Source organism: Pseudomonas sp. ChxA (genome assembly GCF_030263855.1).
In the GTDB taxonomy this organism is placed as follows: domain Bacteria; phylum Pseudomonadota; class Gammaproteobacteria; order Pseudomonadales; family Pseudomonadaceae; genus Aquipseudomonas; species Aquipseudomonas fluorescens_CB.
In genome coordinates, this window is record NZ_JARPMK010000001.1 from 2,410,884 (window position 1) to 2,467,607 (window position 56,724).

Consider the following 56,724-nt stretch of genomic DNA (forward strand, 5'->3'; position numbering starts at 1 on the left):
TTTTGCACCCTGGGCACCGTGTGGCCTCGTATAGGCCTGCGCCTCCGCAGCCCCGCTCCGTTGCAATGCACCAGCCGTGTCCAGTCGCACGGATGTTGGCATGTGGGGCCGTCTGGGCAAGTAGAGCGGCCCTATCCTTGATTGGAATTGCCCGCAATTCCACAATCTTTTCGCCAGCTCCACCTGCCAATGGCTGGTCATCAAGCCATGATTCGATCAGGTCGATTTTAAACTCTGTCATCTGCTGCAAGATCTCATCAAAAAGGGTCAGGTCTTGCAACGGATTGGACGCATAGAGTTGGGTCATGCTCATGCTGCTGTGTTTGAACTGCCATTTGAGATAGATTAGCGAAGTACGCCCCATACGGGATTCCACAAAGCATCTTGCATATGTTCGTCTGCATTGATGCGTCCTCAATGGCCAATCGCTTCCAGCGGCTTTAGCTATACGGTCAAACGCAGCATTGGATGCTTGCCCGCTAAGCGCCTCAACATGTTTATCCTGAAGTTTACCGCCCTGAGCGTGCCGCCCCAAAAATAGTTTCTTAGAGTCCTTGCGAGCCTTTTCCAGCCTCAGAAGGTGTTCGGCGGGATTAATGGGATCGATAGTTCTTGCAAGATTTCTAATCTCTAGTTCCAGTTCCTTTCTAATAGTGACTGAATATTTGGCCAAAAGATCCAGCGCATCCAGAGTCAACTCAGGGACAAGATATTCTACGCGACCCTTACCCGTCTTATGCTCTATTGTGGATACCCAGCAAAATTTTACTCCATTTTTTACTCCATTTTTTACCTCTTTGCGCCAAGCGCCAACCTCAATCCCAATGGCCTCGTCATTGCGCATACCGCTAGTGATTGAAACTATATAAAGCACAGCATCTCTGCATCGAATTGACATTCGTTCATCACTAGGATGATATCCTATACCACTGACCGCTAACTCAGCTTTCATCTCCCGAACGATACTTTCGCAATAATTGAAAATTTTTGATTGTTCATTAGGAGGAATAATATCCGTCCGCCCGACGTTTTTATTGGCGGCATCCAACCCTTTTACTTTGCCAATTCCGCAAATCCGCCACAATTTCGAGTCACCCCAAGGATAACTCTGAAAGGGAAAAATCGCATCAGCAGCAAACACCCAAAGAAAATCAATAACCCGCAACCGTCCATAGAGAGGAACAGGCTTTAGCTTCAACTCATCCTTGCAATGATAAACATAATTACTGATATGGATCGGACGGACATCCGCAAACCTTGAAACTCCCAGATTGTTCAACCAACGGATAAACGGCATCACGCTTGCAACAGCGAAAGTAGTGATACCCCGTGCGATAGGAGGCTTAGATCTAGGTAGACCTCGCTTAAACCATGCATAAGCAACCGCTTTGCAGTCATCAATGAGCGCCCGAGGCATGCTCATATCCCAATTGATAAATTTATAAGAAGGGGCAACGTTGGCCTGATCAAAAAACGGACGAAGATCCCACTGCGCATCGCCAAACCTACTGAGAACCAGTGTCTCGCCACGTTCATTAACGATCGCACTGATCACAATAGCATTTCGTTGTGCGGGACTCAGACCGTTGGCTGTTACCGGTTGTGCAATGAGGACATCATATGCTTTCAATACCGCGTTCGTGCTTCGTATGTTCAACTACCGCCTCCCATTTTTTTCTTCATGAACTCGATTTTTTTAGCCCAGAACAAGTGCGGAGTTGATTCAGCCTTGGACTTTGCTCGCTCAACTAAAGCGGCATCAAATTTTCGTGAAGTGAACTCATTGATAAGGTTAATATAGTCAAGCTGACGCTTACGCCATGCCTCCCACTCATCAGTGAGAAAATATTCGACTTCGGCATGAAGGAACTGCTGGTAACTGAACAGCCGGTATAAGTCCTCCAATGTGCCTACAATCGCATAGCTAGGGCAACCGAGGCAGTGAATAAACTCAGAACAGTGATTTACGCCGTCCTTAGGCGCCCAACCACCGTAAAGGCTATCTTTGCAGCCGCCTGGCGGGGTAGGTGTGACGTGGATGCCCCGTAGCTTGTCTGGAAAAGCCTCCCCAACAAAAGTTGCCCCTTCGGTCTTAATCTCATCATTGATTTTTAAGTAGTGATTATCCGCAACGCCCGGCGTATGGCCCATAACGGAGGACACTTCTAGAATGTCTCCACCGCTCAGCTTCCACAAACGGCTTTCCATAGTCTTCCGCAGTCGACTAAGCGTGACATGTAGTCGATCACCTAGATCGTCCTGGAGTGCGTGACGCTCACAAATACTTTTGATAGACACGTATAAAGCGCCGGCCGTCAGGGTAACAATGTTGTTCGCGCCACCCCGTTGCCCTGAACGATACAACCATACATATGAATAAATCTCCTCGGATGCTAGTGCTACAAGCGGCTTGCTGATTTCAAGGGCCTTATTCAAGACTGCAACTCCATCGAGCGGAATAGCGCTGTACTTATCTAGCAGATTAGTTTGACGTATTGTTTTACTTTGCGCACCTTTACCCCGACGCTTGTTAGTAGTTATCAATCTGAGATTTGGCACAAACGGGTGAGGCTTTAGGGCGTCTCTCGTCATTTCTAAAAGTGGCGTGGTATTAATACCTGACCTCGCCGCCGTGATTAGTAGCATCACTGCCATTGCCTCTGCTCCATTGCCAAGGAACGTGCCCTTATGGATAGCAACAAGGTCGGACTTTAATGCCCCGAGTAGCCTTTGCATTTCCCCCATGGTAAGCGGATCTGCGTCTTTCGTACTCTGCGCATTGTTGGGGAATGGATTGGGCGGAAAGAGATCGTCAGTATCGATTTCTACAAATCCATAATCAGCCAGAACAAAGACCAATGACTTAAAGCTGGTGTAATAGTTCTTGGCTGTCGAGCCGTTGGGGTACTTTAGCTTTAGCCAAGAGACATAACGTTCCAAATGGCGTTTGGTCAGGCCGTTCGGCGTAGCGGGCGGCGACTCGACCGAACTTCCACCTACGAAACGCAGAAAGAACCTCAACCCGTTCACAGAGTAACCAATCAAAGTGGCTACAGAGAAGTTCCCTCCTTGCAGCAACGCTTTGATAACGTAAATGCTTTGAATTGCCCAAGCGTCGAAGCCCAAACCTATGTATTGAGAATGGTCGAGCTGCCTATGATTTCTCGGGTTTCTAGGTAAATCAATTTTGATGCTGTCTTCGACAGCCTCGAATCCTTTCGTGACGGACTGCAGGACCGCCTTATAGTTCTTTTGCCGGGCCAACGTAACTACCCCAGGTGCGTTTAGTGGATTCAGCCATGAACATCATGTCAATTTCGTCCTCATGCGCAAGAACGGATTGAGCCTCCAGCTGGTTGATGAGATGCAAGTAAATCATCGTTGTTTGAACATCGGAATGCCCCAGCCTGTCTCTGACATACAATAGCGGCTCACCTTCAAATTCTTTGCTTTTTCGAAGAGCAAGCAAGGTATACGTCCCATAAGTGTGGCGTAGCATATGAGCCCGAACATAGAAGCCGCACTTTCGCTCATAGGACTTCATAACGTCCACTACGGAATCCTTTGAGTAATGCCTGCCTTCATTAGTGAGCAGCAGTGCAGTAACACTCTCATCACCATTGGACTTACGGACCTCTCGCTGGTGAAGGGAATAAGACCACATGCTCTCCATCAGCGACCATGGCACATCGATAGTCCTGGGTCTGTCGTACTTGATATGCATGTCTGAAGGATCAAGGGCAACGCTGATCATTTGACCTGGGCGCAGTCCACTCTTCAACCTAGGGTTGAACACATACTTGAGAGGAAAAGACCTAGCCTCACAGGAGCGGAGGCCTGTACGTACCATGAGGTGAAACAATATCTGGTGGCTTGGATCAGCATCTAGCGCAAGGCATACCTTGACTTGATCTTTGGTCAAGAATTTGGTCAGGCGCTTGCGGTCACGCACCATCACCGAAGCCTTCGTGCTCTCGGCTCCGGGTTTAGCGACATGACTGAGAAGACCGGAATGTGGAGCCACCCTGACCCTTTTCTCACCGAAGGGCAGCACGGTTATCAGGTTGCGCTGCTTGGCCCATCGGTAGAACCTCACGATCAGGGCCAGTCGGCTGTTTACCGTTTTGGGATCAAGTGCTAATTCTCCGCTAGACCAATCCCTGTACCTCGACAGAATGCTCAGACCATGGGCCGGGCTTTCTTCATCCCACGCTAAACCATTGGCTTCCAGAAAGGCGAAGTAATCGTACAGACGCCGCCCATAGGCTTCCCAGGTCAAATCGCTTAGGGCCTCACCTAATTCGATCAGCGTGTGCCAAAGGAAGGATTGTGCCGGCTCGACTGGCCATCCCTCTGACCCAATCAGCAAAGGAAAGCCTTCAAAGGATCGACCTACCAATGTTAGGTCTTTTGTTGCGAATACCAGCCTCATGCCGCTGCCCTAAACCATCACCTATGGGTTGCCTTATGAAGCCTAGAAGCGGCTGTTCCAGATGGGTTCAGAAGGTGGCGCGGACTCTACAGGAGTTACTAACGATATCCACCCCTCAGATCGTTGTTGGACAGCACCACGATAGGTGTCTTTGCTAGGTCGGGTCTGAACACTCGCTCGCAGCTCGCATAGAACGAGTTGCAGTCAATCAGGGCAAATACAGGTTCACGTGTTGTCATGATCGCGCACGCTGTATTTCACCACACCCCAGATCACCAGCTCATCGCCCTCCATGACATGCCTTGCCGGGTATTTTGAATTCTCTGACAAAAGCATCACGGCGTTCTCGCGCAGTAGCAGACGCTTGCAGAAGGGCTCGGAATTGAGTGCGGCAATGACGATATCGCCGCTGACCGCATCGATGCTCCGATCAACCACCACCAGATCACCCGAATAGATTCCGGCGCCCTGCATGCTGTCTCCATCAATCCTCACCAGGTACACGTGCGGCGCGCGGATATCGAACAGCTCATCAAGGGAAATGTGCTTTTCGATGTGATCAGCCGCAGGGGAGGGGAAGCCCGCCGGCACCCTGGATGAATAGAAGGGCAGCTTTATGCCGCCAGACGCGAGAGGGCCGAGGATGGTGATGCTCATGATTCAAGCCTTACGGGGTTAACTGTACGTATATACAGTTAACGATTTGGTTCGCTTGCGGTCAATCTCTTAGGTACGACAATTCGACGGGTGACACCATGTGCGGACGCTACTCGATCTACGAATCGATGGATCACTACCTAAAGGAGCTTGCGCCGAAGCAGTTGGTGATCAATGGCTATGACCTGTGGCCCGTCGAGCGGTACAACGTCGCGCCTTCTACGCGGGTGGAAATCATCCGGCCAGTGGGAGAGAGCTTGAGTGTCGATAAGGTTAAATGGGGATGGGCGCCATTCTGGGCGAAGGGAAAGCGTCCTGATCCAATAAACGCGAGAGTCGAGACCGTCATGACCGGGAAATTCTTCAATCAGCTTTGGCCAAATGGTCGCGTACTCGCGCCGGCGAACGGCTGGTTCGAATGGGTCAAGGACGAAGAAGATCCAAAGAAAAAACAGCCGTATTTCATAACCCTGAAAGAGCAGATACCGATGTTCTTTGCGGGTTTGGCTGAGGTGCACGAAGGTCTGGAACCAGATGATCGAGACGGCTTTGTGATCATCACCGCTGCGAGTGACCAAGGTATGGTCGATATCCATGATCGCAAGCCCTTGGTCTTGGCACCTGAGCACGCCCGCGAATGGATAGATCCCGACACCTCACCGGAACGAGCTCGGGAACTGGCAATGGAGCACTGCAGGCCTGCTGAAGATTTTCATTGGTACAAGGTTGGCAAGGATGTGGGTAACTTTCGTAATCAGGGCCCACATCTTATTCAACCGCTTTCCTTGGCTTCGGATGTAGACGATTGATGAGAGCAGAGGGGATAAGAAGGTGGCTAGCTAAGGCCTATTAGTACGGCGCAATGAGGCGGAAATTTCGATTAGTAGGTCAACTGATGAGTCTGATGCGATAGTTTGATGAAGGAGATTCATCAAAATACGGGTATGTGATCCGTAGAATCATCTGACGTGGTCGCTCTTCCGGATCCCATCCCGAATTTAAGTTGTGAGGCCTCATGAACGTAAGCCGCGCCAACCTCGCAGACTTTGTCTACTTTCTCGCCATTGCTCGCCATCAGAGTTTCAACCGCGCAGGCAAAGAGGTTGGGATTAGTGCCTCCGCCTTGAGCCATGCCATCAAGGGGCTGGAAACCAGAATCGGCGTTCGTTTACTCAATCGCACCACTCGCAGCGTCACGCTCACTGTGGCGGGCGAAGAGCTGCACAAGCTAATAAGTGAGCCCATGCTTGAGATGGGGCAGGCCATGGAGGTTCTCAATCGTTTCCGCGATGAGCCTACTGGTCGTATTCGCTTAAACTTGCTCAGCGATGCCGCAGATTTTTTACTCGGCCCCGTATTGCCCGTCTTCAACGACCGCTACCCGGAAATCCAGATCGATCTGACTGTGACCAACCTGATCGTCGATGTTATCGGCGGTGGCCATGACGCAGGTATACGCTACGGCGGCACTGTTCCGGAGGACATGATCGCGCAACGTTTGTCTCCGGACATCCGCTGGGTCGTGGCTGGCGCTCCGCAATACCTGAAGCGCTTTGGTGTTCCAGAACATCCGCAGGATTTGCTCAAGCACCGCTGTTTGCGCATTCGTTTGGGCAACGGCTGTATGTACGACTGGGAGTTCGAGAAGGGCGAGGAAGCAATTTCGATTGCGGTTCCTGGATTGATTACCATCGACGAAACCCGTGTCGGCCTGTCTTTAGCTCGGCAAGGGGCCGGCTTGATGTATGCGCCAGAACCGGCCATGGCGCCTCTTATCGCGAGCGGGTACGTCACAACGGTTCTTGATGATTGGGCCAGCATCGCACCTGGTTTTCACATGTACTACTCGAGTCACCGGCAGTTACCGATGGGCCTGCGTCTGCTGATCGACCTCATCCGCGAGCTGCAGCCCCTTGATGAGCCATCGCCTGTGGCCACCCTCGATAGTTTGTGAAGCAGCATATGCGAATAATCAATGCCAGCGATCATCAGCTAGCGGTGGCCTATGGTGTTCTGTTCACCTCTTCAAGTTCATCACGCATCAGAGGTTTCTTCCTTCAGGACTTCTGCCGGCTCGCAAACACTTCGCTGACCACAGGCACAGCGGTAAACACGTTGGGCCAACCGGTGTAGAAGGCTAATTGCGTGAGCATTTCTGATGCCTGCCCTTGGGTGAGGCCATTATCCATTGCTCGATTCAAATGAGCGCCAAGTTGAGCGACTTGCCCGGTACCAATCAGCGCACTCACGGTGATTAAACTTCGTTCACGTGGTGCGAGCCCTGGGCGCAACCACAGGTCATGGAATAACGATGCACTGGTGTAATAGACGAGACCTGGAGATACCGGGCCGACCGTTTTATCGACGAATGCTGTACGAACCTTCTCCGAAGCTTGGTCAATGGGTAGTAACGGTGGTGCCACGGGCGGCAGTTGGTCTGCAGTGATGCCGCGCTTCGCAAATACATCCTTCGTGATGAGTATGGTTGCCGTGGCGTTGCCCCAGCCCGTATAAAAGGCGAGATGATTGATGACTTCGGAGATTTCTGACGCCTTGACGCCGTTATCCAAGGCCAGATTCAGGTGATAGGCGAGCTCTACGGTCTGCTGCTCGGAAATTAGCACCGCGAGGGTGATTAGGCTGCGATCTCGGGTAGACAGTCCTGGACGTTTCCAGACTTCGCCCAAAAGGGTCGACTCAGTGCTGTGAGCCAACGCTGGCGATACTGCTCTTACGTCATCCAGCGTCGGCACTACGGGAAGTTGTGATGTTTTGGCGTTGCGATCCGTTGAGGCACAAGCGGCCAGGAGCAGGCAGAGGCAGACGACGCCTGCTTGAAAAGGCCTCATCTCGATGCCTCGTATTGCGCTTCGTTGACCGGCTCCATCCATACGACATTCTTTCCATCCATGGCCTCCTGGATCGCGATATGGGTCATACCCGTGGTCGCGGTCGCCCCGTGCCAGTGTTTAACGCCGGGCGGTGTCCAGACGACATCGCCTGGCTTGATTACAGTTTTCTCACCGCCCACCTGCTGAATCCAGCCAACGCCTGCGGTGACTACAAGCGTTTGGCCTTTAGGATGTGTATGCCAGGCAGATCGAGCCCCTGGCTGGAATGTCACCGCACCTGCGGAAGCAGTGGAGGGGGCACGTGCAGCGAACAGAGGGTCGATCCTTGCGTTGCCGACGAAATTGCCGGGAGCCCCCATAAGTGAGGCCTGGTCGCCATTCCTGACAATACTCATGGCTTGATCCTCCGGCAGATCCGCTGCGTACGCAGACGCGTCGGACAGGATCGCCGCAGTCAGCATTGAGGCAGAGACGAGTGTTCTCATGAGGCAAGCTCCTGCTGGAAATGCATTAGAGCTGACAAGCTATTGCAAGACCTTCCTGACGACTACACGGCAAAACCGACATGAAGCGATGAATATCTTTCATTAGTCCCGCTGCGCGCTTGCTCCTACTGACTCGAGCCCTCTAGCGCAAACGCTGCCTAGATTGCTGAGCATCACTCATCAGAACATCCCGGATTTGCCCCATATTCATCTTCTTCCTCCTTTATTAGCGTGGGTGGCCTCAGCAGTCCCGTTCACGGCTGCAATCCCTACGATGCCCGACGGAGGTTTATTGATGATCCATAAACGCATGTCCAGCTCGGCTATAGCCGCTTTGAAATCGCTCGGCGGCCCTGCGTTGGATAAGACATGGCCGGATTACCGCTCACGGACAGGGAGTGTCCGGTGAGTCAGACCAGCGTGGCAACGACCAAGCATCCGGGGCTTGGCGTCGGCAGCGACCAAGGAGAGCGAGAGCACGGCTTGAGCATCCTGCTGATCCTCAGCGCGCTGCTCGCGTTTGCATCTATCTCCACGGATCTCTATTTGCCTGGGATGCCAGTGATGGCCGCCGATCTACATGCGGACGGCGCCACGATGGAATTAACCATCAGCGGTTACCTAGCGGGCTTCAGTGTCGGCCAACTTTTCTGGGGGCCGTTCAGCGACCGGTTTGGTCGAAGATTACCCGTGGCACTTGGCTGCCTGTTGTTCATAGCCGGCTCTGCCGGCTGTGCACTCTCGACCAGCGGGAAAGCCCTGATTGCTTGGCGCTTAGTTCAAGCATTTGGCGCTTGTGCGAATGTGGTACTTGCACGCGCCATGGTGCGGGATTTGTATGAGGGGCGGCGGGCCGCACAGAAGATGTCGACGCTGATGACGGTCATGGCAATCGCACCGCTCGCGGGGCCGACAGTTGGTGGGCAGATTCTCCATCTGTTGTCGTGGCACGCGATCTTCTGGACATTGGTGCTATTGGGTGTAGCGACGCTGACGAGCTTGCTTTGGTTGCCTGAGACATTACCGTCAGCGCGGCGTAGCCCCACGTCACTGCCAGCCATTGCAAAGCGCTACGGTGCGCTATTGCGTACGCCGAAGTTCCTGGCCTACATCGGCACTGGCGGTTTTTTCTACGCCGGTACGTTCGCCTATATCGCGGGTTCTCCCTTCGCTTACATCGAGTATCACCACGTCAGTCCGCAATGGTACGGCGCATTGTTTGGCGCTGGGATTGTCGGGCTAATGGTGACTAATCAGCTCAACGCGCGCCTGCTGAAACGACGAGGTAGTGACGCCATGATGGTGATGGGCGGACTGATCTCTGGCATTGCCGGCGTCATTATTGCTGGCACCACCTGGGCAGATTGGGGTGGTCTGCCGCTGTTGATTTGCGGCTGTTTTCTATTCGTATCGGCCACCGGCTTCGTGCTGGCCAACGCAATCACTGGTGCGCTTAATTGCCTCCCTGAATTTGCCGGTTCGGCCTCGGCACTTGCCGGCGCATTGCAGTACGGATCGGGGATTTTGGGCTCGGCATTGGTGGCCGTTTTTGCTGATGGTACGCCTTGGCCCATGGGGTGGGTTGTAGGCATCTGCGGCTTGGGGTGCGCACTTAGTGCGGCCTTCGCCCTGCGCACTCCACAACCGACGCAGCAGTCTTAGCATTAGAGGAAATATCGATGAGCTTCTCATTTGAAAATAGAGTCGCCCTGGTCACTGGCGCCGCCTCCGGTATCGGTCTGGCAACGGCCAAGGCATTCGCCGAGGCTGGAGCCTCAGTTGCCTTAGCCGATGTTGATGGTGACGCGGCCAATGCTGCCGCTGAGGCTCTGGTGAAGGCCGGTCATCAAGCCATCGGGATCCGGTGCGATGTCGCGCAAATCGATCAGGTCGAAGCCATGGTGAAAGAAGCAATCGCAACGTTCGGTCGCCTGGATGCTGCTTTCAATAATGCCGGTATCCAGAACCTCCTTGCAGAAACGGCTGATGCCACCGTGGAAGATTACGACAAAGTGATGTCGGTCAATCTTCGCGGTGTTTGGAGCTGCATGAAGTTTGAGCTGGAGCACATGCGTTGCCAAGGCAGCGGCACCATCGTCAACTGTTCGTCTTTGGGCGGGCTGATCGGAGGAGCCGAGCGCGCCAACTACCACGCAGCCAAGCATGGAGTGATAGGGCTGACCAAAAGCGCGGCATTGGAATATGCAGCTCGGAATATTCGTGTCAATGCAGTTTGTCCAGGACTGATCTGGACGCCGATGGTCGATCAGATGGTTGCTGCCGGGCAGGGCGAAGCGCTTGAGGGCATGACCAAGGCGGTGCCAATGGGCCGACATGGCAGGCCAGAGGAGATCGCCGACGCGGTTCTCTGGTTAAGCAGTAGCGCCTCGAGTTATGTCACAGGCCAGTCCATTTCAGTGGATGGCGGATTCGTTATGCGGTGATCACGCCGCGAAATGATCCTTCAACAGTGCGCTGATTTTCCAATGCTTGAATCCTAGGCAGCGCGGCCCTTGCAAGTAATGCCTGACCTCCAACCGTCCATCAAAGGAAGAGCTACATGTCGGAATCGAATCCATCCAAAGCAAAAACGATGACGGTGATTGCGTTGGGTATCATCATCCTGCTGGCTGGACTATTTATGCTCGCGGGCGGCAGCTATCTCATTACCTTGGGCGGTTCCTGGTACTTCGCGCTTTCGGGCCTTGGCATGACGTTCGGTGGTCTGCAATTGGTTCGCCGTCGAGCTTCGGGGGCAGTCGTCTTTCTTCTGGTTTTCCTTGCTTCGGTAGTCTGGTCTGTATGGGACGTTGGCTTCGCGTTCTGGCCGCTATTTTCCCGTTTGACAGCGCTGGCGGTGTTGGCGCTGTTGGTATTTTTGGCTATGCCATGGCTGCGTAATGGCGGCAAATCGTCCATCAGCAAGATCGGATACCCAGGCGCCGCTGTGGTGACCGTGGCCTTAGGTGCTACGTTTTATGCAGCCCTGCAACCGCAACCGATCCAGACTGCAGAAGGAACGTCATCACCTGTTGCTGGCAAGGCCGTGGGAACCGTCGAACCTGCTACGGATTGGCGATATTTCGGGCACACCCCATCAGGTACGCGTCACGCTGTGCTAGACAAGATCAACCCGCAAAACGTATCCGATTTGAAAGTTGCCTGGACGTACCGCACTGGAGAGGTTCCGAGGGGCAGGGAAGGGCACGTTGTTACACCGCTTCACGTTAGCGGTGTGCTTTATGGATGTACGCAGTCGAGCCAGTTATTCGCCCTGGATGCTGATACGGGAAAAGAGATCTGGCACCACAACCCGAACGTACAGGCTAACAACGTTTATCCGCGCTGCCGTGGAGTGGGTTATCACGATGCAGCGACCGAGGTTTCAGCCGCTGACGCTCCGATACCCGTACCAGCCTGCTCGCGCCGGATCATTTCAACGACCGTCGACGCTCGAATTGTTGCTGTTGACGCTCAAACGGGAGCGTCCTGCGATGATTTCGGTGATCACGGCAGCGTTAGCTTGCGTAGCGGAATGGGCAGTTCCGATCAGGAGCTCTACTTCCCGACAGCAGCTCCAACCGTCGTGCGAAACCTGGTAGTGGTTGGAGGCTTGGTGTGGGACAACCAGAAAACGGGTGAACCCTCGGGTGTCGTTCGTGCCTTTGACGTCCACACAGGAAAACTCGCTTGGGCGTGGGATTTGGGCAATCCAGCCATCCTTCGTGAACCACCAGAAGGCGAGAACTATACAGCGGGAACGCCCAATGTCTGGTCGACCCCGGCTTTCGACGATGAACTTGGTTTGATCTACCTTCCAACTGGCAACGCCACTCCCGACTTTTGGGGCGGCCACAGGACTGAGGCAGATGATCGTTACTCTTCATCAATCGTAGCGCTGGATATCGCCACTGGTCGTGAGCGTTGGCACTTCCAGACCGTGCATCATGACCTTTGGGATTACGACGTGCCGTCGCAACCAGCGCTCTATGACTTGCCAGACGGTCAGGGTGGAACGCTACCAGCGCTGATTCAAACCACCAAGCGCGGCCAGATCTTCATGTTGGATCGACGCTCCGGTATGCCGATAGCTCAAGTAGTAGAGCGCCAGGTTCCGCAAGGAGGCGTCGCAGATGATCGGCTGTCGCCCACACAACCGTATTCGGTTGGAATGCCGGCCCTGGGTATAGAACCATTAAGCGAAAAACGGATGTGGGGGCTGACACCGCTAGATCAACTGATCTGCAGGATCGACTTTCGCAAGGCACGATACGAGGGTGAGTTCACGCCACCCAGTGAACGCCTGACTCTCCAGTATCCGAGCTGGTTGGGCGGTATGAACTGGGGTTCTGTTTCCGTTGCCGAGAACCTGGGTTACATGATCGTCAATGACACCAGGGTTGCCACCTGGAGCCGGATGATTCCCCGTAAAGCTTATGATGACGCAGGCACAACAGGTGGCGGGCATGAGGGCAACGCTCCCCAAGCGGGTACACCATGGGGTATCGAGATGGGGCGTTTTCTGTCTCCCTTGGGAATCCCCTGCCAAGAACCTCCATACGGCACGATCAGCGCGATTGATTTGGCGACGCGTAAGGTCGCCTGGTCTATGCCTTTGGGGACGACTGAGCAAACTGGCCCACTCGGATTCGCCACTCACCTGCCTATGCCAATCGGCATGCCAACCCGTGGCGGGCCAATTACCACGTCCAGTGGATTGGTATTCATCGCGGCAGCGCAGGACTTTTACATCCGTGCTTTTGATGTTCGTAGCGGCAAGGAACTGTGGAAAGGGCGGTTGCCTGTCGGGGCAGAGGCAACGCCGATGACGTTCGTCTCGCCAAAGAGTGGCCGACAATATTTAGTCGTCAGCGCTGGCGGTAATTCAGCCACGACGCAGAAGGGTGATTACGTGGTGGCGTATGCACTGCCGCAGTGAAGGAGGGGGAACCTGATGGGTAAACGTTTATTAGGAGTGCTCGCATTGGCTGGATTACTTGCAGGGCAAGCACTGGCCGCCGAAGAAAATGGCTTAGTGGTGCGCATCGCGCAACTCGAAATCGATCCTGCACAGGTTGTGGCCTATCAAGCCGCAGTCAAAGAAGAGATCTCAGAGTCGACTCGCGCCGAGCCGGGCGTCATATCAATCTACGCCGTCGCCGAAATCGACCGCCCAAACTGGTTCCACTTCTTCGAAATCTACGCGAGCGACTCGGCATACCGAAGCCATATCGAATCGCCGCACTTCAAAAAGTACGCTGCCACAACTAAGTCGATGATTCTGTCGAAGCGCCTGATTGAAACCACACCAATCGAGCTTAGTCCCCGGCCTGGCCGATAACCGGCTCCGCGCTGGGCAAGCTGTTTTTCAATGGAGCAAAATGAGTGAAAAATTTAAAGGTGATGGCAATTGCAATTGCAATGGCGGGGCTGGCGTATTTTGTGGCGGGCGGTTATCAGGTGATGGCATCGGACGCCCAGTCTGCCGCACCACCGGCGTACTATGTCGCCGAGTTTGAAGTTACCGATCCCGAGGGGATGAAGCCTTACAGTGCGCAGGTAGAAACAACCTTCAAACCCTATGGAGGGCACTTCATCGTGCGGGGCGGGAAGACCATCTCGCTTGAAGGTGACGCGCCAAAGCGTCGCCGTGTTGTCATCGAGTTCGCGAGCGTCGAAAAAGCCCAGGCTTGGTACAACTCTGCGGAGTACACCGAACTGAGGAAAATCCGCCAGCGCTCAGCCAAGACGGATGTCTACTTGATTGAGGGAGCTTCGACACCATAAGCGCCGCCTGTACAAATCGCAGCGTTGAAGACACTTATAAGAGCCTTTGAGAGCGAGCCTGGGCGCGGCTACATCGACTTTACCGAGACGACGTCCACATACTTGTACTTCTTCCTAGCGGCCTTCACGGCCTCTTGTTCAGCAAGCAATGAGCTCAACGTATCAGCCTCGTGAATCAGCTCGACCATTTTCCCTTCAAACTCGTTTCCAACCCGTAACGTAACCCTCAGCCTGGGCGTAAAAGCTTTCGCTTTCTTCTTGGCTGCTGGAGCAACCACCGGTTTCGCGGGCACAACTTCTTCCACAGGCTCTTTTACTAGAGGTGCGGGCACCTGCTCTTCGGGCTGAGGCGTACCGAATAGGGCACGACGCATTTCTTCTTCAGTTAAATCAGAGCTCATAGAACATCTCAAAGTGGGCGGTAATCAGCTCGACGAATTCTACTGGGATGGCGGCTCCAGCGTGTCCTCTGGGAGCATGTATGGTCACTGTGAATTCGGGCTACGTGGTCAACATTTCAACGTGGTAGTGGGCTAGATAGCGATAAATATGATGCAACGTAAGCTAGGCTATTGAGGGCTTAAGGGTTCATCGCAATGGTTGTCTGGCTTCGTCTTCGACAACTGAGTGAACTGCTCCAATGCGTTTTGGAAATCCTCCAATGCAAAGCTTACCGGCTTGCTCTCGGCGATCCATTTTGTCGAGATTCCAACTTCCAGTTTGGCCGAAATACTACGACCAAAGCGCCGCCAGTGTACTGTGTCACCTTCGATTATCTGCTCAGCGACCAAGACGATACAGTCGAAATTCATGTCATCGCTACAGACCAGCAACGGCACGATTGTGGAGCTTCCATCCTCCGCCGGGATGATGCGACGGTTCGCAAGAGCGTCTTCGTCTTCGTCGATAAGCCAGATCAGAGAAAGACCAAGGCTTGCGACGTCTGACCATTCGAGATGAGTGGACAGCCATTGCTCAATGCCAATGCCGTCAATCATTAACCATGCACAAGCGCTCCTTGCGAATCTAGGTCGGTAGTAAGCAGCGCTGATAACTTGGTGCATGGCGAAGTCCTTTAGTGCAGTGCGGCTGTGTCATAGAGAATGATGATACATCACGCCTATCGTCGTAGCGCCTGCTTCAAGCCGAACGCCTAAACCAGATCAACAGCCCTGACCACCGTAGCTCGTTGAAGGACAAAGCTGGCACCTTGTACTGTGCAGGATCTGAATCAAACTACAAGGAGGCATGAGGTGCGCGACAAGCAGATTTGGGAACTGACAGCGAGCGATCTGTCAGACGTCTTTGCGTGAAGGTGGTCAACCCTGGCGATCACGCTGCTGTGGCCAACGTTGAGTTGATGGTGCGCGAACGGCTGGAAAAGATGGGGAAGGAAGGCGAGTTTTATCCGGCTGAGGAGACGGACACTCATCGATAGCACCCAGCAGCTCTGGTAAAAAAATAGGGTCTCGGCTAGTCGTGAGTGCCTCAGTACGCCATTTGAGCATGTGTTGCGATTTCCGCTTTGTGGGCAAATTGCACTAGCTCTGTGCTTTGGCGCTCCTGTACTGTTCGTTCCACCAGATGACAAGTTCAGCATGTTGCTCGTGAGTGATCCATGCGAAATTTGTTTTGTCCGCCGGGTCGCCCCCAAAGACTAAGGGCTTCGTATACCACTTGATCTTGCCAGCGAAACGCTCGTCCGGCTCAAGGGAAATCTGCTGGGGAAGGGCAAACGGCGCGGCATAGGACGCATCGAGTGGCAGCGTCGGAATGGTAAACATTACTCCGGAAGAGTTGATGACGATAAAGTCGTCCCATCCTCTTAGACCTAATAGCGCGTACCCCGGAAGATGATGATCAAATCCGTAGGCCTTCATGGCAGCTAAGCTCTCATCCTCCGTGAAGATGATGAAATAGTCGTCGTTTTGCCAACCTTCGTTCATGAGGGGGTGACTCACTTTTGGCAGATAGGGAGGTACTCGGTGTGCTACCAGCGTCTCGTGGCCGACAGAGAGCAACGGTTGCTTACAGTCGGATGATTGTCTGATCACAGAAGGGCTGCATTGTTTTGGTACAGGCGCAAATCACTGGGAGCGTAGACGTTGCCATTGATTCCAGCAGTCCTCCGCGACGATGTCTGGATAACCACGATCTTCTTCCACTGCCAAGGCTGCGCTAAAAGGCAAAGCGATGCAGGTGGATCTGTCTCGGATTTCACACACCTCAATCTCGGTAAGCGGCTGGCCCTTTTTATCCTCGGCGGCTTGCAGCACTGCCGCCAGAGCCGGCACAAAGACTAGACATAACGGATCTGTAGTCATCAGTTTCTTCCCTGAGTCGATTAGAAATTGCATGGTAGGCCAGTTTCGGACATCAACATTACCTCGAAGTGCGAACGTCAAAGTTAGCGTAGCGCGCTGCTATGTGGTGGCAGGAAGACTTATTGTCGCTTGGCGGCAGACCTTCGATGATGATCCTGAAACGCTTAGGATTACTCACTCAATTCAGTACCAAAATGGAGCAGGCCACGGTTTATGGATATCGAATTTCGCGGTAACGGCAAGCGTGATAATCCGTCTGTAGGTACATGCGATGAGTACGGCGTGAGCGGGATTACCAGCTTTGACGATCTGACCGAAGCTCGTCGTAAGATTGCTGAGGCGCATCCAGGCTTTAAACCTCTGTTCTCGCTCGATGATCTGCACCAAGCCCGCTACACCTCGGGACATGTGCGCAATAATTTAGGGATGGACGATGCATCGGAGCAGGACATAGCGGGCTTGCCTCCAGAGTGCTTTGAGAATGGTGAATACATAGGCTATCCGACTACGAAAGAGGAGTTCGCAATCTGTCTTCGCAATTTCATGACCCTGGTTGCAGCCACGTCTTTCGAGGATGCTTGTACTCATGGTTTGACGCTAGATCAGCAGGCCCTCCAGGAGTGGATCGGTTACCAGAACAACCCTATCTCTCTTCTAGAGCAGCCTCTTTCAGCGCTCCTGGTACCCGTTCAGCAGTCCTGCCAGGCACTCGCGGCTTTTCCGAATGGCTATTTCACTTCGGATCTGGATCCCGCGAAAAACTTTGCCGTTGCGCGTCATTTTTCAGAAGCGCATGGCTATGAGTTGATGGGCGTAGGTGCTTCTTACATCGGCTTCATTCGTGCTGAACCGCCTGATACATCACTTGCTAACGTCGTAGCCAAAGACTTCTGTGCGCTCTATAACACTAGCGATGAAGACCTACAGACACGCATTTCTGCAGTCGCACAGGTGATCTCTGGTCGGACTTATCTGTGGCTTCGTTACGTGGAATGAGCTCCGTGAATAGCCAAGTCTCGCCAGTCGATTTATACATCAAAGTCAACCTATAGCCGGGGTAGGGGGGGCACTAATTTTAATTGGCTAGATTAATGATGAAGAAATTCTAATGCGTTATTATCTCTTGGGGTGTGTATGAGTTTTGAGTCTGAGTCCGAAGGTGGAAAACTGGCATATAAGTGGTATACGCGGTTGGCGTCGATTGGAATGGGTCATTATCGTGCCGCTATGCGATATTCATTTATCCATAAAATGATCTCAATCCCGGCAATTGTTTTTTCAGCAGCTGTTGGAACTACGGTGTTCGCCAGTATGCAGCAACAAATAGATATTTTTTGGCAGGTGGTGGTTGGGTTTATGAGTGTATTGGCTGCAGTAATGACTGCCCTCCAGAGTACACTGGGCTATCAAGAACTTGCTGAAAAACATCGCGCTGCCGGTGCCAATTACAATGCGTTGGGAAGAGAGATGGAGTTTTTGTTTGAAGCGGGTAGGGAAAATAATTTTGAAGGCTTGGATAATATGCGTCAGCGTATAGATTCGCTCGCTAAAGAGTCGCCTCATATTCCGAAGTCGGTACATAGTTATATGCATAAGCACGGCGTGTCAGATGAGTGGGTTCTACAGGACAAATCTGAAGTGTGATGATAAGTAGAGTAATGGCTTGTTGATTTAGCGCCCGCCATTAATGGCTAAAGCCTTAAGGAGGTAATTAACCCTCTAGATTCCCATGCATGGTCACCATGCTTCGTTGCGTACGCCAAAAGCCGGCTCACGGAAAGCTCGTCAGCTTAAGGTTTACATCAAACCCCACAGCGGCGAGGTTATTGTGACAAAAGGTTGCAGTCACGCGGGCTTGAAGAGAAAGGCAGAGCAGGCAGTGACACTGTTGAGTCTTGTTGGCCAAGTGATTTTGATTTGACTACCCAAGGGGCCCTTTTTGAGGGCCTTCTTTATTTTTTAGACCGATCAGGAGCCCTGTTTGCACCGCTTGTTTTTTCGTCAATCAAAATCGCCTCATGACGGTGCAATTCGCCCTCAAACGCCTGGATTCGCGAAGCAAAGTAGGGAAGAAAATGCTTCTTGGCTGGTGAGCGAGCCATTGCCCTGAATCGTCATAATGCATGGGCTATGATCATCCAGTCGACACCCATCAAATGACTAAAGCTCCCGCCCATGGAAGACACATCTGAGGTTCTCACTCCAGCCGATGACTTGTCGGAAGATGTCGTGACAAGAGAGTCGCTTTATGAACAGGTTTGGTCGGCTCCTATGACCAAAATCGGCGAACGATATGGGGTGTCTTCAAGCTATTTGGCTCGAGTTTTCACCAGCTTAAATATTCCTCGTCCACCGGTGGGGTATTGGGCTCAAGTCGCAGTGGGCAAAGCTAAAGCGCGTCCATTGTTGCCCGAATCTCGGCCTGGCGATTTGACTGCGTGGAGTCGAAATGGATCGCCTCTCCAGGTTTCGAAATCTTTGCCAAAAGAACGTCAAAAAACGAGCCGAAAAATATCTCCAGTCCCTGCTGCACTGCCTCGCAGGCACCCAATTTTACTAGATATTGAAGAGCACTTTAAGAAGGTTCGGGAAAGCGATAACGGTTATTTACGGCCCACAAAACGTTCCATGGCGGATTTAATTGTGAGTCGTACCGGGATAGCCCATGCGGTAGGTTTTGCCAACCAGTTTTACTTGGCTCTGATGAAAGAAGGTCTTGCAGTAGCGCTCAGCGATCCTGCTAAGCATATGAATCGTGAGTCAGTTGATCATAGGGAAAAGGCCTCAACGAGGTACATACATCCTTCGCTGTGGCAGCCGCAACGTCCTACCGTGGTTTACATCGGAGCCATAGTTTTTGGTTTGACCATCTACGAAATCAGTGAGTACGTCGAGGTCAAGTACGTAGACAAGGAGTATGTTCGATTGAGTTCACTCCCAGCCAATCAACGTCGCTCTCCTTATCGCAATGATTGGGTAATGAGTACCGACATGCCTACCGGTCGCCTCTGCCTCCAGGTTTATTCCCCTTACTACCGAGTAGATTGGATTCATCGCTGGATCGAGGACAGACCTGGTGATTTGGTCAGCAAAATCCCAAGCATCGTCAAATTCTTGATTGCTGAAGCCCCAGGGCTTGCCAAAAAAGTAGAGGTTGAGCGAGAAAGGGCTGAGCTCGAACGGCAGAAGCACCAATTGCAGATGGCTGAGTGGCAAAGAAAAGAAGAGGAAAAACGCCGACTCGAGGCGATCCAGGATAGCCGTGAGCAGCTAGAAGCTGTGATTCAGACTTGGGCAAAGGTAAACAGCATTCAGGCATTCTTTGACGATATTGAGAGATCTGCGCATAGGCTCGAAGATGATGAGCGGAAAGTGGTTATCGAGCGGCTGGCTAAAGCGAAAGAACTGATCGGGGATTTGGACGCGTTGAAACACTTCAATGGATGGGAGCCTCCAGCGTTTTGAGTCTATTCGGGCGTCTTGTCGTTCTGTAAGCCCTGCGGAGATGTTGTGCCTGCTAAGACTCGCAAGTCTAGGCTTTCAAAAAGGCCTACTGCTTTCACTGTCTGTAGCATAACAATGGTGTTTGCAGTATTAGCGCTGGTCTTCGTCCAGCTCGTTATCTTTCAGCATTGGTTGTTGGCCTGCAACTCAGGCTTACATGGACAGATGGTAGATTTCGCAGAGAAGCGCTCATTGTCGTGCCAGACGAAGATCCCGGCGGTAGGGGAGGTATAAGGGCTTAGGTTAGGTTTTGCGGTTGAGCAGGTTGTCGAAGAACGTGGTGCTCAGCGCCTCAGTCCAATCAATCGGCAGCAGTTCAACCCAGCTCAACGCCTGAAGAAGGATCACCAGACCCAAGCCGTAGGCGTTGCCAGGGGCAGCTTCCACGTACAGCGGCGCCCCGAACTTGGTGTCGTAAAAGAGCGACGATTTGACACCGTCCGGCCCCATGTACACCGTATGTGTCGCGATGTGGTCATTTCCAAGAATCATGAGGTCGGGGGCGTGGTCTCCCTGGATATTGCGAACAGAAACGTCCGGTGAGTATTTGCGTGCAAAGACTGCACAGAAGGGCTGGTTCTTGAGTGGAGGGTAAGTACGGGGCCAGTCCCTGGCCCTGCCGTTGTAGATAGGCCCATCTACTTGATACTCAGGGTTGGTGCGACCTCGGCGTGTGAGCAGCAATTTCTTTACCGCTTCGGCTTGGCTGACCGCCTTTGCCAATACCGCTGAGTCCGAGATCGAGTGCTTGCATTCGATGTAGGCGTACACCGCGTCAACCGGGATTTGTTCTTTTACCGGAAACTGGCGGCTCAAGCCGGAGCGCAGGGTAGGGCTGGACATCTTGTCGTAGATAATGAGGTCATCCCCGGCCTTTTCGCCATTTTCAGCGATGATAAAACCCCGGCACACTCCGTACTTGGCTGGCAGAATATCCTCCAGCAAAGCGCATATGGCGACCTCGAATTCATCCCCAAGGTCAAAGTTGTAGATCGCCTCGATGTCCTGCAGCCTCGCTTCGACTTTCCTGGCCAACCTTTCGATGTATCCACCGTATAAGCTCATTGATCCTCCTCCAGTTGCTCGATGTCTGTCTGCATCCATGACGCCAATCCTGCTGACTAACACAGGGTCGGCAAGTCAGGACATGCTGCGGGATTAGGCGGCTCGGGCTGCCGTGACCTCTGCTTTAGAAGCTTAACGTTGCAATTGTGGTGGTAATCTACGCCCTTATATCGAAGAGGCGGCGCCCGGATTCCTGGCACGCTCTAAGCCTGCAGGGAGCTCTTAGCTAGTGGATTCGCGACCAACCAACCCTCATTCTCAACCACCACAGATTGATTCATCAGATGAAAACGATACCTTGGCGTGTGGCCATAGCCCACAGTCCGCTAAGCGTGGCTTTTTCAACTGGCTCACCAATGCAATCCTCGACGTCGTCGGATTTCAACAAACATCTGCTTGGAATGCGGGTCGGCTTGTCGGTACTAAAGAGGGGAAAAGCAAAGGCTTGGAGGAGGGTTTCTCTCAGGGGCATACCCAAGGACTGGACGACGGAAAGCTAATTGTTGAGTTACGTCCTGGTACACCTACGACTCCAGCTTCACCGGGCATCAAGGAAACTGCACTGTTCAAGGACTGGAGATTTGCGATCACTCCAGAAATGGCTGCTGAGATCCGGCAGGATGTGAAGCACTATCTTCCTGATCAACCTCCTTCTGAAGATCAGTGGAAGATGATCTTATCCACCACTCCGACCACCTCTGTAGTTGCGGGCGCTGGTAGCGGTAAATCGACCACCATGGTGTTGCGGCTGATTGTTCTATACCACTACCTCAAAATTGATTTGTCGGGTCTGACGGTTGTCACTTTCACAAAAGAATCCAAGCTGGATTTCGCGAAGAAAGTCCGCGAGGTGTTTGACCTTTGGGGTTATGAAGTCAGCGAGAAGAAGTCCCTTGAGATTGTCCGCACGTTCCATTCCCGCATTCTGTCCTTCGCAAGAAGCATCGATGGTCTAAGTGATGTAAAGGCTTTTGAGTTTCTAGACAACAAGCCAGGTGAGGACGAAAAGGACGGTTCGATGCTGAACGTCAAGCTGGGTGAAACCCAGCTTGACCTGATGAACGCGACATACCAAGAGCTCTATGAAACCAACACGGAGTTTCGCTCACTGATCGGAGAACTCTATCAACGCTCACTATTGCTAGCTGAGATGAATAAAGACCATCCAGACGTTCTGGAGCGCCAGGATAAGGCCTGGCAAATGGCGAATATCGATGATGCGTTGTGCGCTCAACTTGAAGGTCTTTGGGAAGCTGCCGGTTATTGGCCAATTGATGGGATAGAGCCTGCACATAAGACTGTCCGACTGCTTGGGAAAAACTTCCGGGTGAACGGATATATTCCCGAGTTCGATACCTACGTGATTCTAGGGGTCGACGATACCGAACCAAATGAAATTAAGCTTGATCACCAGTATGGTTGGTTCATGCGCAAGCACGTGCGCGACAAGCGGACGCTGTTTCAGGCGTTTTGCAGCCCACGGGTTGTCTATCTGAACAGTTATGTCGATGCATCGCGGTCGGTTGACGCGCTCAAAGGTCGAATAAATGGATGCCCGAAATTCCAGTACAAGGTCAGGGGAGAGATAAGCTCCAGTTATATTTTGGAGGCATTTTTTTCCAATGCTTCCTTCATCGAAAACCTGGGCCTAGACGCCATTGAGGCGGTCAAAAATATGACCTTGTACAAGGATGAGCCCGACACGCCATTTTTCCATGCGATGAGCATTTACTGGGCCGCGTTTAACGATGGACTGCTGCAGATGAGCCCGCCGGTAATGACGTTTAACAGTATGTTTGCGATGTTCAGCGAACGTGGTCAGCAAAATTTTAGGGCAGTAGCGGACAGCGTACTTCGCCCCATGACGACGCTGCTAATCGACGAATTCCAAGATGTGGGGGCGAACACAATCTCGTGGGTCAGGGCGACCTTTAAGGAAATCGAACTGCGCGGGTTGGCCGCTAAAACTTTGGGCGCGCCAGCTTATGCTTCGGTGATGGCAGTTGGGGACGATTGGCAAAGCATCTATGGATGGCGTGGCAGCTCTCCACGTTTTCTGATGGAGTTCGGCAAGGAGTTTAGGTCGCCGAAACAGACACAGGTTTTCATGCAGGAAAACCATCGATCACACCAAATGGTGGTTGATGCGGCGGAAGCAATTGTCAACCAGACACCAGGTTTTGAAAACAAGCACGGTGTTGCCGTTAACAAGTGTGTGATCGGCAACCAGATACCGGTAGAAGTTCGAGAGCTCGACTGGGAACACCTAGTGCAGATGACCGAACACCATTACGACGCTGGCCACTCGATCCTTATTCTTTACCGTAAACGCGACACCAAAAAAGATGCCAAAGCAAAACTTAGCGACGTCATTGAGAGAGCTCGTGAAGATAAGCGAGACAAGGCCATCAAGTTTCTGACCTACCACTCCTCGAAGGGCTTGCAGGCCGACGCCGTCTTTTTGCTGGGGGATTGCGAGGTCACCACATCATCGCCTTCGAGAAACGATTTCTATGCCCAGGCTGGTATGGCGAATGCGGGCGAGCCCTGCGGTTACGACAGAGCACAGCAGCAGGAGGCGCTGCGAACAGCCTACGTCGCCATCACTCGGGCCGTCACCTACTGCTACTGGTATATTTCCTGGGACGAAAAGGTACCCGCGTCGGAGAAGGCAAGCCGTTATATCAAGGGGGATCAGGCCTATTGGGACGTTGTGACTCCACGTCCTGCGCCCCCTTCTGATGGGATCAAACGTAAAGTAGTTAAAGGACGCTAGCTAGGGCCTTAGCTCGTCACAATCTAATATCTGCAGGCGACGTGCGGGAATATAAAAAGCGCAGCGGCTGGGCGGACAAGGTGGTTGAGCGATACCCTATTATTCCTTCCGCCCTTCATTTCAAATTAATGCTCCACCTCCGTATCACTCAGGTTTGGCGGTGAGAGCGTTCATTTCCACTGGATAGGTGCGGTAAACAACATGACGTTGAAAATAGAAATAAAAAACAAGCTCGCAATCGGTAAACGAAATGAATTCGCCATCTGGGGATACTTGCTCGGCGAAGGGTTTGACGTGTTCCCCTCGCTGGTCGACGACAAGGGAATTGACGGAATCGTTGGACACCAAGGTCGCTACTTCGAAGTTCAGATCAAGAGTGGCGAAAACTGGAACAATCCGCGAGGTCTTAGCCGATCTGCTGTGAGTAAAAATCTTGACCGTATTTTTTTGATCTACAACACCACCGAGGACGAGGTTCGATATTTCACAGGGCGGCAGATTCTTGATGAGCCTGAATGGCGAGAGTGCATTGACTGGACGATTTCTCAAATTAAGCTTCCTAAACAAATGCTGGAGAAATATGAGGCTCATAACTGGGCCGGATTCGTCGCGTACCTGAGGTCTTCGATACAGGGACGCCCTTAAGCCAATCGGGTGGCCAGTCTGCTATCTGGCTTTCACTACCCAGATATTATCGAACTTCTCGTGTAGGTCTAATTCATCGATTCTCGCCGCATTGCCTAACTAGGCGATGCGGGCACGCTAACTACTCGGAGGACTCCCTTTCCCCAGGAGCCATTGATCTCATCCAGCACGCCTATCGACTCGTCCTCCATTACGGGCTGCGGATGCGCAAACAGGTCATCAGTGAATTCCCCGGGCTGTCGGAGAGCCGATGATTCATCCCGGAGTGCAGTCTGAGCTAAAGATTTCGCTGAACCAGCTGGTTTGTCGATTCCGCACTGCTATCGAGAACGTAATGAAGACTTCGTGGGTTCCGGAGAACCTCCGGGGCTTCCCGCACGGCTGCTGCGGGACAATTTCTGAGCTGTTGGGCGAACACCTAAACAGTTTGGATATCGGAGAGTTCTACTACGTTTGCGGTGATAAGGGCGGTGGCTCCCATGCCTGGCTGGAGGTTTATGGCCTCGTTGTCGACATCACTGCTGATCAGTTCGAAGGCAGGCCGCCTGTCTACGTCGGTGTAAAGGATGCCTGGTATGCCGAGTGGGAAGAGGGCACCAAGCATTTGGCTATTCATGAACCATCTGCGTTCTTCTATCGCGATGAAAGCCAGTTCGACCATGTGCTGGAGCATATTCAGGTGCTGGGCACATCTGCTGGCTGAGCAGTCAGTGCTGGCAGTATGATGTCATTTTGAGTGCAAACAATCAGGGCCTGCGGGCCCATTTGATACGCAAGGATCACAGCCCGTCGGCTGGAACGTGAGGGATATATGGCGAGTAATGATGTTTATTGGTTCAGAATTGGCGGAGATCTAACAATCAGCTTCAATGAACCAGACTTCATCGATTTTGACTGGAGTGATTACACCGCTTACGATCTCGGGGAGCAGATGAGCCTGAGAGCACGTAATGTTTCCTTCGAAAAAGATGGCAAGAAGGACTTCAGATCTGAAGCGGAAATTCCGGCTCAATTTATACATTCGAAGGGTGATGCTGTAGCACTAAGTCCTCGAGGATGGAGGCCGCTTGCTTTTATCCCTAATGGTGCATCTGTATTACTTGATAAAAATGCGTTCAGCACCGTTAAAAATCATATCGACTCGGATGGGAACCCTCAGGATCGTTCTATCAAGGTGGTGGTCGACTTCTGGCAAAACCGGGATTTCACTATTGACCTGAAGCCAATTCTAATGGAAGGGAATAATCGGCATAATAAAAAGCTTCCCACCTACGAGGAAATGTCCGCAGAGCTTGAAATATTTGAAGCTAAGCTGCGCCAAAGGCTTCCGAAAATAAAGGTAACAAATACTCCTGAATCAATCCGCAGACTGCATGAGGCAAGCGCAAGATTTTTCTATGGATTTGACGCTATCCTAGAGTTTATTGAAAAAGTCTATGCCAAGCTGGAGGAAGGCGTAATATTTACAAGGAACCTTGCTGGATTCAAGGATGTCCTCGCACTAGCTAAAGACGCAAACGTCTTAGATCATCACCTGATTTTCGCTGCAATTGTATACAAGGCTGTCAGCGGCGAAAGGAACAATCCTATTTATAAGCTTCTAAAATTCAACCAGCCGAACTTTATCCAGCGAGGCCACTCATTCAACGGCACGCTAGACATCTTTTCGCTGATACTGTTCTTGAGCGAAATCAGGAATCAGCGAGGTAATGCTTACTTCATAACTGCCGATAAGGATCTTATTTATCTCTGGAATGATATGGTCGGCTTTATGATCGTAGACGACCAACCAGGGGTGCTTAATATTGATATGAATTATTTTCTGCCTGGGTTAAGTGATGGTGACATAGCTGAGCTTGTAATTCTAATGGGCTGAGTTGTATTTAGTAATCGAAGGTAAAATTACAGGAGTTCTAATGATTCGATTAATAACGTTCATACAGGATTGTAAGATTCATCTAGGAGCCGCAGCTTCGTTTCTGATGCTTCTTGTTGTCAAGATAAAGATTCAGCCTCCGCCAGAGATGGCTAGCTCGCTGGTCGTGGATTTTCTAGCATCAAAAAATTTTGAAGATATCACAAGTAATATTCTTTCAAGTATAGTGGCGGCGTATATTTTCTATGTCTTCATAGAGTTTATTCCCGCTAGAAAGAGAGCGCGAGAAATCAAGCTCATACTTGAAAATCTGCTTGCCTCAATAGTGCTTAGCTATGAAAATAAACTCGGAAGTTACTCTTCTGCTGCATTATACGATCATAGCCTAGAGTGTCTAGAAAAGGCTTATCTCGACAGAGTGATTTCTATAGCTCAGGATGAAGCTGACTACAGTAGCCTTTACTCTACCGCGCTACATGCAGATAATATTTTGAATGCATTGGAGCAAGGGACGGTAATGGCAGCCTCCATATCTCCGAGATGCTCTATGTCTTGGATCAAGATTACCGCTAAAGCTCGTGATCTAGCCGGTATGGTTAAGGAAAGACCTAGACATGACTTTTTAACACCTGAAGATATGTTGTATGATGACCATGCTCGGTACAAGAGTGCAATTGGCTATGCCAAGCTCTATGAAGAATCCGTCAATCATATAGAACGCATGCGAGGACGTTATTGGCCTTTGGTAGATGAGATTCGGTACTGGAAAGGAAATTACTCTCCGAGTAAGTGACGCTCAACTACTGGTTAACCAATGAGGGTTGGGGGGCAGACATTCAGCTTTGTTGTAAAACCCCTCAATACCGATCCCGGCGCACCAGGTCTTTGAAGCGCTCTCAGCTCTCAATGATCTGGTCGCGAGTTCTTCCGGCTCGATGTTCATACATCCTCCAGCGGACACTTGGAGGGTTTTTTAGCTAGTGTTCATTTGTTAGATGTGTCGCGCTGGAATCCTTGGGAACAAAGGTGCGCATATAAATGGCATGCTATTAAATAGTTTTCGCAGTTTCTTCGCTAACAAACCTTTGGCAAAAAAGAATGCTCTGGAGGGGCTCTATGATTTCGGAAGTTTTGTCTGCTTTATGATTTCCATACTGTCCCCATATACGGTTTCATCACACCTGATAAGCATCTGCCTGTTGAGCGCTACGACAGTCTCGTTAGTTGCCTCTACTTTTCCATTACCCCAGTAGTCTGAGTCATTTACCATGTAGGCAAGAGTTGGGGAGATTGGGAAATACAGATCCGTATGTAAAGGAGGTATGCCGTTAGGTTTTCGATTGAGCACAGAAGGATGGACATTGATAACTGGGTTGTCACTCGTAATGAACCGGGTATCCGTGCTGTTGATGAGCCAAACCACGTTTTTCGTCTCGTAGCACATGGCCGTGCTGTAGCCCATGTTGACTCCTACAAGGATCGCCATGAACCAGTTGTTTTTTTTGATCAAGTTGTTGACCACCTCATTATCTGAGCTAGCCGATGAGTCAATAATGTTACGGAAAATTTTTGTTCGCGAGAACTGGTGCCCCATATAGCTGATCAGGTTGTTCAGCGCATTTTCTTCATGCAAAGATGAAAAATTACCAGCTCTTAACGCATCAAGCGTCGGCCTAACGTCATTTTCAATCGTCGTGTGTAGTTCTTCGATTGTGTTGAACGTGATCTCATCGCGCTTGGCTTTATCTTTGATAGGATCAAGTACGCCGAGAACGCACGAGTAGACAATCACCCTTTTCAAAAATCCATAATGAAGAGGCTGTGTTGCCGGTGTGCACAGGCTGATCCAATATTCAAGAAACTCAACATCGATATTGTCTAGCGGGGTCAGCTTATAGAACTCGTATTCACGAGCCAGGCCCTTCGTGCTCACGGCCTGGATGTTCCCCTTTTTTGTTCTGTGGAAGACGTCTCTCTGGTTATGCGACCAGCCACGGAGGTAATGCGCCCAGATGTAGTGATTGCCACGCTTGATGTCCATCTTCGCTCCTTATCCTGAAGGCATCTTGTCTGCGGCCCGGTTTGGAGTCAAACCGCGTTGCTTGGCCGTGGGCTCGGTGATAGGTTGCCGGAATGACTGAGCCCCTGTACGACCTCATACTCTCTCGGATTACTCGTGAGCACTACATTACCGGTGAGGCCGCGATCCCGTATCCGGACGTGACCACGGGTGGTTGAGGATCTACAAAAAACCACGCCGGCGGAGTCGTCTAAACCAAAGACGGCAATCACAAAACGCTTAAAGATTGGAAAGCGAAGAACGGTGCAGCGACCGTCGAATTTTGGTTAGCCAAGTGATTTTGATTTGAGTACAAAAGAGCCTGGGATGGCCCTTTTTTGGGCTCAGCATTTAGCAAGTTTACTGCGTCGGCAGCGCTCCGAGCAGTAACGTACATCTCCCCAGCAGCGTGCCCACTTCTTCCTCCATGTGAAGGGAAGGCCGCAGGTCATGCAGGTTTTGACTGGGAGCTGACTCTTTTTCAAAACGACGCACCCTCTTCTAAAATGTGGAGAGCATTTTGGCAGCGTTGCTTCATTTGCCTAATGGTTAGACCAAAACGGCGTGGCGCTCTGCAACGCTACTCTTCGCTTCAGGGCATTCCATATTCAGAATGTCCTTGTGCTTTTGCACTATTAGCAAGGCATCTGTGTCCCCGCTGCAGCCCGAAGGACATCATCTCGTTCGAACTGTCGCATGGCGTTGATTAAGCATCCTTTCCCTTGACAGTTTCGGTCAGAATGGAAAATCCAGTTTTTTCTGCACCGCAAATTCGCCTGGTGCCTTACCTCGTTCGAAAGCAATCAAATACAACATCTGGACAGTCAAGGGACTCCCATCTAACAGCTCGCCAGCCCCCTTCAGATGTACCTTGCGAGTCGCATATTGAATCGATACATCGAGCCCTTGTAGTTCATCGATGAGCTCCTGCATCTCGTCGTACACAGCAAATTTGGCGCTTTCTGAGTAATCGCTGGCGCAGTCCCTATAGTCGCGAAAATAGTCCACGAGGGACGCAAAGACCTCGTGGGCATCACGCTGAATTTCAATTCCAGGTTGGGAAATATCCACTATGGAGCTTTCTGCAAGCTTAGCGAGTTGGTGTCCAGTCGACAGAAGATGTGCCGGTAAGGTGATGTAGTCGCGTTCAAGACGTGCTTTTTCTACTCTCAATTCCTCTTCCGTGGGGATGTCGAAGGGCTTGTTGAAAGCGTCGATATCTTCGACCTCAAAAGCAGCAGCGAGCGCACGCCGAGTATCAGCGCTTGCCGACTTGGCATTCTCAACGCGTTGTACAGTCCGTACGTTCAAGCCTGCAAGCTCGGCCAGAGTCTCCTGTGACCATTGATAAACCTCCCGCATTTTGCGGATAAGAGCGGCGAATTCTTCGAGACTCAACACGCGAGGTTGGCTAGATGAGGTGTTTGTATTCATTTTTAAGCTCCATCAGATGGTAGGTGTGGCTCATGATGAAGAAGCTGCTGATGACACAACACGACAGGAACCCGACAGAGAACCGACAAGGCCTGAAGCTTTGCTGAGGTTACGATTAATTGAAGCCAGCTGAAGACACTTGCACCTCTCCGCCCAGTGTAGTCGTGATACCGTCGTCCGAGCCCGTGATCCGAGTGTAGGCCGGGAATGACAATTACCTACTAGGACAACGAAATGGACATTCGGTACTTCCTTGAACAGCGGCTAGCTTTTATCAAGCAGCTTTATCTGAATGGTGCGAGCCCGTTTGACGACCGCAAAAGGAAAATTGAGAACGAAGAAGCCCCCTTCATCCCGCCCTATAGCGAAGATGGGGAACCTGCATATTTGAATGAATGGCTAGAAGCTGATTCATCAGTGCAGGTGCTTGGTAGCGCATGCTTATCAATGATTGCTGCGTCACTACACTTATATTTAAAAGAATGGGAGCGTCAACTTGGGCCTGCTCCAGGGCCTTCACTCAAATCAGAGTTCAAAAATGGCGGATGGCCAAATGGCTACAGAGCATTCTACTTGGCCCATGGCTCAGACCGGTTTGAGGATGGCCCATTCGATTTCGCTTTGATTGAAGAACTCGTGCTGGCGAGGAATAGCATCCAACATCCCGACTCCCTGATCTTCGAAACATCTCGATATTCTGACGATGCGCTCCAGAAGATGCCAAGCCCATTTTTCGTGAGTGATCGAGAGAAAAACTTGATTGAGGAGGCAGATGACGAGAGTCGGCAATGGCTATATCGCCCCCACATTCACATCACTACCGAGAAATTTCTGCACGCTGTTTCACAGGTCTCTGCATTCGTGAAGTGGCTAGAGGATCAAGGGGAGAATATCTTGTACAAGCGTTATCTTGAGCGAAAGCGTCAACGCGAGATCGACGCTGGCTCCAATTCTTTTTAGCCCCAACCGGAAGCAGTTTTGCCGATTGAATCTGAAGCAACGGTTGGTCAGAACGAACGCAAATGACCGATAAGGTCGAAAAAATGCCCAAGGGATCCTTTGTGCCTTCAACCTTAGTAAACATTATTATCCGCGACCGTGGCGCGGAGGCCTATTCCGATTACGCAGGGTTCCAGATTACCGATCCCGATGTAATCGTTAGCGCCGCTAGGCAAACGCTCGAATCGATCCCTCCATCATTTGGTTCTTGCGTCATGGTCAGTGCTGGCTTCACTGCCATTCTCAAATCTCAAGGGATACCCGCAGTTGTCGTCCTGGGAGACCTGCTGATTAACGGCCAGTATGCTTTCGAATGCAGGGGGAACATTCCTGGGGCAACCTACGAGGGAGAGTTTGTGGACGCCAAGTGGGACGGTCACGCCTGGGTAATGCTCGCAGGTGTCCTCTGCGACCTGTCGATCTTCCGAAGCGCCTACGCCACTAACACGCCAAGCAACCTCAAAACCTTCATCAGCCAGCAGTTCGGTGAGGGTAAGGGAGCACTGATGTGTCCTCACGATAGCTTGCCGGTCGGCATGGAGTTTGTGCCCAAATTTGCGCTCAATGACGATCAGATTCTGGGGATTCTGGATGGTTTGTCCAGGCAAGCACTTGAGAGCTGAGTGACGAGATCCAAGGGGGAGTACACAGTTGAGCTGGGAGCTGAATACGGCTAGAACCTAACAGCCTCGCTGACTGCACTGTAAGCTTAGCCAGGCTTCCATTTTTTGCAGCCTGCCAATTTCGAGAAGCTTCGGTTTTCCTAAATCTAAAAGCATGACGAGCCCTTGCCTGTCCCCTGTGGAGGGAAACCAATCAGCCACTTCAACATTGCAGTGCCTGGACTCACTCAGGGCCCATTTCACAACCATGTCCGCCGCAGCTCTGTAATGATCCGCAATGAAGATACTGGCTCCCTCCACTGGCCATCCGCGCTCTGCCAGTTGGACGGTTACGTCAAGGATTCCCGAATTCCCGAAAAAATCAGAAGTGTCCGGATAATGGATGTCTGCCAACGATACTTTCGCCACGCCCGCTTCTCGGTCGAAGTACGACATAAAATGCCATCCACCCGTTGTGCTTCCTGAATGCGGAAAGTTGATGGCTGCTTTCCCTGTGACGTAGTGCTCGCGTGAGACGCGTTTGAGATCAAAATCGAACAGTGGCTGCCTCATGGGAGCTTTTTGAGCCGGGCTAGACCCTGTTTGATGTGGCCAGAGTTCTCGCCGATTGTCTCCAGGGCACCTCGGACATTATTCCCAACATCTGCATGACCGTGAGCCTCGACGTGGAGGGTCAGTTCCATCAGGGCGGCCTCAAGGGCGAGCTGGTTTTGGTACATCCTGTCCAAAACATCTGGTAGCGAATACTCATCCGACATCTTATTTGAACCCGTGATAGGAAGGCTCAGCATAGCAGTGGGCGAAAACTACGGTAAGACGCAGATAGCCCGGGCATCTCCCCTGATGAGCGACTAGGATTTAAGAATGAGAAAGTGGAGAGCAAGGAATGTTTACTCCTCCGAAATATTGGCGCATTGCTTGCGATCTTGACGTCGTGTCAGCAGAGCCGCCCCCAACATTTTTGCTACCTGATTCCCTCGCCAATCAATCATCTCCTCCTGCGATTGGGCATGGCTTGGCAATTGCGGCATACGACCGGCCAGAAAATACTGGGATCCTCAAATGGGTGGGCATCATCACGGGGCGTGCTGGAGTGATGAGAGACGTGGATTGGAGACCAACATCGGCGCAAATATGGGTCGATACTTCCAAAGGTCGCAGTTATTGGGAGGGCGGAGCATTTGGATTCGCACAAAAAAAGAACGCCGACTATGGTCTTCATCATCTGTGGGGGGAGCATTTTGATGGACTCATACTTCGTGAGACAGGCGCAGTTGAAAATCTACCTAAGCATCCCAAGCAGCGCCCTTCAAGGAGAGTCTCTCCCGAGCGTTTGAACCCGATTGAAGTCATTGGTGAACCCACAAATGGAGAAAAAGCGGGCGTTGTGTACCTGCTGAAGTCAGCCTATGGGTACAAGGTTGGCAGAACCCGCAATGTGCCGGCACGGATGAGAGCGTTCGGAGTGCACCTGCCGTTTATTTACACCATTCCGTTATGCTCATGGTTTGCAGATTGTCATGCAGCAGAACGCCGATACCATGCAATGTTCGCAGAGAAACGCATCAATGGAGAGTGGTTCGATCTAGGGGAGGACGACATACAGCAGATAAGACTAAGAGCTTAGGTTTGAAAAAATAGCATCGGGCAGGTTGGAGTCTGCGCCAGTGGTCGTTCTTCATTGTGCCGATTTTAACGACACACTTGTTCATGCTCATTATTCCTCAAGGTTTCGCTCCCGCTGACGTTAAGGAACGGTACGCATAGCGTTCCAAGGACGCCAAGCGGCGCAAACTCGGGACTTAAGAGCCCCATCACGGCCAGAGGGCCGTCCCATACCAAACAGGAGTTTCAGGTGAGATTTATTGCAGGTCGAGCTTTCGCGATTGGTGCCATTGGATTGGCTACCCTCAGCCTCACTGGTTGCAACGAAGAAATTGACGCCCGTCAAACTAAAGAAATACAAGGCCTCCTGTATAAGATCCACGCCGAAGATCCGTTCACTGGTCGTGTCACGAATTACCCCATTTCGGTTCTAGGGCTCTTCAATGTCGGCACGTGCATTGTTGACTTCAAAAAAGGGCTTCCCGATGGGGACATGAAGTGTGCCGACAACGCAGGCACCGTAGTCGGTACCGGTGAATTCAAAGCAGGTAAGAAGGACGGGAAGGCCGAGCGCTTCGATCCCAAGACCAGTAAAAAGGTGGTCGTTGAGCACTGGAAAACCGGTCGGCAAGATGGCGTACAGGAACAGTACGACGCACAAACCGGCGAGAAAGTTTTAGAGGTAAGCTACACCGAAGGCCGCAAGGATGGTCGTGAGCGTGCTTGGGATAGTGCAGGTAAGGTAAAAATTGCAGACCTCGAGTGGAAGAACGGTTTGCAAAGCGGGTTCGACAACCGAGGATCCCAGCATCGCAATTACGTTAATGGTAAGAAGCAAGGCCTGCAGCAGGATTACAGTATTGATAGCAACCGGTGGTACCTTGCCAGCGAGAACAACTACGACAACGATTTAATGGATGGCGTCCAGAAACAAATGGACGCACGGGGCAACGTCACAGAGCTTAGTGTCTTCGACCACGACAAGATTCGTTCTCGCACCGTGGATAAGTACAGCTACACCGGAGCGCACGTACATCACTACACCGGTCTCGCGGTCATTCCAGATGCAAATCGCTACATGGCAAGCGACCTCAGCAAAGATGGCGTTGAGCAGTATTGGGACGATCAAGGTCATCTGATCCGTGAGCTGCAATGGAGCAAAGGTATCCTACAGAGCGCGGTGGCGACGGTATGGGCCGGCAACAAGCAGGACAGCCAGTTCCAAGGTGTAGGCGTTCGCACAACGCTACCAACCCAGAGCGTAGTCAAGCATGGGCAGGAGAGGGTGATCGGCGATAAAGGTGAGCTGCAGGCCGTTATCTTCTGGAACAACGGGAAACCTACTCAAATCCTCGCCGCCTTGGCTCCTAGCTTAATCGCTCAGTACCCGGGGAAAATGGCTCTTGTTGATTATGACCGCTACGGAAGCGGCGTAACCAGCATCCCTGACTTTGAAGAAGCTAGTCGCTTTTCAGGAGATGGATTGCGAGGAGAAAACCTGCAATTGGTTGACATCCCTACTCCTAGTCAGACATCAGCCGCCGGGGCAACACTTGCCTCCTCAGATCCAACTGTTTCAATACCAGGTATCGATGCAGATTCTGACGGCTGCGTTCAGCAGAGGGTTGATGCGGTTCACGCAGAAGATCCCGACGCGTTGATCCGCGCGGACATGCTCGAGGAGTTCGAGCAGGACTGTAAGTAATCTAGAGGCCATCTCAGGGGCCTTAAGAACTTTGAACTTATCATAACGCCAATCCCCCTAATGCTGTGCAGTTAGCGCCTAGCTCAGGTTCAACCTGGGCTACCAAGATCTAAGGTTGTATTCACTGTCGGTTGGACTAATGCGCCGGGCAAATATGCGCGAAAAGTTCTGGCGCATATTATCCAAATTTATTAGTAGTTAATTTCAAGCCTCCGGCAGCCATCCCTCAGTAGGGAGAGTTTGACCGTTCGTGGGGCGGCAGTCCTGCTTCAGGATCACACCCCTGCCTGACAAATTTTTCAAGATCTGAATGTCTCTTGTCTAATAAGAACGGATCATTGTTGTAGAGTAGGCCTGCATATGAAGTAGCAACATGCAAAGGCATTCGATCACCGGTCTTTACTCTCAGCATAGCTTTGATTAAAAACCTAAGATGGTAGTCTTGGCAGTTTTCATCAATCTGACGATCAAGCTGGTATTGCAGACTGTCGGAGTGGATTAGCTCTACATATTCCCCAAGTGAATCCGCAATTTGAAGGAGCTTTCCAGTTGCCATTTTATGTAGGAGCAGACCAAGTCCCCAGCTGTCAAATACGCCCGCATAAGCAATGCTTTTGTAATAATCAGCAGTCAAAAACTCGGGGGCGAGGCTGTAGAATGAACCTGCGTACCGCCTGTGAAAGTCATCCCACATGTCTTCTTCAAAGGACTCGGGGTATCCGAAGTCGTATGGTGAGATTGATGCTCCTAAATCGAGAATTCTAACTTCGGGAAATTCTGGTCTTCGGGTCAGCCAGTCTTCTAAACCGGATTCAAATATTATATTTCCGGGGTGGAGGTCTCCATGTACAACTCCCATGAACGTGTGGTGGTATGCCCAGCAGACTCGAAAGAAAGCTGCAGCCGCCTCCAATGTGGTTGAATAGCCAGCTTCAGGGATCGCATCTGTAAGCGATACTCCCGTGATATGCTCCATGAGATAGCCTCTGACAAAGCCGTCTGTCGAATGGAACTCTCGGTAGACCTTCGGCGTGACCTTGATTAGCTCCCACCCCCGCATCTGACGGTCAATCTCATTCTTGAGTTTTTTATGCGCAACGGGGCTTGGCCCCATGAAGAAGAATTTCGCTACTGCTAAGACTTCGCCATTGCGATACTTTGCGGTAATGTTAGTGCCGCCGCCTGTCAGAATTGAATCGAAATAGAAATCGCCAATCACCAACAGATCCATGCGGGCCAAAAAAATCCGAAGCGGGCATTCAGTAACTTGCTCCATATTATGAGTGATCCTTCACGACTCTATAGCCGTAAGAGTCGGCAATAATCATGACTTCGCACCCTGAGTCCTCGGCGATATGAAGTCCCCCATCGATATAAGACTGGTAGCCTAAGCTATCAAGCTCCATGCGTACTTCCTCTGAAGAATTAGAGTCTCCTTGGAAAAAACCACATTTCAGATGTTCGAATAAATCTCTAATTCGCTCGCTGAAACACAGGCGATACGATCCTAACGGCCATACTTCAATCAGAACATTTTCAGAGGATAGATATGTCTTCGCCTGCTTGATATCCCCTGTACAAAATATAGCTCTGCTTCGATAGTCGATCTGGTGAGTATCCTGGAACCATTCGCCACATAATTTATGGGTCACGGGAGACATCGACACAGGAGTGCGCGGAACAAGTTTGAAAGGGTTGTCAAATACACCGGAGTCTTCAGCAAGGCTGAGGCGATAGTGAGCTCGATATAATGCCATGTTTCCCTACATATAAAGTATTATTGGCTTTCATGAGTCTGCATATGGCTGGTCATAGCAGTGGAATCGGGGAAGCCAGCCCTGCAGATTAATCTTCGCACATTGTCGGCAGCATCACCAGATTCAACCTTGGTATTGCTATTAAAGAGCATTAGGCGATATTCCGGCCTCTTATGCCAATTCATGTCAAGCTCGTCGGCGAATGAGGAGGGGCCTTGGTTTACCTTTCCGGGGTGAGAGCCGTGCCTCCGGTCAGATTTATTGCCTGCAGTAATCTTCATCATCTGGTGCTGCCTCAGAGGGCATGATCAGCATTGGCCCCTGGTTGCGAACATTGCCCACATCCTTGTACCAATGAAAATTCTCTGTTGGCCTGCAACCCCCCACTGCGATTTCCGCCGCACGCTCCGATGAGGTTTCAGGATTGATCCACTCTTTGGCGAGTTCAGGGCTCAGTAACAAAGGTTTGCGATCATGGGTAGGCAAAGGTCTTGTTGTCACGAGACAAGCTGTGATCAAGATTTTCAGCGACATTGTTGAAACATATACAGGCGTCTTTCTATCCAATTCGGAGATGACCACTGGCGTTAGAAGCCCAACCTATGACCATTTCACACAGCGGGTCGGTGTAGGCACTTAGCTTCGCCGCCTCCACGGAACGTTAGCCCTCTTCAGGGTGCATTCTCTCCAGGGTGGCTTTGAGCTCGTCTATGATCCGCCGGTGGTCAGCCAAATCTGGCATGGCATTCTCTAGTATGAAAGGCTCTGATTTACCCAAGCGCTGTTGAAGGTTTGAAGACCAGATTTCCACCGACGCGTTACAGTACAAGGCGAATTTAAACTCCTGAAGGAAGAGTTCCGACTGGATGTCACTTCTGCTATCACGCCGCTCATTTAGTAAGCCACAGCCCGCTAGAGGATCTATTAGGAGACGCTCGTTTCTGAAATCCATCCAGAAAATAAACGCCACTCGACCGTTGGCCGACTCCAGACGAACACCTACCTTCCCGTCATCCATACCAGCGGATACAAGGCGCATATTTCCAAGGGGAGCGCATGACTTTCCTTTGCGTGCGAGTACGTAAAACTCATCAGGAATTTCGCATGGCCGGTTCGGAGCGAGCTCACCCCGCTTCAGGCTGTCCAACTGCTCCTGGTCAAACAGAGTACGAAATCCTTCGAGCTCATACAGGTGCTCCCGTTCATATGCGCATCGTGCTGGCACCCCAAGACGCTCTTCCATAGCGAGCTCAGCAAGATGTCTCATCAGTGGCTTGTCCATGTGAATTCGCTGGTGATCATCCGGGTCATCAGGATCTACGATATCGTCGCGTTCGGCATGGGCGATAGCATGGCGGCCTTGTGTTGCTAGGTAGTCGGAAATGTCGGTGCCAAGAGCCTGCAACTCATCACGACGGGCAATTGAGTCTCTGTCCGTTAATACCAGGAGGGCTTGCTGGATCCACGGCCCTCTTTCTCGGCCAACAGGTAAAGAGCGGGCAAACGCTTTGTAGAATCCGAGAAACGAGTAGAAGGGATTGCTGAGTGACAGCCCTTCGCGATAGTAGGCCATTGCTTTACGGGCTTCATCGCTTTGAGGGGAGTGGAGGTTCTCGTCAGAAAAAAACTCGGTAAAAGCATTGTTGCGAAGCATGCCTGCTCGATGTGGATGGCTACCACCACCCCACATGACGATCTCTACTTTCGCACCCTCACGCCAGGCAATTGCAGTGGCCAGGCGCATCACTGCAGCTCGCCCTTCATTGACAGTCATGCCTTGACCATTAACTCGAAGCGCGATTGCAGGGAGGCTCCGATGCTGCCCTTCAGATATAGCTGGCTGCAGCAGAAACTCTAGCGCCTCAAAGTTTATCAGCTGAGCCCTATTCGGCCAGAAAACCTGGGTTTCCAGCCCGCCAACCACCCATTCACCTCGCTGGGCCTGATATTGCTCTGCTCGCTCGAATGGATCATCGGTCGCCAGCATTGTGAAGCTCCTGGGGTTTGGCGGTTATAGGGTTCAACCTCAGTTTACATTGCTTGCCGATGCAAGCGTGACCGGAAGCCTACCCATGTAAGACCGGCACCTACAGAAAATTGGATCATGTCGGCCCATCGGAAGATGGGAGTCTCTTAGCCAAGACGCGTTCGAGTGCGAGCGACTTGTTTCACACTGCAGGCTCGTAAGGCGTGCCCTTTTTCCGGGTTAACCGGCCACTTGATGGCCATCGGAGCGGAAGTAAGCGCCAGATCGCCCGTCCAGGCTGACATCACAACCATTACCTCGTTACCATCTACGAGAGCGATGTCACATGTGCTCGAGACCGTTTCACTGATGGCCGAAACTTCGCTAATCAACGTAAGCATGTAGGTGACCTTTATAAACGACTTACGGCTGATTCACATCGAGGCGCGAAAGATGGCTGATGACCTGCGTACACGCGAGTCTGTCAGGCGAGAAGCGCTCTGGGCAATGTCGCACCTGATGCCAGGCGATTTGAAGGCTGCCACGATTCTGGATGTTCTAGACGACATCGGAGACCGGGAGCGCATCGACTCGAACTGGAGTCATCCAGGCCTCGACATCGAAGCTGCCCGCAAAGCAATCCAGATTGAGCGCTACAGTTCCGGAATCAGCATTGTGCGCGAGGCAGTATTCAACAGCATGGCGTGAGCGTGTTTTGCAAGCGAGGATCCTAATGTCAATCACGCGCCGTTGTGCGGTGGGTCAGATGCCGTTGACGATTAAGAATTGATGGATTTGAGGAGAAATATAGAAGATGGGCACGGAAGTTACATTGAAAATGGGAGGCGTGTGCATCGATTGGAGCAAAAATGGCCCAGGTAATGATCATGGGCAGCTATTTCAAAGTCACCACCAGAAGCGAGTCACTTGCGACCAGCTGGATTACAGCTATCCAGACCTTCCTTCGGAGTTCGTTGCTTCCATGGAGAGATCGATGTGTGCCTTGCTTAAAGACGTATTCCCTAGACTAGAGCTTCTAGGATTCACACTGGAAGCGGTGCGAGAACAATACGACTCCTATGTTTCGGAGTGGGAAGATACTCTGTATAGAATTCTTGAGGCCGAGGAAGCAGAGCTCATTGGCAGTTTCTTGAGCTTTGACGAGTTTTGCGAATTTGTAAAAAGTCATCCTCTTAAAGCTCTCGACGGATCGTACGATTCTAAATTCGTGATGACAGAACAATTCGTTAACGACCCCAGAACCTCAAAAGTGCCCGTTAATATCAATAATCTGGCTTATTCCGAGACGAGTCTATTTGGCGCTCTTGTTGGCTTTCTTCATCCTTATGCAGTATTGCGAGTGTGTGCGGAGTGTGAGGAAAATTTGGATTCAGAAATCCTTTGGAATTGGGGGCCAGTTGTCGAGGAAGGTTATGCTGAAGAAGCTGATTTTCAACCAGGAGCTGGCCGAAAGCATGCGTTCCTAATCGCCACTGAAGGCAGTTCTGATGTTCATATAATAAAACATGCCCTACATCTGCTAAAGCCTGAGATTGAGGATTTTTTTAGATTTATCGATGTTAGCGAAAGCCATCCATTTCCGGGGACTGGAGGCTTGGTGAAGTTTGCTGATGGTCTAATAAAGATTGATATCCAAAATAATGTTATTTTTGTTTTCGATAATGACGCTGAGGGCTATGAAGCATATTTGAAGATAACAAGAATGCCGTTGTTGGCAAATATGCGAGTAATGCTGTTGCCAGAGCTTAAGGCCTTCGAGTCATTCTTAACGAAGGGGCCAGGCGGGGAGTCGATGGCTGATATTAATAAGAGAGCAGCTGCAATTGAGTGTTATTTGGATTTGACAATAAGTGGTTATCCTCAGGCTAAGGTAGTGTGGACGACTTACAAAAAAGACTTGAATGCATATCATGGAGCTCTTGAGCATAAAGAGAGCTATGCTAGAGACTTTTTTAAGCAGACCGACAAGTCCATTTTGAACGGCGACTACGACACGTCTAAGCTCAGCGCACTTCTCGATGCTTTGATTCAAGAATGCTTTGCGATTGGAAAGATTTCAGCGCAAGAGTATGGCTGAAGAAGCTTTAACTGAGACGCATTTGCTGGGTCGGCTCTCTGTTAACAGCAGCAGGAATGATTTCAATCGCTAAGCTGGATGATCCTGGGCCGATGGGCAATCCGATAGTTTCGTTGCGTTTCCAGGTCAGCTTTTTCGGGCCGTGTACCTTTTCGATTTCAGTGGTCGACCGATCTACATTATTTCCCATCAATCGTACGCTTATCGACAAGTGAGCTTGAAAGTCGAATGCTCGAAGTATCATCTGTAAATGGGAGCGTGCAAGCAAGTATGCACGCCCCACACCACTAAGTATTAGTCTCGTATGTACCCGCTGACATAGTGCTCATGGCAATCGTCGCAAATGAACCCTGACTCAACCTCATGCTTTGCCGGCTCGCCACATTCGCATTCTTCACGGGAGATCCGGTGCGCGCTCTGACAACTAGGGCAGCGCGGGCTTTGCCGGTTCAGCTCATCGTCGACTGACTCGAAATCAGCCTCTGACGTGATGCACCCGCAATCGAGGCACTCGAAATCTTCCAGCTCTTCGTCGGATCCGTTGCTATCCCACATCTGAACGCCGCTCATGACCGACCCCCTTTGAGAAAACCAGGAATACGAATTTGCGGTTGTGGGTCAGGGTTGAACTCGCTGAAGTGCTCCCCCAGGATTGAGTCGAACCCGTGTGCTCGAAGGGTCTCAATGATCACGTGGCTAAGCGGCACCATACCATGACTCGTCTGCATCATCCTGTAAGTGGCATCGCCGAGCACATCGCGGAAAATTTCCGTCGAGTAGTCATCGCCGCCGTCGATAGACAGAAGCGCACACTGCGCAGCACCGTAGTAGTCTTTCTTGAAATGCAAAAACTCAGCGAGCACGCGTATAGCTTCGGGTTGCTTGTTTTCATACGCCATAAGCAGGTACTCAACACACTCAACCTTGTAGCCACCAGCGTCCGAAGCTAGGAAAAGGCCTGCCAGGTACTGAGAGTACACGTGACCTTTTTTTGCGAGTGACTTGTATTCCTTCAGGGTGGCTTCAGGCGTCCACACAGGAAGGTGCAGGAAAATATCCTTGTCCTTGTGGTACTCATCGCTCATCGGATACTGACTAAGGTTCTCCGAAAACGCGGCCTTGAACCGGGCGATAACCGTTTTACGGGCATCGCTGACCAGATCAGAATAGGAGTGACCGTATTGCTCTTTGGCGTAGGTAACGAAGGCCACACCGATCTTCGTACCCTCCGGTGCAGCCTTGAGAGCAGCCTCGCGAAGGTCTTTTACCTTGACCTTGATGCCCTTGTAGGGAATCGAAAGTGTGAGCTTAGAGGTATCAATCGCCTTGACGAGATGATCGAATGGGTTGCGCAGATGCATGAGATTTGAGATCTCGATGTCATGCTCACTCAGAGGGGCTCGTGCCCAGGCGTTCATCTTGTCTTTGCGGGTTTTTGGCTCATGGTTGTCAAAGCCAACCCGTGTGCCGGGCAGGATAAAGTCATTGCTGTCAAAGACTTTCTGCTGAATCGGTGTCCGTTCTTTACCCAGGATTGTGAGGGTGAATTCTTGCAGGCTTTTTGATTTCGTGTTCATAAGCACATTCTCCAAAATTTTGGGTTTTGGACAGTGTCAGGCCACTAAACAAAGTCCCTTTGCCAAATTGGAAAAGCGCTTCATTTGCATTGCTTTACATCAGTTCTGCTTTTACGACTGTTTGATTCCCACAGGTGGCCTATGGACATGGGGTCAGCCATGTGGGTAGAGAAAATATCCCCACTCTCCATAGCTGTCAAACGGAGATAGTCGCTTGTCGCCATATGGTCGGTGGTTCGGCAGAGCACGGCACTAGGAAAGGAATAGCTACCCTTAAGCGAGGCGGGCTTGCTGTAGGCGGAGCTAGCAGAGCCATCGAGTAGCTGAAGGAGGGCATTGAATGGGCGGAATACTTCTAATCCTGACTCGAGCGCGTTGCAATGAAGATAGGCTGATGGACTGAGTGATGGCAGTGAGCTATTTTCGCTTGCACGATAAAGCGCGAGACCGCGCGATGACTCAGGAAAGGAATCGACGCGATGATTTACCAATGCAATGGATGCAATAGGACTACCTTCGAGACAGCATGCCCATGGTGCATGGGCTCTCAGGTGTCGCCATCATCAGAGCTCACGCTGCGCCACCTTACGCCACTGGATCCTTCCTTTTACCCCGACTTTCAATACAGATCCAAAGGCTTGATTCAAGACTTTTTCGGGAAGAAGAAGGAGCAAGCCCAGCTCAACGATCTTCTCAACAACGTATTGAGAAAATATTCGGAGCTAAAGCAGCCGTACTTCACGAACTTCATTCACACCACCCGTGAGCGCGCAGGTAGCAGCGATGACGCAGGCGTACCCGGCCCACGGTTGGATGGTGTGTACAGCGAGAGGGAATTGTTCAGGGAAGTCTTGATTCGCAAAGGCTTTGACGAGCTTGAAGGGCTTCCATCTCTTCTGGACAAGCTGTTACAGACCACCGCCTTCAACTCTGCCTATCTGGGGTTCTCCAGAGAGTTGACGCGACACATTCGAACTGACCTTGCCGACACCTTACGTTCTTGGATTGAAGAGGCAGGAACGACCTTCAGGTCTGACTTGGCCTTGTTCTATTACTACCTGTGGGAAAATGACGTAGCTTTCCCCAATGTGCAATTCAACCCCCAAGCGGTTTCGACATCTGGTGTGCCACTCCTCCCGCTACCGGTTTTTCGGAATGGCCTGAGCCTCTGCGAAGAGATTTATTTCGATATTCTCGTCGAGCGGCTGGGATCTCAGCTAGAGCATTTTAATCCGAATCAGTTCATCACTATGTACCTGGTGGATGCCATGGATGGGTTTCAGTTTGAAGCCTTCTTGGTTGAGATCTTCCAGACCATTGGCTATGACGTCAAAGAGACCAAGAAGACGGCTGATCAAGGCGCCGACCTTTTCGTTACGCGATTCGGTAAAAACATGGTCATCCAGGCTAAGAACTACTCTGGCTCTGTAGGAAACGCGGCGGTGCAGCAAGCCATCTCTGCTAAAGCGTTCTACGGGTGCGACGAGGCTATGGTAGTCACGAATTCCTATTACACAAAGTCTGCAAAAGAATTGGCCGGCACGGCGGGCGTGCGGCTGATCGACCGGGATGGGCTTCAGAGTTATCTGGATGATTACAACCAGAAACTCATTGAGGCCTTCCAGGCCGAGGAAGAAAGCGCCTAACCTTTTCCATAAGTCTAGAAGGAATTATCCATGGCTCGAAATGTGTTCTTCAGTTTCCACTTCGCTAACGACTTCTGGCGTACTCAGCAGGTACGCAATATCGGCGCTTTGGAAGGGCAAAAGCTCTATGCCGCCAATGAATGGGAGGAGGTCAAAAAAAAGGGTGACGCGGCGATTAGGAAATGGATCGACGATAGCCTGGTCGGAAAATCATGTGTAGTTGTCCTCGTGGGCTCAGAAACCGCTACCCGGCCTTGGGTATTGGAGGAGGTCATTAAGGGGTGGAACGCAGGAAAAGGCGTTGTCGCCATTCGGATCAACCGTCTTTTAGATAACCATCAGAATACCTCCGTCGCTGGCTCTAACCCCTTCGATTCCGTCACGCTAAAAAATGGCACGGTGAGGCTATCCGGCTATGCGAAGCTGATGACTCCAGCGGGGAACGATAGTAAAGAGGTTTATGCTTCCATCCAGGCCAATATCGAAAGCTGGATCGAGGACGCCATCACTATTCGTAAAAATTACAAACCTTAAAACCTCACTACTCGTCCGTATGGGTGGTTTAGCTTGCCAATTGCACATATAAGAGCCCGATATGACCAAAGTGGCCATGAATCGTTTTCTCACCGAGTATCCTGACGCTTTGAATGATGGGCTCGGAGCTGTATTTATAGGCGCTGGTGTCTCCATGGCTGCAGGCTACCCTTCGTGGTCGGGCCTACTGAGTGACATCGCCGATGAGCTGGAAATCAATTCAAGAAATGTACACGACCTCGCCGCTCTTGCTCAGTGGAGCATCCAGGAGAGCGGTGGTGCCACTCGTGTTCGCAATGTCATCAGAAAAGAGATTGGCCCAGACAAGCCTATTCCTGAAACTTTGGATATCCTCGCCCGACTGCCTGTCAGGCATATTTGGACGACTAACTATGATCGGCTCGTGGAGCGCGCATTTGCGGCCATTAGCCGCCCGCTCAACTCTATTTCCGCCCCAAAAGATCTTGCTCTGAGAACCACCCCTGGCGCGGCATTGCTCTACAAAATGCACGGTTCGGTGGATCGTCTCGACGACATTGTGATATCCACAGATGACTACGAGCTTTTCCGATCCCGGCGTGGCCAATACCTCCCGCTATTCCAAGCACATCTGACCAGCATGTCGATGCTGTTCATCGGCATCAGTTTCACTGACCCAAATGTTAGACATGTGCTTTCGCTGATCAGAGAAAGTTTCACTGAGTCGCCCCCAGAACACTTTGCCATCGTCAGAGCGCCGAAAAGATCAGATTTCAAAACTAAGGATGAGTTCTCAGCCAGACTCGCTCAGCATAATCTTTGGACTAAAGACCTGAAGCGCTATGGTCTGCTTGCAGTAGAGATTGATAACTATGACGAGGTGCCCGCTCTCCTTCGGCAGATCGAAAGGCGGGTAGCCGCGCGCAGGATTTGGGTAAGCGGTAGCTGGCCACTTGAACACGGGGGCACTGAACCGGCGAATATTTATGCCTTGGCCGAAGAAGTTGGCCGCAAGGTAGGTGAGACCAATAGATATCTGGTCACGGGTGCTGGCTTATTGGTCGGCTCTGCTTCTCTGTCTGGCTTTCTTGCTGCTCTGCGCAACGGTGGAGGTTGGGATTTAGATCGCCGACTGATCGCTAGACCGTTTCCTCAGCCACTTAAGGGAGGAGTTCCCAAGGATAAGGAGTGGGCTGCCCTTCGTCAGGAGTTAGCCCGCCAGGCGGGTATTGCGATTTTCATTGGTGGTGCAAAGTTAGCTAATGGCCTCCCCATACCTGCGGAGGGAGTTGAACGGGAGTTCGAGTTTGCAAAGGCCGCTGGCGTTTTCGTTCTGCCTATTGGTGCTACAGGCGGGGCTGCCGAAAAAATATGTAACCAGCTTCAAGGTTCAGCACTTTCCTACAAGGGGAGCTCACCGATGCGACCTACCGATAAGGAGCTAAAAGCTCTGGCAGCTATTAATGCTTTAGCTACCGCAGAAGGCCGGACATCCTTGGTCAATTTAGTATTTCAGATCATTGATAGGGTCGCCCGTGTTGGTTGATATCATTATCTCAGGAAAGAAGTATGGCTCGTAATGTCACAACGGCGGAGCTAAGAAATATCTCCGCTAACAGCTCTCAAGCTACTCGCGATAACGTATTCAAATCTTTAGCAGCCACGGCATCTATGAGTACGTTTCTATCGCACTCCAGTAAAGATAAGGAAGTTCTACCTGGCGCGATTCAGGTACTTCAGAATCATGGGGCTTCTGTGTACATTGATGAAATCGACCCCGAAATGCCACCTTACACATCCGAGGAAACAGCAGCTTTACTCAAACAACGCATTGCGCAGACGAAAAGATTCGTGCTCCTTACTACTAAAAACAGCAAGGAGAGCCGGTGGGTGCCTTGGGAGTTAGGCATCGCTGATGGAGCGAAGGGGCTCTCAAAAATTGCAATATTTCCAGCCTCGGATTCTGCATATGATGATAGCTGGGTCAGCTGGGAGTACCTGGGCCTGTATCAAAGAGTCGTGTGGGGCTTATTGCAAGGACATCCGCAAGAGCTTTGGATGGTGCTCGATACAAAAGCAAATACGGCTGTCCCATTGAAAGACTGGCTAGCGGGGTACTGACCGAACCTCGTTGGCATGGTGTGCCCAAGTAGATTGTGCCTGGATGAGTGCTGGCGATAAACGCGCAGAAGATCAAAATCAAATAGCCGCACGTTGCGCACTAGCGACCTCAGACATTGGAGCCCCTAGAGTCGTGCGAAGCCACAAAGCCTCACAACGCGAGGCTGAGCGGAAAAGCACAACTACGCACACATCCATTAGGTGAGCGTCGGACGGAAGAAGCGTGGCGGACGGCGTCGGTGCAGCCGCTCATCGAAGAGAATACATCCCAAGCCGCTGAGTAATGCGAGACCTCCACCTATACCCAATGCGACCAGCCCCAGACCGAAGGTCGCAGGCACCTGCCATCCAAATGTTGAATTCAACCATTGAGGCATCAGCCCAAAAACTCCAAAGGCGATCAACGCACCGACTAACAAGCCCACCTTCATGGCGTTATCTCTCTCTTTCGCAGTAGAGCCGCGAATTACTTCCGCCCTACAGCCAAGACAGACATGGTTTTCCAGCCCGACGAATGACTTACAAAATGGGCAAATCCAGCCATCCTCCTGCTCTTCATCATCGGCTGGCAATTGCCTTGGTCGGCCTTCAACTTCATCGTTGGCTTCCTGCTCTGCGTCATGCTTCCAACTGAGCAACCGATGTACTGAATACCGCTTGGGGTCTACATCAATCATTCGGGCACAATTTTGACACAGCCAAATACCATTTCTTATTGAGCTTCGCTCGTCCGGTGTCATTGACTCATCAAACCGAGGGCCGCCATAAGCAGCGGCTGTAATGTGAGCGCCGACGCCGATCCGAGTTGCCTTTTCAGGATTGAAATTGGGGCCAGTTGTTAACTTTCTGCAGTCAGGCGCGGAGCATCTGTTTCCGGCTCGTTCTTGGAGGGTGCGAATCACCTCACGCTTGAACTCATCTCTACCATTCGAGGACGTCAAATCTCTGTCTCTTAAAAGGGGCATTCCAGCCATGCAAAGCTGGATTTACCCCAGGTACATTAGGTGCGAAACCTTTGGCTCCGACGTGGCAACAACCTCTGCATGCGGCTAATACCTGGGCGCTGAGTGCCGAAGGCAAGCCTCTTTAGAGGTCATGTGGAAACCACAATAGTGGCGCATAGGCATTACTGCAAGGCAGCCTACGACGCTACTTCTGGCATGAGGCGCACTCGTTCACAAGCCGCTGCAGTATCAGATGCCGCTGGAGTGAATCTTTGCTCCTGACTCGACGTCAGACTGTTGAGGGTGGAGGTTACATTGTTGCTGGCTTGGAGCTTGGTAACCCTCCGCATGAGTAAGGTGAGCAGGCAGCCCTTGGGCGGAACGCGTCAGACGGCGAATAGCTTGGTTCAAGACGCGGGCCTGCAAGGAGCGTCACGTTTTAGTTTAATCATGCACTGTGAGGGCCATCGGAGCGAAAGTAAGCGCCTGATCGCCGGCCCTGGAGGACATCGCAATCATCACCTCGTTACCTTTTACAAGAGCGATGTCACAGGTGCTCGAGACTGTTTCGCTGATGGCGGAAACTTCACTAATCAACGTAAGCATGTACGAGGCCACCAACTGTCTCACCTTATCAGTAGGATAAGAATCGAGTGCTGCAGTCACCACACTCTGCAGTTCGGCTTGCAACTCCTGCGCCTGCTCCAAAGAAAAACCGCCAGGGAAGCACATCACTTTTCCCTCGGTTAGCGCGCATAAGGATTCGGCGCTGTGATGCTGGTTGAAGTAAACGAACCGAGTAATCGCCTGATCATTTACCACAGTCGGATATGTGAACATCCATGAGGTCTCGGCTAGGTCTGCATGAAGGCGAGGGCTTTCGGCATGGAATTCTGAGAACGAGTCGCGGGTACGCAGGATCAAGTCCAAGACATGATCAGGGCTGTTGAAACCGTTGTCTCGAACAAACGATTTAACTGGATCTAGCATCGCCAATGAGCCCGCCCCGGTGATGACGCCAACTTTAGTCCTAACGATCTTTTCCTCGTTGTCACCGCAAGGGATTTTCACGCCGTCCTGGGTGATTTGGGTGACACGCTTATCGGCGGCGATGATGACCTCATCACCTAGATGAGCAACCAAAATACAAGTCATGACTTCTCTCTCTGAACATGAGGCAGGCAGGCTGAAGGCGCGATTATGAAAGCGCATCGACTGAGGACATGGCATGGTTCACTGTAGCCGAGCCATCAAGGCGCCCACTATTGAATATGGTTTTTAAAGCGGCTTCAGCAGGTTCTCAAGCGTCTGATGCTCCCACGTGCTAAGCAGGGCTATAGGGTCAGTCCCGTATCGATCTCCCGAGTCGAACGACCAGCGCCGTCCATCCGGGGTCACGCACGCTTCGCAGTAATCGAGCTCATCACAGTCGTTGAAAATCGTAATGCTCCATCCGTCGATGTCGACCATGAACATCCCGGTATAGAGCTTGTCCCACGTCCGAGGGCTTGCTCTAACCATCGTGCGCCGTCCAAACGCGACTTCGCGCAATACCTGACAAACCTCCCTTGCCGTGAGTGCTGGCATAGACTGGTCAGGGTAATCAGTTAAAGTCATAGAAGAATTCAGCCAGCTTTGATCGTTCTATCAAAAATACACCGGCATGCATGAACCAGGTACTCACAGGGAGGAGCAGATGAAGCTATTTTTGGACTGTGAGTTCACACAGCTGAACCGAGATACGAAGCTGATTTCCTTGGCGCTCGTGTCCGAAGCCGGGCACGAGTTTTACGTCGAGCTCACAGATACATATCTAGTGGGGGACTGCAGCGATTTCGTGATCCTGAACGTGCTGCCTCAGCTCAACCTAGCGGCGCACGGGCAAACCTTGGTCGAAGCCCAATCCTCACTGCTCGCTTTCCTGAGTGATCTGGAAGGCCCCCTCGAGGTTTGCTCCGATGCTCCAGAATGGGATTGGGATCTCTTCTGCCAACTAGCCTACGTAGATCATCGTTGGCCAGGTAACGTTGCCAATCGCGCGACTAACCTGATCCTGCTATTCAGGCATCTCGAAGCGGATGATATCGGCAACGTGACGCTCCCGGAACTTCCACATCACGCGCTGCTGGATGCTCGCCTCTTAGCCGACCTTTATCGTCGACTGACTGCCGATTCCAATCGAGGCGCTGAACATGGCTGATGATCTTCGTACGCTTGAGTCTGTTAGACGCAAAGCCCTCTGGACACTTTCGCACCTGGTGCCGGGCGACCCACAAGCTGTCGCTATTTTGAATGTGCTTGACGACATTGAAGACCAAGAGCGCGTCGACTTAAACCAGAGTCATCCACACCTCGATATTGATGCTGTCCGCAAAGCAGTCCTGATTGAGCGCCACAGTTCCGGTATCAACATCGTTGACGAGGCCAGTATTTCACAGCCGTGGCGTGAGCGTTTTCTACAAGCGAGCATCGGCTCGACGCGCTTGGTCGATGGCCCGTACGCCCTTGACTGGGACAAATTTCTGACTCAATGGCAGGCTGAAATGAAGCACTTGGATGCTCACATGTCTGCAAGGCGTGAGCATCAGCGTTAGGCGTCTGAGGGCCCTTCGATTGTCTACTTTGGATAGTGCTGACTATACTGGCAACACTAAATATCTGAGGTGTTACATGTCCCGTCTCGCTGAATTCCGCGCGCTTGAACAACAGCTTGCTGCCCAATTGGCAGAGCTTGAAACACTGAAAAACGATGATGGTCTGAAGCGCGAAATTGAATTCGAAACGAAACTACGTGACCTGCTAGGTGAGTATGGTTACAGCTTGCGCAACATCATCGCCATCCTGGATCCTCAGCCCAATAGCCGCCGCGCTCCAGCGGCTGCTGAGACTAAGAGCACCCGCAAGGCTCGCGCAGTCAAGGTCTACAAGAATCCTCACTCGGGCGAAGTCGTGGAGACGAAAGGCGGTAATCACAAAGTCCTGAAGGAATGGAAAGCCGAACATGGTTCCGACACAGTCGAGAGCTGGCTGGCCCAGTAAAGCTTTTGAATACAAATCGAGCTCTCTAGGAATCCTCCGGACAAGTCTACTTTTCGTTCGGAGAGCCCGCTGGAACCCTTAGTTTTACAGGGGGCTGGACAGCTCAAAACGACTTGTTCGGAATTTCTTAAAGCCCGTTTTGTTGGATGCTAAATGCATTACTGATTGGGCTCGAGGTGCTCCGTGGATCAGTGGCGATTCAAGGTACGTCATCATGTCTACTCGAAGTAATCCGACTGCTCATCGGATCACTCGCCCAACGATACGGTCATGAGCCATCAATCCAGCCTGAACCCCATCTGCACATCGGATGAAGGGTCTAAGTTCTTCCCTGTGCTGCCCTCGAATTTTCCGACATCCAACGACTGGAACCGGACAGGATTTTTCAGCTTTTGAACGTGTCTTTCATCGACTGATTGCTTGAGCCATTCAGTCAGCTGTTTCTTTGAGATATCCCATTGCTCGCTTAGCTCCTCAGCGGTTGCTGGACTATCCCGGAATGCCATCTTCCTTAGAAAAAATTGATAAAAACTCAGGTCGCCAATAGCTGTAGCGTGAGTCGAAGCAGAATTAGCATTCTGACTACTCCTACCATTATCTTGGGAGCGTTGGTGTGGCGCCTCCTCTCGAGGAGGATCCGATCTGACGGGCTCTTCTTCAGAGATAGACGCATCTTGGTCAGTTGGTGCTAGCTCCGGCACCATCTCTGGGTCAGACCCTAGCTTCGCTTGGGCGCCCAGCGTGTGCACATCCACATGCTCCGCTGCTGATTCCAGCCATTGCGCACCTTGTGCTACCAACGCGTAATTTCCGGATTCCGGGTTCGTATCTCGCTTAACCCACAGGGGCACCCAAGCTTTTTTCAAGTTTTCGATGGCTCCGTTCCAGGTTCCGCCTTTGGTTTCGGAGCGAACGACCACTGCAGCCTGACTCAGGCAGTAAATGTATTTGTTCCTAGCCATCGCATTGCCGGCGTTGAATCCGGCCTCGGGAAAAAATGGTGAAACCAGTACCAGGTTGTTGCTCATCAACCCATTCCGCCATTTGCTGGCTAGCGCTGCAGACAAAAGGCTATCAGCCATAATGCCGATTACAGTTCCTTCTTCGTTCAATCCGCCCTGCATCGCAGCTTCATCGACGCCCCGAGCGCCACCCGAGACTACGGTCATGCCGGCCATCGCGATGCGCTTACCTAAAGATGTGGCGTATGCAAGGTCGGCATCATCCGCCTTACGTGCGCCGACAACACCAATTCCACGTTGATTCAGCAGTCGCGGATTTCCACAGCCGAAGAGTATCGGTGGCGCGCTGTTACGTAGGTGATGCTTGAGCGCCTTAGGATAGTCAGCATCTGATCGAGTCAGCACCCACAATCCAGCCCGGCTCCACTTCTCCAAAGCCAAGGCCAGCGCATGGCCTCGCTCGAGCAACTGCTCGATACGCAGCAAGGGTATTTTTTCATCATGCCAGCCCTCAAGGACAGCATGTGGCTCAGCAGTCACTAAGTCCGCAGGCGTCTTCCCTTGCGCGTTTAACCATTGGGCAAATCGTCCCCATTCCGTCGGAGATAGCGGTTTGGCACCACCTACAGATTTTGAAAAATAAGACGTTAGTAGGAGGATCGACTGAGTATTGGTATTTATCATGCGTTGCTTGCCGTAGATGAGATTGCCAGCGGGTAGACGTGTTCGCTGCCCGCTTGTTTGAGCAGTGCGGCAATGACAGTCATTGTCCAGCCTGAATCGATCATGTCATCAACCAGCAGCACCGGGCCAGGAGGAATATATGCATTAACGGCGAACACACCATCTAGATTCCGACACTGGTGGAAGCGATTGTTTTGCCACTTTTGTGGCTCGTTTTGCCTTACCTTGATCACACAGTTGACGAAGGGAACCCCCAATGCATTCGCCAAGCGCTGAGCAAAGTCAGGTACTAACGTTGGATGCCCTAGAGAAGGCACGCAGCACAACCACGTAGGTTTAGGATTCGGTTGCCAGCGCGATTGGATCATTTCTGCCATGGCTGAAACCAGAGCATCGTCAAAATGGCCAAGCTCCTTGCCGTTGGCAGCTAATTCTCCCCAGCCTCCATCACGCCATTGTGAAAGGACTCTACCTTCAGCCGCCTGTATGTTGAGAGGGAGGTTGGTCGGGAAGCCGTAATGCTCAAAGCCTCCCTTGGCGATTTGCTTCTTGGGCTTGATTGGAAGCTCGGCATGGCGAATAAAGGTAGCGGCTTGATGTACCAATCTACCGTCTACTTTACTTGATACCAACTCCCTCTCTAGGCAGCGCACGCATTTCCCGCAATCATCATTTTCCGCGTCATCCAATGCATGTCGTAGGAACGCCATAAGGCACCTTGGTTCATTCAAGTATGCCAGAACCTGCTGCCATTCATGCTCGCGTAGCTCGGTAAGCCTGTTAACACGATTCTGATCCAGCTCGTAATGGATTGGGGTGCGTAGCCATTTGCTTTGGTGCTTGATGAGTGGCGCTGGGCTTTCCACGCTCAGGAGCTTGAGAATTTTCTCAATCTGTCCATGGGAGAGGTTGCTGTGCTCTTCCAGCTCACGAATCGTCAGCCCATTGAATTTCGCCAGGACACCGAGCAAATGATTGACCTGTCCTGCGGGCGGAAAAGCTGCTCGTCTGAAAAAAGCATGAATTTTCTCGTCCTCCCCCCCGGACATCAGCAAGCCCAGTGAATAATCGATTGCACGTCCTGCCCTACCTACCTGCTGGTAGTAGGCAACTATCGAGCTAGGCGCCTGATAGTGAATTACAAAGCCGAGGTCGGGCTTGTCATAGCCCATACCTAACGCGGTGGTCGCCACAAGCACCTTGAGCTTGTTTGCCAGCAGTTCATCTTCTAGGTGCTGGCGATATTGATCGCTATTGCCAAAGTCAGGGTGGGCCACATCACTATGGTAGGACGCTGCGTCGATTCCGTTAGCACGAAGCCAGCGGGCGACTTGCTCACTGTCGCGCTGGGTGAGCGCATAGACGATGCCCGTACCGGGTAAGGTTGGAATGGTCTGCGCTAACCATGCCAAACGGCTCGCTTGATCGGGCATGATCAAATTTTGTAACGCCAAACTTTCTCGAGTCAGAGGGCCACGGACGATGTTTATATCTCCAAACTGAGCCTGAATATCGTTCACCACCCGGGTATTCGCAGTCGCAGTTGTTCCCAAAACGGGTGTATTGGCGGGAAGGAAGCGCAGAATGTTGACGATACGCCGATAATCGGGCCTGAAATCATGCCCCCAGTCGGAAATGCAATGCGCCTCATCTATTACCATCAAGCCGATGCGATCCGCTATAGGCTGTAGAAAGGTTTCCATGAAGCCGTCATTTGCTAGCCGCTCTGGCGAGATTAATAAGCAATCTACTCGGTTGGCTTGCACATCCTTGCGAGCCTTTTCCCATTCGTGAGTATTGGTAGAGTTTATGGTCACGGCGTTGATCCCTAGCCGCCGAGCCGCGTCGATCTGGTTGCGCATCAGAGCTAGTAGGGGCGATATGATTATGGTTGGGCCTTGCCCTCGATCACGCAGAATTCGCGTGCTGATAAAGTAAACAGAGCTCTTGCCCCAACCAGTGCGTTGAACGACCAAAAGTTTCTTGCGATGGTTGACCAGAGCATCAATCGCCTCCCATTGCCCATCCCTAAACGCAGCGGCTCCGTTGTTGATGGCGACTTTCAGTAGTTTCTCTGCATCGTTCCGTTGCATAGCTTAAGTCCTTTTGATCAACCCTTCACAAGAATCGGGTCAAGATTTCCTACGGGAGAGGGTTAGCCCTCGAAGAGGTTTGGATGACGTCTTGCAGCGCAGTTTACGAAATTCCGGCATTAGGAACAGCCTATGGCTTTGCCTCTTGGCGCCACTGATTGGAAATGCGGCGCACCATTAGATATGTTGAATGATGCCGGCCTGATGCGTGCAGATGACTTCGACACGGAGGCATAGCACCCTAAAAATTTCTGTCTCCGAGGTTGCGCTAGCTACATGACCGATCTAAATGTAAGCGGAGCGCGCCGGCGCAGCCACAGAAGCAAGGATGGAAGCCCGCAGGGCAGAGACGCGAAAGCGGCTTTGTTCAGGACAGCAGTCCCGTAGGGTGCTCCCAGCCAGTTGTGTCGCTTTTGCTCTCGATTCGGCTAACGTACGACTTGGAATACGGAGGACATGTGAGTCGCGATACCAAAGACACTGTCTACTGCAACATCCAGATGCCAATGGCCCAGGGGCAAGAATTCCTACGGCTCATCTCCGAGCTGAGAGCTTCAGGTACCCATCCAGCACTTTAGCCGGTATTCGACGAGATCTAGAGCGAACTGGAGAGCTCGAATGAGTTCGTTGAGGAAATGCTTCAGGGGTCTGGCGGGATAGGTCGCCGCTTACCATGACTCGTCGAGTCACCCTCGGGTGTGCAGCGCCGTACCCCTGTCTGACCATAATCAAGTCAAAGCTAACACCGATTGCATGGCATCGATATTCGCGATCAGCGCTATGCGCAGGCAGTGAGCGGCTCACCGTGGGCAACTCACTACACTGCAGGTGCTTTATGCCCCATCCGGATTGCCATGTTTCTTTGAGAGGATGACAGCGCAGGCCAGATCATTTGCACGCGCTGTAGCTCCATCGCCTGAAGATCTTGCTGGTATTTGAGGCGCTTCAGATTGACCTTGAAGAAAGAAGGGCTGTGATCGATTTGATTGGCCTTGAGCCTCCAGAAGACCACGAACGCAAATTTCGGTGACAGGTTTTTATTGAGCTGGTAGTAGGCCAGTGCCTTAGAGAGAATTGGATTTTGTTCCGATATCGCCAAGCGCTGTAGGGCCTTCACGCATGACTCCCCCCGCATTTTTTCGGTGAGTCGCTCCAGCTTTTTCTTGGTATCGGATGCAGAGAGGCGCTGACCCGCTTCAAATACCGATACGCCGAATCTAAGTATGCATTGCGAGCCTACCCAAAGCGTCTGCGTCGTAAGAGCATTCCGGATCTCAAATTGGTACCGGAGCGACTCCTGATCACATAGCTCGCACGTCTCAGTAGGATGCTCATGATCGCGGATGACCTCAGTGAAAGACCATTCCTCAAAGGCTTTTGGCAAGGTATCGCCTACAGAAAGCGGAATGATGTTGTCCCAGACACGCTTTGGATAATCGTTCATGGCCATTGCAGCTCCGATCCCTGGCTGGTTCCTACCGCAGCATAACTGGTCAGACTTATTTTGCGATAGCGAGTCGCTGGCACAGGAAGGATCAAATAGGTGGTCATCAATACAAGCCAGCGGCGTGTCAGAGGCTTGCACCCCAACCATCCATGGCAGACGGAAGAGAGCTAAACCAATCCAGCGGCTTCCCGCTATCCGACATGACCAAGCGCTCGGCAACCAGAATCATCCAGGCGACGATTGGATGCTTCCCGCAAAGCAGTTCTGATTGAGCGCCACAGCTCCGGTATCAGCATTGTGCGCAAGGCAGGTATTCCCCAGCCATGGCGTGAGCGCTTTCTGCAAGCGAGCACCGGCTCGACGCGTCTGTTCGATGGCCCGTACGCCTATAACTGGGACGAATTTCTGACTCAATGGCAGGCTGAAATGCGGCGTTTAGATGCACATAGGGCTGCTAGACGACCGAGACATGTTGAGCCGTAGCAGCAGCCAGCTTCTGGAGATAAAGGCCTAAATCCTGAAATCCAGCCTCACGCAGTACCTCAGATACCTTCCCAGCGCGCTTCTCCGCTTTAGGCAGGAAAATCGCCGCCTGGTCAGTGTATGGACGTGGGAGATCCTTCCAGTAGTAGGTTGCCTCAAATCTCTGCATGGCTCTGTGAAAGTCCATTTGCTGTTTGCAGTGCCATGAGAACACAAACATGTCGAAATCGCGTCTTAGGCTCGCCAAGGCGAGCTGATTAATTCCGTAAACCTTATACCGACCTTTGAGTGGAACGTTGACCCCGATGCGTTTCGCGATGTACTTAGCCGCTGCGAAGTGATGGGAGCCTCCACTGTTGATCAAGAACACTCGTCCGTCCCATTCCCAAGTGGAGAAGTAATCGTGATCTTCTCTAGAGATGATCCGGATCTCGTTCCATCGGAGATTCTCTTCAAGCTTTTCTTGGGTAACAGGTGTGATCATTGGCTGCGAGTTGCGCTCAACCATGGCGTCCATGCTTTTGAACCTGCGCAGCTCTGACTTCGACGCGGAAAAGCCGTCGATC

56 protein-coding genes and 2 pseudogenes (2 of these 58 running past the window's edge) are annotated in these 56,724 nt (G+C 51.6%); 29 read left to right on the forward strand and 29 right to left on the reverse strand.

The genetic code is table 11. The features are described from left to right. The 5 genes and pseudogenes from P5706_RS10825 to P5706_RS10845 form a co-directional block, all read right to left on the reverse strand. Window positions 1–1,630, reverse strand: the 5' portion of a protein-coding gene (locus P5706_RS10825; RefSeq protein ID WP_232923561.1) for a site-specific integrase. 200 nt of this gene lie to the left of the window's left edge; the window shows 1,630 of its 1,830 coding nt (coding positions 1–1,630); its start codon is at window positions 1,628–1,630; its stop codon lies beyond the left edge, outside the window. 23 nt (window positions 1,631–1,653) lie between these two features. Continuing rightward, on the reverse strand, window positions 1,654–3,264 hold the full coding sequence (locus P5706_RS10830) for a site-specific integrase (protein WP_232923562.1): 1,611 nt from the start codon (window positions 3,262–3,264) through the stop codon (window positions 1,654–1,656). Then, a complete protein-coding gene (locus P5706_RS10835; RefSeq protein WP_198721184.1) occupies window positions 3,242–4,432 on the reverse strand; it encodes a tyrosine-type recombinase/integrase in 1,191 nt (396 codons plus the stop codon). Before P5706_RS10835 ends, P5706_RS10830 begins: the two co-directional genes overlap by 23 nt. 119 nt (window positions 4,433–4,551) lie before the next feature. After that, window positions 4,552–4,671: pseudogene (locus P5706_RS10840) on the reverse strand (Y-family DNA polymerase); the annotation flags it as partial. Then, on the reverse strand, window positions 4,658–5,089 hold the full coding sequence (locus P5706_RS10845) for a LexA family protein (RefSeq protein ID WP_285679225.1): 432 nt from the start codon (window positions 5,087–5,089) through the stop codon (window positions 4,658–4,660). The pseudogene P5706_RS10840 and the gene P5706_RS10845, both read right to left, overlap by 14 nt. 98 nt (window positions 5,090–5,187) lie before the next feature. Between P5706_RS10845 and P5706_RS10850 the strand changes: the two genes are divergently transcribed. Next, the gene (locus tag P5706_RS10850; RefSeq protein WP_285679226.1) at window positions 5,188–5,898 is read left to right on the forward strand and encodes an SOS response-associated peptidase; all 711 of its coding nucleotides are present in this window, start codon (window positions 5,188–5,190) and stop codon (window positions 5,896–5,898) included. A gap of 206 nt (window positions 5,899–6,104) precedes the next feature. Continuing rightward, on the forward strand, window positions 6,105–7,043 hold the full coding sequence (locus tag P5706_RS10855) for a LysR family transcriptional regulator (protein WP_285679227.1): 939 nt from the start codon (window positions 6,105–6,107) through the stop codon (window positions 7,041–7,043). Between the two features lie 103 nt (window positions 7,044–7,146). Here the strand turns inward: P5706_RS10855 and P5706_RS10860 are convergent, their stop codons facing one another. Next, window positions 7,147–7,938, reverse strand: coding sequence for a carboxymuconolactone decarboxylase family protein (locus P5706_RS10860; RefSeq protein ID WP_285679228.1), 792 nt, complete (start codon window positions 7,936–7,938; stop codon window positions 7,147–7,149). Next, window positions 7,935–8,426 carry a (R)-mandelonitrile lyase gene (locus tag P5706_RS10865; RefSeq protein WP_285679229.1) on the reverse strand — a complete coding sequence of 164 codons (492 nt, stop codon included), beginning with the start codon at window positions 8,424–8,426 and terminating at the stop codon, window positions 7,935–7,937. The genes P5706_RS10860 and P5706_RS10865 overlap by 4 nt, the downstream gene beginning before the upstream one ends. Before the next feature lie 405 nt (window positions 8,427–8,831). Between P5706_RS10865 and P5706_RS10870 the strand changes: the two genes are divergently transcribed. From P5706_RS10870 to P5706_RS10890, 5 genes are all read left to right on the forward strand, one after another. Then, window positions 8,832–10,088 (forward strand): Bcr/CflA family multidrug efflux MFS transporter, encoded by a 1,257-nt coding sequence (locus P5706_RS10870; protein WP_285679230.1) that lies wholly within the window; start codon window positions 8,832–8,834, stop codon window positions 10,086–10,088. A gap of 17 nt (window positions 10,089–10,105) precedes the next feature. Further along, window positions 10,106–10,870 carry an SDR family NAD(P)-dependent oxidoreductase gene (locus tag P5706_RS10875; RefSeq protein ID WP_285679231.1) on the forward strand — a complete coding sequence of 255 codons (765 nt, stop codon included), beginning with the start codon at window positions 10,106–10,108 and terminating at the stop codon, window positions 10,868–10,870. A gap of 116 nt (window positions 10,871–10,986) precedes the next feature. Beyond that, the gene (locus tag P5706_RS10880) at window positions 10,987–13,365 is read left to right on the forward strand and encodes a membrane-bound PQQ-dependent dehydrogenase, glucose/quinate/shikimate family (protein WP_285679232.1); all 2,379 of its coding nucleotides are present in this window, start codon (window positions 10,987–10,989) and stop codon (window positions 13,363–13,365) included. A gap of 15 nt (window positions 13,366–13,380) precedes the next feature. Beyond that, a complete protein-coding gene (locus tag P5706_RS10885) occupies window positions 13,381–13,767 on the forward strand; it encodes a putative quinol monooxygenase (RefSeq protein ID WP_285679233.1) in 387 nt (128 codons plus the stop codon). Between the two features lie 44 nt (window positions 13,768–13,811). Next, entirely contained in the window at window positions 13,812–14,213 is a 402-nt protein-coding gene (locus P5706_RS10890; protein WP_285679234.1) for a DUF1330 domain-containing protein, read from the forward strand. 68 nt (window positions 14,214–14,281) lie between these two features. Here the strand turns inward: P5706_RS10890 and P5706_RS10895 are convergent, their stop codons facing one another. The 4 genes from P5706_RS10895 to P5706_RS10910 all read right to left on the reverse strand — a co-directional run bounded on the left by P5706_RS10895 (window position 14,282) and on the right by P5706_RS10910 (window position 16,537). After that, on the reverse strand, window positions 14,282–14,614 hold the full coding sequence (locus P5706_RS10895; RefSeq protein ID WP_285679235.1) for a hypothetical protein: 333 nt from the start codon (window positions 14,612–14,614) through the stop codon (window positions 14,282–14,284). A gap of 168 nt (window positions 14,615–14,782) precedes the next feature. Further along, window positions 14,783–15,277: a hypothetical protein gene (locus P5706_RS10900; protein WP_285679236.1), complete on the reverse strand. Its 495-nt coding sequence runs from the start codon at window positions 15,275–15,277 to the stop codon at window positions 14,783–14,785. Between the two features lie 477 nt (window positions 15,278–15,754). Next, entirely contained in the window at window positions 15,755–16,159 is a 405-nt protein-coding gene (locus P5706_RS10905; RefSeq protein WP_285679237.1) for a hypothetical protein, read from the reverse strand. Between the two features lie 141 nt (window positions 16,160–16,300). Then, window positions 16,301–16,537: a hypothetical protein gene (locus tag P5706_RS10910; RefSeq protein WP_122814764.1), complete on the reverse strand. Its 237-nt coding sequence runs from the start codon at window positions 16,535–16,537 to the stop codon at window positions 16,301–16,303. Between the two features lie 213 nt (window positions 16,538–16,750). On the opposite strand from P5706_RS10910, the gene P5706_RS10915 reads away from it, so the two are divergent. The 3 genes from P5706_RS10915 to P5706_RS10925 all read left to right on the forward strand — a co-directional run bounded on the left by P5706_RS10915 (window position 16,751) and on the right by P5706_RS10925 (window position 20,002). Continuing rightward, the gene (locus P5706_RS10915; RefSeq protein WP_285679238.1) at window positions 16,751–17,533 is read left to right on the forward strand and encodes a DUF4253 domain-containing protein; all 783 of its coding nucleotides are present in this window, start codon (window positions 16,751–16,753) and stop codon (window positions 17,531–17,533) included. 138 nt (window positions 17,534–17,671) lie between these two features. After that, window positions 17,672–18,181 carry an SLATT domain-containing protein gene (locus tag P5706_RS10920; RefSeq protein ID WP_285679240.1) on the forward strand — a complete coding sequence of 170 codons (510 nt, stop codon included), beginning with the start codon at window positions 17,672–17,674 and terminating at the stop codon, window positions 18,179–18,181. Between the two features lie 531 nt (window positions 18,182–18,712). Then, window positions 18,713–20,002, forward strand: coding sequence for a DUF4200 domain-containing protein (locus P5706_RS10925; protein ID WP_285679241.1), 1,290 nt, complete (start codon window positions 18,713–18,715; stop codon window positions 20,000–20,002). A 282-nt stretch (window positions 20,003–20,284) separates the two neighbouring features. Here P5706_RS10925 and P5706_RS10930 read toward each other — a convergent pair whose 3' ends face one another. Further along, a complete protein-coding gene (locus P5706_RS10930) occupies window positions 20,285–21,106 on the reverse strand; it encodes a DUF6602 domain-containing protein (RefSeq protein ID WP_285679242.1) in 822 nt (273 codons plus the stop codon). Window positions 21,107–21,335: 229 nt separating this feature from the next. On the opposite strand from P5706_RS10930, the gene P5706_RS10935 reads away from it, so the two are divergent. From P5706_RS10935 to P5706_RS10955, 5 genes are all read left to right on the forward strand, one after another. Then, window positions 21,336–23,882, forward strand: coding sequence for a UvrD-helicase domain-containing protein (locus tag P5706_RS10935; RefSeq protein WP_285679243.1), 2,547 nt, complete (start codon window positions 21,336–21,338; stop codon window positions 23,880–23,882). Window positions 23,883–24,083: 201 nt separating this feature from the next. After that, window positions 24,084–24,527: a DUF4365 domain-containing protein gene (locus P5706_RS10940; protein WP_060549395.1), complete on the forward strand. Its 444-nt coding sequence runs from the start codon at window positions 24,084–24,086 to the stop codon at window positions 24,525–24,527. Window positions 24,528–24,777: 250 nt separating this feature from the next. Beyond that, complete coding sequence (locus tag P5706_RS10945) at window positions 24,778–25,230, forward strand: hypothetical protein (protein WP_285679245.1); 453 nt, start codon at window positions 24,778–24,780, stop codon at window positions 25,228–25,230. Window positions 25,231–25,338: 108 nt separating this feature from the next. Further along, complete coding sequence (locus P5706_RS10950; RefSeq protein ID WP_285679246.1) at window positions 25,339–26,403, forward strand: hypothetical protein; 1,065 nt, start codon at window positions 25,339–25,341, stop codon at window positions 26,401–26,403. Between the two features lie 40 nt (window positions 26,404–26,443). Further along, window positions 26,444–27,196 carry a hypothetical protein gene (locus P5706_RS10955; protein WP_285679247.1) on the forward strand — a complete coding sequence of 251 codons (753 nt, stop codon included), beginning with the start codon at window positions 26,444–26,446 and terminating at the stop codon, window positions 27,194–27,196. Between the two features lie 321 nt (window positions 27,197–27,517). On the opposite strand, the gene P5706_RS10960 is transcribed toward P5706_RS10955, so the two are convergent. Continuing rightward, window positions 27,518–28,444, reverse strand: a complete 927-nt coding sequence (locus P5706_RS10960) for a DUF4238 domain-containing protein (RefSeq protein WP_285679248.1) — start codon at window positions 28,442–28,444, stop codon at window positions 27,518–27,520. Window positions 28,445–28,686: 242 nt separating this feature from the next. On the opposite strand from P5706_RS10960, the pseudogene P5706_RS37180 reads away from it, so the two are divergent. Then, window positions 28,687–28,761 (forward strand): annotated as a pseudogene (locus P5706_RS37180) (transcriptional regulator); the annotation flags it as partial. A 45-nt stretch (window positions 28,762–28,806) separates the two neighbouring features. Here the strand turns inward: P5706_RS37180 and P5706_RS10970 are convergent. Further along, a complete protein-coding gene (locus tag P5706_RS10970) occupies window positions 28,807–28,947 on the reverse strand; it encodes a DUF2256 domain-containing protein (protein WP_285679249.1) in 141 nt (46 codons plus the stop codon). A gap of 250 nt (window positions 28,948–29,197) precedes the next feature. Continuing rightward, on the reverse strand, window positions 29,198–29,896 hold the full coding sequence (locus P5706_RS10975; RefSeq protein ID WP_285679250.1) for a helix-turn-helix domain-containing protein: 699 nt from the start codon (window positions 29,894–29,896) through the stop codon (window positions 29,198–29,200). 234 nt (window positions 29,897–30,130) lie between these two features. Between P5706_RS10975 and P5706_RS10980 the strand changes: the two genes are divergently transcribed. Continuing rightward, window positions 30,131–30,856, forward strand: a complete 726-nt coding sequence (locus P5706_RS10980) for a hypothetical protein (RefSeq protein WP_285679251.1) — start codon at window positions 30,131–30,133, stop codon at window positions 30,854–30,856. A 62-nt stretch (window positions 30,857–30,918) separates the two neighbouring features. Continuing rightward, entirely contained in the window at window positions 30,919–31,518 is a 600-nt protein-coding gene (locus P5706_RS10985) for a transglutaminase-like domain-containing protein (RefSeq protein ID WP_285679252.1), read from the forward strand. 57 nt (window positions 31,519–31,575) lie between these two features. Here the strand turns inward: P5706_RS10985 and P5706_RS10990 are convergent, their stop codons facing one another. Further along, window positions 31,576–32,070: a hypothetical protein gene (locus P5706_RS10990; RefSeq protein ID WP_285679253.1), complete on the reverse strand. Its 495-nt coding sequence runs from the start codon at window positions 32,068–32,070 to the stop codon at window positions 31,576–31,578. Continuing rightward, the gene (locus P5706_RS10995) at window positions 32,067–32,276 is read right to left on the reverse strand and encodes a hypothetical protein (RefSeq protein ID WP_285679254.1); all 210 of its coding nucleotides are present in this window, start codon (window positions 32,274–32,276) and stop codon (window positions 32,067–32,069) included. The genes P5706_RS10990 and P5706_RS10995 overlap by 4 nt, the downstream gene beginning before the upstream one ends. A 128-nt stretch (window positions 32,277–32,404) precedes the next feature. Here P5706_RS10995 and P5706_RS11000 point away from each other — a divergent pair, with 128 nt between their 5' ends. Together P5706_RS11000 and P5706_RS11005 are read left to right on the forward strand one after the other, a co-directional pair. Beyond that, window positions 32,405–33,145: a GIY-YIG nuclease family protein gene (locus tag P5706_RS11000; RefSeq protein WP_285679255.1), complete on the forward strand. Its 741-nt coding sequence runs from the start codon at window positions 32,405–32,407 to the stop codon at window positions 33,143–33,145. Window positions 33,146–33,373: 228 nt separating this feature from the next. Continuing rightward, window positions 33,374–34,828, forward strand: a complete 1,455-nt coding sequence (locus tag P5706_RS11005) for a toxin-antitoxin system YwqK family antitoxin (RefSeq protein ID WP_285679256.1) — start codon at window positions 33,374–33,376, stop codon at window positions 34,826–34,828. Between the two features lie 226 nt (window positions 34,829–35,054). Here P5706_RS11005 and P5706_RS11010 read toward each other — a convergent pair whose 3' ends face one another. The 4 genes from P5706_RS11010 to mauJ all read right to left on the reverse strand — a co-directional run bounded on the left by P5706_RS11010 (window position 35,055) and on the right by mauJ (window position 38,572). Next, window positions 35,055–36,104 (reverse strand): protein kinase domain-containing protein, encoded by a 1,050-nt coding sequence (locus P5706_RS11010; RefSeq protein WP_285679257.1) that lies wholly within the window; start codon window positions 36,102–36,104, stop codon window positions 35,055–35,057. 1 nt (window position 36,105) lies between these two features. Then, window positions 36,106–36,585 carry a hypothetical protein gene (locus P5706_RS11015; protein ID WP_164558421.1) on the reverse strand — a complete coding sequence of 160 codons (480 nt, stop codon included), beginning with the start codon at window positions 36,583–36,585 and terminating at the stop codon, window positions 36,106–36,108. A 258-nt stretch (window positions 36,586–36,843) separates the two neighbouring features. After that, window positions 36,844–37,119 carry an SOS response-associated peptidase family protein gene (locus P5706_RS11020; protein ID WP_285679258.1) on the reverse strand — a complete coding sequence of 92 codons (276 nt, stop codon included), beginning with the start codon at window positions 37,117–37,119 and terminating at the stop codon, window positions 36,844–36,846. 127 nt (window positions 37,120–37,246) lie between these two features. After that, window positions 37,247–38,572, reverse strand: coding sequence for a methylamine utilization protein MauJ (gene mauJ, locus P5706_RS11025; RefSeq protein ID WP_285679259.1), 1,326 nt, complete (start codon window positions 38,570–38,572; stop codon window positions 37,247–37,249). 432 nt (window positions 38,573–39,004) lie between these two features. Here mauJ and P5706_RS11030 point away from each other — a divergent pair, with 432 nt between their 5' ends. Beyond that, window positions 39,005–39,259, forward strand: coding sequence for a hypothetical protein (locus tag P5706_RS11030; protein ID WP_285679260.1), 255 nt, complete (start codon window positions 39,005–39,007; stop codon window positions 39,257–39,259). 106 nt (window positions 39,260–39,365) lie between these two features. Next, window positions 39,366–40,649 (forward strand): HEPN/Toprim-associated domain-containing protein, encoded by a 1,284-nt coding sequence (locus tag P5706_RS11035; RefSeq protein WP_285679261.1) that lies wholly within the window; start codon window positions 39,366–39,368, stop codon window positions 40,647–40,649. Between the two features lie 566 nt (window positions 40,650–41,215). On the opposite strand, the gene P5706_RS11040 is transcribed toward P5706_RS11035, so the two are convergent. After that, window positions 41,216–42,226, reverse strand: a complete 1,011-nt coding sequence (locus P5706_RS11040) for a hypothetical protein (protein ID WP_285679262.1) — start codon at window positions 42,224–42,226, stop codon at window positions 41,216–41,218. Between the two features lie 479 nt (window positions 42,227–42,705). On the opposite strand from P5706_RS11040, the gene P5706_RS11045 reads away from it, so the two are divergent. From P5706_RS11045 to P5706_RS11060, 4 genes are all read left to right on the forward strand, one after another. Further along, window positions 42,706–43,872, forward strand: a complete 1,167-nt coding sequence (locus P5706_RS11045) for a restriction endonuclease (protein WP_285679263.1) — start codon at window positions 42,706–42,708, stop codon at window positions 43,870–43,872. 30 nt (window positions 43,873–43,902) lie between these two features. Continuing rightward, entirely contained in the window at window positions 43,903–44,406 is a 504-nt protein-coding gene (locus P5706_RS11050; protein ID WP_285679264.1) for a TIR domain-containing protein, read from the forward strand. A 61-nt stretch (window positions 44,407–44,467) separates the two neighbouring features. Then, a complete protein-coding gene (locus P5706_RS11055; RefSeq protein WP_285679265.1) occupies window positions 44,468–45,931 on the forward strand; it encodes an SIR2 family protein in 1,464 nt (487 codons plus the stop codon). A 23-nt stretch (window positions 45,932–45,954) separates the two neighbouring features. Continuing rightward, complete coding sequence (locus tag P5706_RS11060) at window positions 45,955–46,506, forward strand: toll/interleukin-1 receptor domain-containing protein (RefSeq protein ID WP_285679266.1); 552 nt, start codon at window positions 45,955–45,957, stop codon at window positions 46,504–46,506. A gap of 197 nt (window positions 46,507–46,703) precedes the next feature. Here the strand turns inward: P5706_RS11060 and P5706_RS11065 are convergent, their stop codons facing one another. From P5706_RS11065 to P5706_RS37185, 3 genes are all read right to left on the reverse strand, one after another. Beyond that, entirely contained in the window at window positions 46,704–47,183 is a 480-nt protein-coding gene (locus tag P5706_RS11065) for a hypothetical protein (protein ID WP_059404013.1), read from the reverse strand. 711 nt (window positions 47,184–47,894) lie between these two features. Then, window positions 47,895–48,605, reverse strand: a complete 711-nt coding sequence (locus tag P5706_RS11070) for a hypothetical protein (protein ID WP_285679267.1) — start codon at window positions 48,603–48,605, stop codon at window positions 47,895–47,897. A 123-nt stretch (window positions 48,606–48,728) separates the two neighbouring features. Continuing rightward, window positions 48,729–49,067: a DUF7693 family protein gene (locus P5706_RS37185; RefSeq protein ID WP_502945464.1), complete on the reverse strand. Its 339-nt coding sequence runs from the start codon at window positions 49,065–49,067 to the stop codon at window positions 48,729–48,731. A gap of 46 nt (window positions 49,068–49,113) precedes the next feature. Here P5706_RS37185 and P5706_RS11075 point away from each other — a divergent pair, with 46 nt between their 5' ends. The 3 genes from P5706_RS11075 (at window position 49,114) to P5706_RS11085 (ending at window position 50,489) form a co-directional block, all read left to right on the forward strand. Next, window positions 49,114–49,650 carry a 3'-5' exoribonuclease gene (locus P5706_RS11075; RefSeq protein ID WP_003191391.1) on the forward strand — a complete coding sequence of 179 codons (537 nt, stop codon included), beginning with the start codon at window positions 49,114–49,116 and terminating at the stop codon, window positions 49,648–49,650. After that, window positions 49,643–50,044: a hypothetical protein gene (locus P5706_RS11080; protein WP_285679268.1), complete on the forward strand. Its 402-nt coding sequence runs from the start codon at window positions 49,643–49,645 to the stop codon at window positions 50,042–50,044. Before P5706_RS11075 ends, P5706_RS11080 begins: the two co-directional genes overlap by 8 nt. 76 nt (window positions 50,045–50,120) lie before the next feature. Further along, complete coding sequence (locus P5706_RS11085; protein WP_285679269.1) at window positions 50,121–50,489, forward strand: histone-like nucleoid-structuring protein, MvaT/MvaU family; 369 nt, start codon at window positions 50,121–50,123, stop codon at window positions 50,487–50,489. A gap of 278 nt (window positions 50,490–50,767) precedes the next feature. Here the strand turns inward: P5706_RS11085 and P5706_RS11090 are convergent, their stop codons facing one another. The 4 genes from P5706_RS11090 to P5706_RS11110 all read right to left on the reverse strand — a co-directional run. Then, window positions 50,768–52,135, reverse strand: a complete 1,368-nt coding sequence (locus P5706_RS11090; protein WP_285679270.1) for a DNA-processing protein DprA — start codon at window positions 52,133–52,135, stop codon at window positions 50,768–50,770. Further along, window positions 52,132–54,228, reverse strand: coding sequence for a RecQ family ATP-dependent DNA helicase (locus tag P5706_RS11095; RefSeq protein ID WP_285679271.1), 2,097 nt, complete (start codon window positions 54,226–54,228; stop codon window positions 52,132–52,134). Before P5706_RS11095 ends, P5706_RS11090 begins: the two co-directional genes overlap by 4 nt. A gap of 817 nt (window positions 54,229–55,045) precedes the next feature. Next, complete coding sequence (locus P5706_RS11105) at window positions 55,046–55,678, reverse strand: hypothetical protein (RefSeq protein ID WP_122556368.1); 633 nt, start codon at window positions 55,676–55,678, stop codon at window positions 55,046–55,048. A 451-nt stretch (window positions 55,679–56,129) separates the two neighbouring features. Beyond that, window positions 56,130–56,724: the 3' portion of a DUF6685 family protein gene (locus tag P5706_RS11110; protein ID WP_285679272.1), read on the reverse strand. It continues 332 nt past the right edge of the window; only the last 595 of its 927 coding nucleotides appear in the window; the start codon falls outside the window, past its right edge — the gene reads right to left on this strand; its stop codon occupies window positions 56,130–56,132.

Excerpts from the sequence above, each read along its gene's own strand:
- P5706_RS10950 (WP_285679246.1), top strand. The coding sequence starts at position 25,339 with ATGGCGAGTAATGATGTTTATTGGTTCAGAATTGGCGGAGATCTAACA.
- P5706_RS10960 (WP_285679248.1), bottom strand. The coding sequence starts at position 28,444 with ATGGACATCAAGCGTGGCAATCACTACATCTGGGCGCATTACCTCCGT.
- P5706_RS11080 (WP_285679268.1), top strand. The coding sequence starts at position 49,643 with ATGGCTGATGATCTTCGTACGCTTGAGTCTGTTAGACGCAAAGCCCTC.
- P5706_RS11045 (WP_285679263.1), top strand. The coding sequence starts at position 42,706 with ATGATTTACCAATGCAATGGATGCAATAGGACTACCTTCGAGACAGCA.
- P5706_RS10850 (WP_285679226.1), top strand. The coding sequence starts at position 5,188 with ATGTGCGGACGCTACTCGATCTACGAATCGATGGATCACTACCTAAAG.
- mauJ (WP_285679259.1), bottom strand. The coding sequence starts at position 38,572 with ATGCTGGCGACCGATGATCCATTCGAGCGAGCAGAGCAATATCAGGCC.
- P5706_RS11000 (WP_285679255.1), top strand. The coding sequence starts at position 32,405 with ATGTTTACTCCTCCGAAATATTGGCGCATTGCTTGCGATCTTGACGTC.
- P5706_RS11060 (WP_285679266.1), top strand. The coding sequence starts at position 45,955 with ATGGCTCGTAATGTCACAACGGCGGAGCTAAGAAATATCTCCGCTAAC.
- P5706_RS10885 (WP_285679233.1), top strand. The coding sequence starts at position 13,381 with ATGGGTAAACGTTTATTAGGAGTGCTCGCATTGGCTGGATTACTTGCA.
- P5706_RS10905 (WP_285679237.1), bottom strand. The coding sequence starts at position 16,159 with ATGAACGAAGGTTGGCAAAACGACGACTATTTCATCATCTTCACGGAG.
- P5706_RS10945 (WP_285679245.1), top strand. The coding sequence starts at position 24,778 with ATGATTCATCCCGGAGTGCAGTCTGAGCTAAAGATTTCGCTGAACCAG.
- P5706_RS10845 (WP_285679225.1), bottom strand. The coding sequence starts at position 5,089 with ATGAGCATCACCATCCTCGGCCCTCTCGCGTCTGGCGGCATAAAGCTG.
- P5706_RS11030 (WP_285679260.1), top strand. The coding sequence starts at position 39,005 with ATGGCTGATGACCTGCGTACACGCGAGTCTGTCAGGCGAGAAGCGCTC.
- P5706_RS11035 (WP_285679261.1), top strand. The coding sequence starts at position 39,366 with ATGGGCACGGAAGTTACATTGAAAATGGGAGGCGTGTGCATCGATTGG.
- P5706_RS10910 (WP_122814764.1), bottom strand. The coding sequence starts at position 16,537 with ATGACTACAGATCCGTTATGTCTAGTCTTTGTGCCGGCTCTGGCGGCA.
- P5706_RS11090 (WP_285679270.1), bottom strand. The coding sequence starts at position 52,135 with ATGATAAATACCAATACTCAGTCGATCCTCCTACTAACGTCTTATTTT.
- P5706_RS11055 (WP_285679265.1), top strand. The coding sequence starts at position 44,468 with ATGACCAAAGTGGCCATGAATCGTTTTCTCACCGAGTATCCTGACGCT.
- P5706_RS10880 (WP_285679232.1), top strand. The coding sequence starts at position 10,987 with ATGTCGGAATCGAATCCATCCAAAGCAAAAACGATGACGGTGATTGCG.
- P5706_RS11070 (WP_285679267.1), bottom strand. The coding sequence starts at position 48,605 with ATGACTTGTATTTTGGTTGCTCATCTAGGTGATGAGGTCATCATCGCC.
- P5706_RS11105 (WP_122556368.1), bottom strand. The coding sequence starts at position 55,678 with ATGGCCATGAACGATTATCCAAAGCGTGTCTGGGACAACATCATTCCG.
- P5706_RS10865 (WP_285679229.1), bottom strand. The coding sequence starts at position 8,426 with ATGAGAACACTCGTCTCTGCCTCAATGCTGACTGCGGCGATCCTGTCC.
- P5706_RS11015 (WP_164558421.1), bottom strand. The coding sequence starts at position 36,585 with ATGGCATTATATCGAGCTCACTATCGCCTCAGCCTTGCTGAAGACTCC.
- P5706_RS37185 (WP_502945464.1), bottom strand. The coding sequence starts at position 49,067 with ATGACTTTAACTGATTACCCTGACCAGTCTATGCCAGCACTCACGGCA.
- P5706_RS10985 (WP_285679252.1), top strand. The coding sequence starts at position 30,919 with ATGACCGATAAGGTCGAAAAAATGCCCAAGGGATCCTTTGTGCCTTCA.
- P5706_RS10875 (WP_285679231.1), top strand. The coding sequence starts at position 10,106 with ATGAGCTTCTCATTTGAAAATAGAGTCGCCCTGGTCACTGGCGCCGCC.
- P5706_RS10975 (WP_285679250.1), bottom strand. The coding sequence starts at position 29,896 with ATGAATACAAACACCTCATCTAGCCAACCTCGCGTGTTGAGTCTCGAA.
- P5706_RS10915 (WP_285679238.1), top strand. The coding sequence starts at position 16,751 with ATGGATATCGAATTTCGCGGTAACGGCAAGCGTGATAATCCGTCTGTA.
- P5706_RS10920 (WP_285679240.1), top strand. The coding sequence starts at position 17,672 with ATGAGTTTTGAGTCTGAGTCCGAAGGTGGAAAACTGGCATATAAGTGG.
- P5706_RS11040 (WP_285679262.1), bottom strand. The coding sequence starts at position 42,226 with ATGAACACGAAATCAAAAAGCCTGCAAGAATTCACCCTCACAATCCTG.
- P5706_RS11010 (WP_285679257.1), bottom strand. The coding sequence starts at position 36,104 with ATGGAGCAAGTTACTGAATGCCCGCTTCGGATTTTTTTGGCCCGCATG.
- P5706_RS11065 (WP_059404013.1), bottom strand. The coding sequence starts at position 47,183 with ATGATTGATGTAGACCCCAAGCGGTATTCAGTACATCGGTTGCTCAGT.
- P5706_RS10895 (WP_285679235.1), bottom strand. The coding sequence starts at position 14,614 with ATGAGCTCTGATTTAACTGAAGAAGAAATGCGTCGTGCCCTATTCGGT.
- P5706_RS11085 (WP_285679269.1), top strand. The coding sequence starts at position 50,121 with ATGTCCCGTCTCGCTGAATTCCGCGCGCTTGAACAACAGCTTGCTGCC.
- P5706_RS10980 (WP_285679251.1), top strand. The coding sequence starts at position 30,131 with ATGGACATTCGGTACTTCCTTGAACAGCGGCTAGCTTTTATCAAGCAG.
- P5706_RS10990 (WP_285679253.1), bottom strand. The coding sequence starts at position 32,070 with ATGAGGCAGCCACTGTTCGATTTTGATCTCAAACGCGTCTCACGCGAG.
- P5706_RS11095 (WP_285679271.1), bottom strand. The coding sequence starts at position 54,228 with ATGCAACGGAACGATGCAGAGAAACTACTGAAAGTCGCCATCAACAAC.
- P5706_RS11075 (WP_003191391.1), top strand. The coding sequence starts at position 49,114 with ATGCATGAACCAGGTACTCACAGGGAGGAGCAGATGAAGCTATTTTTG.
- P5706_RS10995 (WP_285679254.1), bottom strand. The coding sequence starts at position 32,276 with ATGTCGGATGAGTATTCGCTACCAGATGTTTTGGACAGGATGTACCAA.
- P5706_RS10855 (WP_285679227.1), top strand. The coding sequence starts at position 6,105 with ATGAACGTAAGCCGCGCCAACCTCGCAGACTTTGTCTACTTTCTCGCC.
- P5706_RS10955 (WP_285679247.1), top strand. The coding sequence starts at position 26,444 with ATGATTCGATTAATAACGTTCATACAGGATTGTAAGATTCATCTAGGA.
- P5706_RS10900 (WP_285679236.1), bottom strand. The coding sequence starts at position 15,277 with ATGCACCAAGTTATCAGCGCTGCTTACTACCGACCTAGATTCGCAAGG.
- P5706_RS10835 (WP_198721184.1), bottom strand. The coding sequence starts at position 4,432 with ATGAGGCTGGTATTCGCAACAAAAGACCTAACATTGGTAGGTCGATCC.
- P5706_RS10940 (WP_060549395.1), top strand. The coding sequence starts at position 24,084 with ATGACGTTGAAAATAGAAATAAAAAACAAGCTCGCAATCGGTAAACGA.
- P5706_RS10930 (WP_285679242.1), bottom strand. The coding sequence starts at position 21,106 with ATGAGCTTATACGGTGGATACATCGAAAGGTTGGCCAGGAAAGTCGAA.
- P5706_RS10925 (WP_285679241.1), top strand. The coding sequence starts at position 18,713 with ATGGAAGACACATCTGAGGTTCTCACTCCAGCCGATGACTTGTCGGAA.
- P5706_RS10860 (WP_285679228.1), bottom strand. The coding sequence starts at position 7,938 with ATGAGGCCTTTTCAAGCAGGCGTCGTCTGCCTCTGCCTGCTCCTGGCC.
- P5706_RS11020 (WP_285679258.1), bottom strand. The coding sequence starts at position 37,119 with ATGTCGCTGAAAATCTTGATCACAGCTTGTCTCGTGACAACAAGACCT.
- P5706_RS11050 (WP_285679264.1), top strand. The coding sequence starts at position 43,903 with ATGGCTCGAAATGTGTTCTTCAGTTTCCACTTCGCTAACGACTTCTGG.